Below are 57,671 nucleotides of genomic sequence, written 5' to 3'. Positions count from 1 at the left end.
TCTCCTGGGTTGCGAACTGTTCATGCGCTTTCTCTTTTTTCAGCACATTCAGCACGCTCTGACAGGCTTCGATCTTCTCCGGCGAACCTTCCGCCGTATTGATACACGCGCTGTAGGCTTCTTTCAGACGGGAGTCCTCTTTCGGGGCCTGATTCTGCGCACAAGCCACCAGTCCCGATGCCAGCAACGCGACGATTACAATCTTTTTCATATGTAGTCTCCGGTCCGGCGGGAATTACCCCGCCGGACGAGTCATCAGAAGATGGTGAACGGTGCGATAACCATGAATTTCACGTCGCGTTCATCCTGGAAGATGTTGCCGTAACCGCCGGCGTAGCTCGGGATATCGGAGTGGTTGTCGTATTGTGTAAAGTGCAGTTTGAACATAGTACCTTTGGCGCGACCATCCTGCAGGGTGTAGATCGCATCCAGGCTGTAAGCGGATTCTTTGAGACGATAGTTTGGATCGTAGTATGCGTCTGGCGTTGCCATATCAGCAGGCTTCGCATCCCATGCGTAGGCGTAAGATGCCCCCACCGCCCAGCCTGGCAGGTTCCAGTTTTTCAGATCATACATTGCGCCGAAGAAGACTGCTTTTTCGCCATCGGCATTGAAGTCGGAACGGTTATCCCACCAGATATCCAGACGACCGTTTGAAGATGCATAGGTTGGGGTCATACGCTGCAGGAAGTAGCCCTGCTGCCCTTCCGCTTTAACCCACGTTCCTTCAAGACGCAAATCTACCTGACCGACTTTGTAGCCGAAGGTCAGCGCCTGCAACCACGCCGTGCCGTCATAAATATCATTCACGCCACCATCACTGACTTTATCTCGCGTACCGTAGAACTGGTAGCTGGTACTCAGCGGGCTACCCGCGATGTCAAATTTATAACTGGCCTTAGCAAAATACTGATCGATATAACCTTCCGCCTGACCAAATGCCGCTTCAAGCACTAAATCATTTTTAAAGTCGTACTTCGCGCCCAGCGAGTGAAGATAATCCACTTTGGTCTTTTTATCGTTCTGGTAGAACTTGTCCATTTCGATATGCCATGGCGCTTTATACTCGTTGGTCCACATATACGAGAAGCTCAACGCACCTGCGTCACCGTAATCAAAATTGGCGCCCGCTTCTGCCCCCTGATAGGTACCTGGCATAAAGCTCCAGTGCGGTGCTAACAGGGTTTGACCGGTTGGCTGAATATAACCACCGCGCGCCCATACCGGGCCGTATTTAAATTTCGCGGCAGCTTTATACAGGCTGATACCGCTTTTATCTCCGGACCAGTCTTCTTTATACGCTTTATTACTGGAGGAGAAGGCTATTTCGTTCGGGTGGCCGCTGTCACCATTTTCCGCCATTTCAATTGCCGTGAAGGCGGCAATATCCAGACCGAACATATCGGCAGCGTAACCAGACTGGAAATCCAGATTGGCGTTCCAGGTAGAGTGAGAAAGGTTCGTTTTATATTTATCTTCCGTGACATCTTTACGGTCACGTTCACGCTGCCAGTAATAAATACCGCCCGTGAGGGTTGAATCATCGATGAAGCCTGCTGCTTTAGCGTCTGGCGTCACCACCAGGCCTGACATTGCTGTCACACCGGCAATAGCCAGCGCCAGCGCACTACGTTTGCCACTGAACGTACGCATAGATTATTCCTCTTTGACGAATTAAAACGCCTAAAACGGCGAAAAATATAAAAGACCTGATGGTCAGGGGTAGTCGGAAATACCCTCGAATAACTACCGTCTTTAGGTTATTTTTCGCGACGCGAATTATCAATGCTTTTCGGTGGCTAAAACTCAGGATTATGACGAAGAGCACATAATTGGTAGTGCTTTGTAACATTTAACGGGATGCCAGTACTGGCGGGGGAAAAGGCCGATTTTCAATAAGTAACGCGTTAAATGATATTCTTTTTACGGTGCGTCAGACTTTTGAAAGGGGATAAACTTTTTTTAAAAAAAATAAGTAGCACCACATTGACCTGTTATTTTTATAAACGCTATTTGGCTACTGCTTTAAAGGCATGATCACTCTATAAAAAAACGCCGCATTACGCGGCGTTTGTTTCTCATTGACCAGCGCGGCGTTATTATTCGCCGATCTTCGTCCAGGTATCACGCAGACCAACCGTACGGTTAAATACCGGTTTTTCAGCGGTGCTGTGACGGCTGTCCAGGCAGAAGTAACCTTCACGTTCAAACTGGAAGGCTTTACCCGCCTCAGCCGCTTTCAGGGATGGCTCAGCGTAACCCTGTTTAATGACCAGCGATTCCGGGTTGATGGTCGCCAGGAAGTCTTCAGCTGCGCCTGGGTTAGGCACGCTGAACAGACGATCGTACAGACGAATCTCTACCGGCAGCGCGTGTGATGCACTGACCCAGTGGATCACGCCTTTCACCTTACGACCGTCCGCCGGATCTTTGCTCAGGGTCTCGGCATCGTATGTGCAGAAGATCGTGGTGATGTTGCCTTCCGCATCTTTTTCTACGCGCTCAGCCTTGATCACATAGGCGTTACGCAGACGCACCTCTTTACCGAGCACCAGTCGCTTGTACTGTTTGTTCGCTTCTTCGCGGAAGTCAGCACGATCGATCCAGATTTCACCACTGAACGGTACGTCACGACTGCCCATCTCCGGTTTGTTCGGATGGTTAGGCATCGAGACCATTTCGCTCGCACCCTGCGGATAGTTTTCGATAACCAGTTTTACCGGGTCGATAACGGCCATCGCGCGCGGCGCGTTTTCGTTCAGATCTTCACGAATGCAGGATTCCAGAGACGCCATCTCAATGGTGTTATCCTGCTTGGTCACGCCAATGCGTTTGCAGAACTCACGGATTGACGCCGCGGTGTAGCCACGACGGCGCAGACCGGAGATGGTCGGCATACGTGGGTCGTCCCAGCCTTCAACGTGCTTATCGGTCACCAGCAGGTTCAGCTTACGCTTGGACATCACGGTGTATTCCAGATTCAGACGAGAGAACTCGTACTGACGCGGATGCACCGGAATTGTGATGTTATCCAGCACCCAGTCGTACAGACGACGGTTGTCCTGGAATTCCAGCGTACACAGCGAGTGGGTGATGCCTTCCAGCGCATCGCTGATGCAGTGGGTGAAGTCGTACATCGGGTAGATGCACCACTTGTTACCGGTCTGGTGATGTTCAGCGAATTTAATGCGGTAAAGCACCGGGTCGCGCATCACGATAAACGGTGATGCCATATCGATTTTGGCACGCAGGCACGCTTTACCTTCCTCGAAACCACCAGCACGCATTTTTTCAAACAGCGCCAGGTTCTCTTCCACGCTGCGATCGCGGAACGGGCTGTTTTTACCCGGTGCCGTCAGCGTGCCGCGGTATTCACGGATTTCATCCGCAGAGAGCTCGTCAACATAGGCCAGACCTTTATTGATCAGCTCAACGGCATAGGCATACAGCTGATCGAAATAGTCAGAGGAGTAGCAGATATCGCCAGACCAGTTGAAGCCCAGCCATTGCACGTCGTTCTTAATGGACTCAACGTATTCGATGTCTTCTTTTACTGGGTTGGTGTCATCGAAACGCAGGTTGCACTGCCCCTGGTAATCCTGTGCGATACCAAAGTTCAGGCAGATCGATTTGGCGTGACCAATGTGCAGGTAGCCATTTGGCTCCGGCGGGAAACGCGTATGCACTGTGGTGTGCTTACCACTGGCCAGATCTTCATCGATGATCTGACGAATAAAGTTACTCGGGCGGGCTTCTGCCTCACTCATCGTGGATTCCTCAAAGCGTAAACAACGTATAACGGCATATGATCTTATAAGCCGGACGTAGTGACAACCCTTAAAACGTCCCGGAAGAAAATAATGGGGGCATTTGCTGCAAAAAAAAGCGGCGGAGGATCTCCCCCGCCGCTTAAGGCATGACTCTACTCAGGAGCGATTACTTGCCTTTAATCTCATACAGTGGCGTTTGCCCCGCAACCACCTTACCTTTCGCCTGAAGCACCAGGCCGCTGAAGTCGTCGGTGTTGCTGCATACCACCGGGCTTATCATCGAACGGGCATTGGCGTTCAGGAAGTCCAGATCCATTTCCAGAATCGGCTGACCTGCAACCACTTCTGCGCCCTCTTCCACCAGGCGAGTAAAGCCCTGGCCGTTCAGCGCAACGGTATCAATACCCATATGAACCACGATCTCCGCGCCTTTTTCGGTTTCGAGGCAGAACGCGTGGTTGGTGTTAAAGATTTTCACGATGGTGCCCGCCGCAGGAGACACAACGGTTTTCTCCGTTGGTTTCACCGCAACACCGTCACCGACCGCTTTGCTGGCAAACGCTTCGTCAGGTACCTGCTCAAGCGCGACCACCTCACCCGTAACCGGTGAAACCAGCGCGGCGATAGTAGCGGCGTTTGGTACAGCCTGCGGTTTAGCAACCGGAGCATCAGCCACAGGCGCGCTATCCGTTGAGGCAGCAGCAACCGGTCCACGGGCAACCACTTTTTTCATTTCATCGCCGATAGATTCGGCTTTCGCACCCACAATAACCTGGATGGTTTGTTTGTTCAGTTTCACCACACCAGACGCGCCCAGGCGTTTGCACATGGCATCGCTTACGCGCGCAGAGTCGCCAACGGTCAGACGCAGACGGGTAATACAGGCATCAATGGCTTTCAGGTTGTCGGTACCGCCTACCGCGGCGATATAGCTGGTTGCCAGCTGGGTCAACCCTTCTTCGGTATTGCTGTTTGCTTCACTGGTTACGACGTCATCTTTTGTATCTTCGCGGCCCGGCGTTTTCAGGTTAAACATACGAATAACCGCGCTGAACAGGAGGAAGTAGACAACGAAGAACACCAGGCCCATCACAACCAGCATCCAGACGTTTTTGCTGGCTGCCGGCAGGTTGTACATCAACACGTAGTCGATCGCACCGGCTGAGAAGGAGAAGCCCGCGTGAATGCCCAGCAGGGTGGCCACAAACAGGCTGATACCGGTAAGCACCGCGTGCATGAGGTACAGCAGCGGAGCCAGGAACATGAACAGGAATTCCAGTGGCTCAGTAACACCGGTCAGGAACGCCGTTACCGCAACAGAGAGCAGCATGCCGCCAACCATTGGGCGACGCGCTTTTGGCGCGGCCAGATACATTGCCAGTGCAGCGCCCGGCAGACCAAACATCATGATTGGGAAGAAACCGGACATGAACATGCCCGCAGTGCCGTCACCCGCGTAGAAGCGGTTGATATCACCGTGGAATACGGTACCTGCCGCGTTGGTGAACTCACCAATCTGGAACCATGCGATGGTATTCAGAACCTGATGCAGGCCGGTTGGGATCAGCAGACGGTTGATGAAACCGAAGATACCTGCCCCCATTGCGCCCGCAGACACGATCCACTCACCGCCTGCATGAATGGCATGCTGTACCGGTGGCCAGACATAACCAAAGATAGCGGCCAGAATCAGACAGAAAAAGCCTGTCGCAATCGGGACAAAGCGTTTTCCGCCAAAGAAACTCAGGAAATCTGGCAGTTTGATACCCGCCCAACGGTTGTACACTGCACCGCCGACCAGACCGGTAATAATACCCGCCAGAACACCCATGTTGATTTCAGGGTTGATGGTTACCATCGCTTTGGTCAGGATGAAATAACCGACTGCCCCTGCCAGCGCCGCGGCACCCGCGCTGTCTTTAGACCAGCTGGACGCCACGCCGATGGCGAAAATCAGCGCCAGGTTGTCAAATATCGCACCACCCGCTTGCGCGATAAACGGCACGTTAAGAAGATCGGGTTGCCCGAATCGCAACAGCAGTGCTGCAACCGGTAGCACGGCGATAGGGAGCTGCAAAGCCCTACCGAGGCGCTGGAAAAAACCTAAAATATTCATCCTATTCCCCCTACGAGACCCTTGTTAAGGCTCGTGCATTAACTATGTTTTTTATTGTGTCACGAACTAGAAATACAGTTGATGATTCACTGGCATTGTGAGTGTGTGAAAAATTAATTCGTATCGCAAATTAAAAGCGTACTTTTTGTGATTTTTGTCACCAAATATCGTTTATCACCCTCCCTTTCACTGGCTAACATCGAAAACTTATTTTATCATTCGAAAAATCAAGACGGATTGATCCGGCCTGAAAGGTTCCAGGTTACGCTTAAGTATCAGGTCCCGATACCCATCCGCCCACTCTTCTACTTAAACTCTTGAGGTGAACAATGAGACTGATTCCCCTGGCAACTGCTGAACAAGTCGGTAAATGGGCCGCTCGCCATATCGTTAACCGTATCAACGCCTTCAAACCAACCGCCGATCGTCCTTTCGTCCTTGGCCTCCCTACCGGCGGCACACCGCTGACCGCATATAAAGCACTGGTAGAGATGCACAAAGCAGGCCAGGTTAGCTTCAAACACGTTGTCACCTTCAACATGGATGAATATGTCGGCTTACCGAAGGATCACCCGGAAAGCTACCATAGCTTCATGCACCGTAATTTCTTTGATCACGTTGATATTCCAGCTGAAAACATTAACCTGCTGAATGGAAACGCGCCTGATATTGACGCAGAATGCCGTCAGTATGAAGAAAAAATCCGTTCTTACGGTAAAATCCACCTGTTTATGGGCGGTGTGGGTAACGATGGTCATATCGCGTTTAACGAACCCGCGTCGTCACTGGCGTCCCGTACCCGTATTAAAACGCTGACCCATGACACGCGCGTGGCAAACTCCCGCTTCTTTGATGGCGATGTGAACCAGGTTCCTAAATATGCCCTGACCGTCGGCGTCGGCACGCTGCTGGATGCCGAAGAAGTGATGATTCTGGTCCTGGGCAGCGTGAAGGCGCAGGCGCTCCAGGCTGCCGTTGAAGGCAACGTAAACCACATGTGGACCATCAGCTGCCTGCAGCTGCATCCAAAATCCGTCATCGTCTGTGACGAACCGTCCACGATGGAACTGAAGGTGAAGACGCTTAAATACTTCAACGAGTTAGAAGCTGAGAACATCAAAGGTCTGTAATTGAATAACCGCCTCTTCATGAAGAGGCGGCCGCTTTTTTTAACCGGGGGTCGTTATGTACGCTTTAACCCACGGTCGGATTTATACCGGCCATGAAATTCTGGATGACCATGCGATTGTTATCGCCAATGGCCTGATTGAACGTGTTTGTCCGCTGGCAGAGCTGCCGCCGGAGATTGAACAGCGCTCACTCAATGGAGCAGTAATCTCCCCCGGTTTCATCGACGTACAGCTGAACGGCTGCGGCGGTGTGCAGTTTAACGACACCGCAGACGCCGTCACCGTCGAAACGCTGGAAATCATGCAGAAAGCGAACGAGAAATCGGGCTGCACCAGCTATCTCCCAACCCTCATCACCAGCAGCGATGAGCTGATGAAACAGGGTATCCGCGTTATGCGTGAATACCTGGCGAAACACCCAAATCAGGCTCTGGGTCTGCACCTTGAAGGGCCATGGCTGAATATGGTGAAGAAAGGGACGCATAATCCGGATTACGTGCGTAAGCCTGATGCCGAACTGGTCGACTATATGTGTGCCAATGCGGATGTGATCACCAAAGTGACGCTGGCACCTGAAATGACCGGTACTGACGTGATCAGCAAACTGGCCGCCGCCGGGATTGTCGTGTCAGCGGGCCATTCAAACGCCACGCTGAAAGAGGCAAAAGCCGGTTTCCGTGCGGGTATTACCTTTGCGACACACCTGTATAACGCCATGCCGTATATCACGGGTCGTGAACCGGGGCTGGTCGGGGCGATTCTGGATGAGCCAGACGTTTACTGCGGCATCATCGCGGACGGTTTACACGTCGATTACACCAACATTCGCAACGCCAAGCGGCTGAAAGGTGACAAGCTTTGCCTGGTGACGGATGCCACCGCACCGGCAGGTGCAAATATTGAGCAGTTCATTTTTGCCGGTAAAACAATATACTACCGCAACGGACTGTGTGTGGATGAAAACGGTACGTTGAGCGGCTCCTCCCTGACCATGATTGAAGGCGTGCGTAACCTGGTCGAGCATTGCGGCATTGCGCTTGAAGAAGTGCTGCGCATGGCAACCCTTTATCCTGCGCGTGCCATCGGCGTGGATAAACAGCTCGGCAGAATTGCACCAGGCATGGTTGCAAACCTGACGGCATTCACACACGATTATAAAATTATTAAGACCATCGTTAATGGTAACGAGGTCGTCACTGAGTAAGTAAAAGTATGACACCAGGCGGACAAGCTCAAATCGGTAATGTCGATCTCGTTAAACAGCTTAACAGCGCGGCGGTATATCGCCTGATTGACCAACACGGGCCAATCTCACGTATTCAGATAGCCGAACAAAGCCAGCTTGCTCCCGCCAGCGTGACAAAAATTACACGTCAGCTTATTGAGCGCGGCCTGATCAAAGAAGTCGATCAGCAGGCCTCCACCGGGGGCCGCCGCGCAATTTCCATCATCACCGAAACCCGCAATTTTCAGGCCATTGGCGTTCGTCTTGGTCGCCATGACACCACCCTGACGCTTTACGATCTGAGCAGTAAAGCCATTGCCGAAGAGCACTACCCTCTTCCGGAGCGCACCCAGGAGACACTGGAGCACGCGCTGCTCAATACCATCGCGCACTTTATCGAAAGCTGTCAGCGCAAGATCCGCGAGCTCATCGCCATTTCGGTGATCCTGCCCGGGCTGGTTGATCCGGAAAGCGGTGTCATTCGTTATATGCCACATATCCCGGTCGAGAACTGGGCGCTGGTGGAGGCGCTGGAAAAGCGCTTTAAAGTGACCTGCTTTGTGGGTCACGACATCCGCTCGCTGGCGCTGGCCGAGCACTACTTTGGTGCGAGTCAGGACTGTGAAGACTCTATTCTGGTGCGTGTTCACCGCGGTACCGGGGCGGGCATTATCTCCAACGGACGTATCTTTATTGGTCGTAACGGCAACGTGGGCGAGATTGGTCATATCCAGGTGGAACCGCTTGGCGAGCGCTGCCACTGTGGTAATTTTGGCTGTCTTGAAACGGTTGCCGCCAACGCGGCCATTGAGCATCGCGTCCGTCATCTGCTGGAACAAGGCTACCAGAGCCGCGTGACGCTGGATGATTGTAAAATCGGCGCCATCTGCAAAGCCGCCAATAAAGGCGATGCGCTGGCCTGCGAAGTGATCGAACAGGTCGGGCGCCACCTCGGCAAAACCATTGCCATTGCCATCAACCTCTTTAATCCACAAAAAGTGGTGATTGCAGGCGAAATCGTCGAGGCGGAAAAAGTGTTACTGCCCGCGATTGAAGGCTGCATTAACACCCAGGCGTTGAAAGCGTTTCGTCAGAATTTACCGGTCGTGCGTTCGACGCTGGATCACCGCTCTGCGATTGGCGCGTTTGCGCTGGTCAAACGCGCCATGCTCAACGGGATCCTGTTGCAGCATTTGCTGGAAAGCTAATCGGGACTTATAGTAACGCCTTCTTTTTTTGATGTCGGATTGTTCATGACCATTAAGAATGTAATTTGTGATATTGACGGCGTGCTGATGCACGACAACGTCGCCGTGCCAGGTGCTGCGGAGTTTCTACACCGCATCATCGACAAAGGAATGCCGCTGGTTCTTCTCACGAACTACCCTTCCCAAACCGGTCAGGATCTGGCGAACCGTTTTGCTACGGCGGGCATCAACGTACCGGACAGCGTGTTTTATACCTCCGCAATGGCGACAGCAGATTTTTTGAAGCGTCAGGAAGGGAAAAAAGCCTACGTGGTCGGTGAAGGTGCGCTGATCCACGAGCTGTATAAAGCAGGCTTTACCATTACCGATGTGAACCCGGACTTTGTGATCGTCGGCGAAACGCGCTCGTTTAACTGGGAGATGATGCATAAGGCCGCCTACTTTGTCGCCAGCGGCGCGCGCTTTATCGCCACCAACCCGGATACGCACGGCCGTGGTTTCTATCCGGCCTGCGGCGCACTGTGCGCCGGTATCGAAAAAATCTCCGGTCGTAAGCCGTTTGTGGTCGGTAAACCTAGCCCGTGGATCATTCGTGCCGCGCTGAACACGATGCAGGCCCACTCTGAAGAGACGGTGATTGTCGGTGATAACCTGCGCACCGATATCCTGGCCGGTTTCCAGGCGGGTCTGGAGACCATTCTGGTGCTCTCCGGTGTCTCTCAACTTGATGACATTGATTCGATGCCGTTCCGGCCGAGCTGGATCTACCCCTCCGTCGACGAAATTGACATTATCTGATTCAGAACCACGCCTCAGGGCGTGGTTTTTCATTTATAGCCCCGCCCAATAAAATCATATCTAACAAAAACGCCAGTTCATTGCATAATCATCAATAAAACTGTTCATGGCATACTCTTTTTTCAACATTCCGCAATCACCATTGCACTATTTTCGTTTAACCCGGTAAAACCCTTGCGCGCTCTTCTCCTTTGCGGCATTTTCATAAGCAAGCAACATTACAAAGCAACAGGGTTAACGGAGAAGGTTATGTGTTCAATTTTTGGCGTACTGGATATTAAAACTGACGCGGGCGAACTGCGTAAAAAAGCACTCGAGCTGTCCCGCCTGATGCGCCATCGCGGCCCGGACTGGTCCGGTATTTACGCCAGTGACAAAGCAATTCTGGCTCATGAACGTCTGTCGATTGTAGACGTCAACGCCGGTGCACAGCCGCTGTATAACGAGAAAAAAACACACGCGCTGGCTGTAAACGGTGAAATCTATAACCATCAGGCGCTGCGTGCCGAGTATGGCGATCGCTACGCCTTCCAGACCGGCTCTGACTGTGAAGTCATTCTGGCGCTGTATCAGGAGAAAGGCCCTGAGTTCCTGGACGACCTGCAGGGTATGTTTGCATTCGCCCTGTACGACAGCGAAAAAGACGCTTATCTGATCGGCCGCGACCACATTGGTATCATTCCGCTGTATATGGGCCATGATGAACACGGCAACTTCTATGTTGCGTCTGAAATGAAAGCGCTGGTGCCGGTATGCCGCACCATTAAAGAGTTCCCGGCAGGTAGTTACCTGTGGAGCAAAGATGGTGAAATCCGTCAGTACTACCAGCGCGACTGGTTTGACTATGATGCGGTAAAAGACAACGTGACTGACAAAGCCGAGCTGCGTCAGGCGCTGGAAGATTCCGTTAAAAGCCACCTGATGTCAGACGTGCCTTACGGTGTGCTGCTCTCCGGCGGCCTGGACTCCTCCGTTATTTCAGCCATTACTAAGAAATTTGCGGCGCGTCGTGTTGAAGATCAGGAGCGTTCAGAAGCCTGGTGGCCGCAGCTGCACTCCTTTGCCGTAGGGCTGGAAGGTGCACCGGATCTGAAAGCCGCGCAGGACGTGGCGAACCACCTCGGCACCGTGCACCATGAAATTCATTTCACCGTGCAGGAAGGTCTGGATGCGATCCGCGACGTGATCTATCACATTGAAACCTATGATGTGACGACCATTCGTGCATCCACCCCTATGTACCTGATGTCCCGTAAGATTAAAGCAATGGGCATCAAGATGGTATTGTCAGGTGAAGGTTCTGATGAAGTGTTTGGCGGCTACCTGTACTTCCATAAGGCGCCGAACGCGAAAGAGTTGCATGAAGAGACCGTACGTAAACTGCAGGCGCTGCACATGTTTGACTGCGCACGTGCTAACAAAGCGATGTCCGCATGGGGTGTTGAAGCGCGCGTTCCGTTCCTGGATAAAAAATTCCTCGACGTGGCCATGCGCATTAACCCGCAGGACAAAATGTGCGGCAACGGTAAAATGGAAAAACATATCCTGCGTGAATGTTTTGAATCCTACCTGCCGGCGAGCGTGGCATGGCGTCAGAAAGAGCAGTTCTCGGATGGCGTTGGCTACAGCTGGATCGACACCCTGAAAGAGGTGGCGGCGAAACAGGTTTCAGACCAACAACTGGAAACAGCAAGCTTCCGCTTCCCGTACAACACGCCAGGCTCTAAAGAAGCGTATCTGTACCGTGAGATCTTCGAAGAGCTGTTCCCGGTACCGAGTGCTGCTGAGTGTGTGCCAGGCGGTCCATCAGTGGCCTGCTCTTCAGCGAAAGCCATTGAATGGGATGAATCTTTCAAAGCGATGAACGATCCATCAGGACGTGCAGTAGGCGTTCACCAGTCTGCCTATAAATAAACACGTATTTGAACATCAGGCCCTGCGGGGCCTGTTTTTATTTGCCTTACATTTCACCGTCTAAAATCGATTAATAACCAATAATTGCCGAATATTCGGCCACGCTGTTCGCAACCTAACCAAACAGTCACATTCCGGCCATTTTCGTTGAAAAAGGTGTTGACGCTGCAAGGGTCTATACGCATAATGCGCCCCGCAACGCCGATAAGGTAACGCGAAAAAAAGATGGCTACGTAGCTCAGTTGGTTAGAGCACATCACTCATAATGATGGGGTCACAGGTTCGAATCCCGTCGTAGCCACCATCTTTTTTGCGGGAGTGGCGAAATTGGTAGACGCACCAGATTTAGGTTCTGGCGCCGCAAGGTGTGCGAGTTCAAGTCTCGCCTCCCGCACCATTCCCAGGTAAGCGTTGCACGGATGGGGTATCGCCAAGCGGTAAGGCACCGGTTTTTGATACCGGCATTCCCTGGTTCGAATCCAGGTACCCCAGCCATATTTCTTCGATCATGCGGTTCTCCGCGGTATTGGGGTATCGCCAAGCGGTAAGGCACCGGTTTTTGATACCGGCATTCCCTGGTTCGAATCCAGGTACCCCAGCCATCGAAGAACGCAGTACTGGCTACGTAGCTCAGTTGGTTAGAGCACATCACTCATAATGATGGGGTCACAGGTTCGAATCCCGTCGTAGCCACCATATTAAGATTATCGATCTGTTTCGGTAATAAAAAATTGTTGGGGTATCGCCAAGCGGTAAGGCACCGGATTCTGATTCCGGCATTCCGAGGTTCGAATCCTCGTACCCCAGCCAATTTAAAAGTCGTTAAGCAGTACGTTTAACGCAATTGGGGTGTCGCCAAGCGGTAAGGCTCTGGTTTCTGATACCAGCATTCCGGGGTTCGAATCCCTGCACCCCAGCCACTTAAAACAAACAAGCCCGCTCTGCGGGCTTGTTTGTTTTTGTACAGAATTGTGCGGCCTGATGCCCTCACCCTGGCCCTCTCCCACGGGGAGAGGGCATAAAGATTAGAGTCCCAGAGCGTATTTAAGCGCCTGACGCTTCAAGCCTCCAGCGCGTTCCGCCGCCATCAATCCAATGTTTCGCAGAATACGCACCGGGGCCAGATCATTGCTGAAACCGGCATAGAACAGATCCATCCCAGACTGCATGATGAAGTTATCCGCCATACGTCGCGTCTGGTAGCGCTTGAGTACGTGATGGCTTGACCAGGCCTCCGCATGCGCACGTGCATTGCCCAGCACATCCAGTAAAGCATCAACGTCACGATACCCGAGGTTCACGCCCTGCCCCGCCAGGGGATGGATGGTGTGCGCCGCATCGCCCACCAGCGCCAGCCCTTCACGGGCATACTGCAGCGCATGGCGACGTGTAAGGGGAAACGCCCCTGCGGCAACCGGCGTGATATGTCCCAGACGGGCCGGGAAGTGTTGCAGAATTTCACGCTGCAACTGCTCCATTGAAAGCCCCTGTAGCTGGCGAATGCGCGCCGGTTTGTCGTACCACACCAGCGACGCCCAGTTATCGAACAGTGGTAAAAAGGCATGCGGACCATTCGGGGTAAAGTGCTGCCAGGTACTCTCTCCCGGCGCATTTTCACACTGAACGGTGATCAGCATACAGGACTGCTCATACTGCCAGGCATGAACACCGATGCCCGCCATCTGTCTGACCTGCGAATGAGCACCGTCAGCCCCAATGACCAGCTTCACGGCCAGTTCATCGCCGCTGTCGAGCGTCAGCGTGTAGCCGCTATTGTGAAGATGCAGCGCCTTCAGCGACGCAGGAACACACAGCGTCACCTTCGGATGCGCCTCCAGCGCCTGCCAGAGCGCCCGCTGGAGGACGTTGTTTTCCACCATATAGCCCAGACGCGGCAGCTTCAGCTCGGCGGCATCAAACGCGACGTGGGCATTTTCCCATTCCCAGGTTTCAAGGCGACTGTAAGGGTGAGCCCGCATATCGAGCACCGCCTCCCAGACGCCCAGCCCGCGAAGCAAGTCAACAGAGGCCGCGCTGATGGCGGAAATGCGGACATCCGGCTTTGCCGTCGGGTCAAACTCAGCAGTCGCCGCCTGCTCAATAACCGTTACCTCAAATCCCTGCTGCGCCAGCCCCAGCGCCAGCGCGCCGCCGACCATACCGCCGCCGACAACGGCAATTTCGGTGTGTTGGAGTGTCATGGTCACTTTTCCTTATTGGAGAATCCCTTAAGTTTACCGGATTTTTGCAGTCCTGAGACGCATAACCTTCACACTGGTCACAACCCCACCAAAGCATTACAATACACGGCTTGCAATCCTGAGCTGAGCAAGTCGATGACTAAAAAACTCCATATAAAAACCTGGGGCTGTCAGATGAACGAATACGATTCATCCAAGATGGCCGATCTGCTGGATACCACCCACGGATACCAGCTGACTGAAAATGCGAAAGAAGCCGATGTGCTGCTGCTGAATACCTGCTCAATTCGTGAAAAAGCGCAGGAAAAAGTCTTTCACGTTTTAGGTCGCTGGAAACTTCTCAAACGAAAAAATCCGGACCTGATCATCGGTGTGGGTGGCTGCGTCGCGTCGCAGGAAGGTAAGCTGATTCGTCAGAGAGCCCCCTATGTGGATATTGTCTTTGGCCCCCAGACCCTGCACCGCCTGCCGGAAATGATCAACAAGGTGCGCGGCGATCGTAGTCCGGTCGTTGATGTCAGCTTCCCGGAGATCGAAAAATTTGACCGTCTGCCCGAGCCGCGTGCGGATGGCCCGACCGCGTTCGTCTCAATCATGGAAGGCTGCAACAAATACTGCACTTATTGCGTGGTGCCTTATACCCGTGGTGAGGAAGTGAGCCGCCCGGCAGACGATATTCTGTTTGAAATCGCGCAGCTTGCCGCACAGGGCGTACGCGAGGTGAACCTGCTGGGTCAGAACGTGAACGCCTGGCGTGGTGAGAACTACGACGGCACCACCGGCAGCTTTGCTGAACTGCTGCGCCTGGTGGCTGCGATTGACGGTATCGACCGTATTCGCTTTACCACCAGCCATCCAATGGAATTCACCGACGATATTATCGACGTTTACCGCGATACGCCGGAGCTGGTGAGCTTCCTGCATTTGCCGATTCAGTGCGGCTCTGACCGCGTGCTGAACCTGATGGGGCGTCCGCATACGGTGCTGGAGTACAAATCCACCATTCGTAAGCTGCGTGAAGCGCGTCCGGATATCCAGATAAGCTCCGACTTTATCGTTGGCTTCCCTGGTGAAACCGCTGACGACTTCGAGCGCACCATGAAGCTCATCGGCGAAGTGAATTTTGACGTCAGCTACAGCTTTATTTTCTCTGCGCGCCCTGGCACACCGGCGGCCGATATGGTTGACGATGTCCCGGAAGAAGAGAAAAAACAGCGTCTGTATATTCTGCAGGAGCGTATCAACCAGCAGGCCAACGCCTGGAGCCGGCGCATGCTCGGCACCGTGCAGCGTATTCTGGTGGAAGGCACCTCCCGTAAGAGCATCATGGAACTCTCAGGCCGTACCGAAAACAACCGCGTGGTGAATTTCGAAGGCACCCCGGACATGATCGGTAAATTTGTGGACGTCGAGATTGTGGAAGTGCTGACCAACTCGCTGCGCGGAAAACTGGTGCGCACCGAAGATGAGATGGGGCTGCGCATTGCGCAATCTCCTGAATCCGTCATTTCCCGCACGCGTAAAGAAAACGATTCTGGCGTTCGGGTTTACCAGCCATAATCCTTCAGGCCTGCCTTCCCGGCAGGCCTTGTATTTCCTCTCAACGTCCCCAATATCTTCCGCAACGCTTGCGCCTTTTTTCCATGGCGTGAATAATTTCGGTAATGACCGTTTTATTACGCCTGAGGGCGCCGGGCCAGTTAACCAATCAAAGAGGAACAGTTTGAACATAGACACGCTTGAAATTAGCCTAACGCCCGCAGACAACGCTCGCCTGCTGAGCCTGTGCGGGCCGTTTGATGACAACATCAAACAACTGGAGCGACGTCTGGGTATCGAAATCAATCGTCGCGATAATCATTTCAAACTCACCGGACGCCCTATCTGCGTCAATGCGGCTGCGGACATTCTGCGTAACCTGTATGTTGATACCGCCCCGATGCGCGGCGAAATTCAGGATATCGAACCAGAACAAATTCACCTCGCCATTAAAGAGGCGCGCGTGCTTGAGCAGAGCGCGGAAAGCGTGCCGGACTATGGCAAGGCCATAAACATCAAGACCAAACGTGGCGTCATCAAACCGCGTACACCGAACCAGGCGCAGTACATCGCCAACATCCTCGATCATGACATCACCTTCGGCGTGGGCCCGGCGGGTACAGGTAAAACCTATCTGGCCGTTGCCGCTGCAGTTGATGCGCTGGAACGCCAGGAGATCCGTCGTATTCTGCTGACCCGCCCTGCTGTTGAAGCCGGTGAAAAACTCGGCTTCCTGCCGGGAGACCTGAGTCAGAAGGTGGATCCTTATCTGCGCCCTCTGTACGACGCGCTGTTCGAAATGCTCGGCTTTGAGAAAGTTGAGAAACTCATCGAACGTAACGTGATTGAAGTCGCCCCGCTGGCCTACATGCGTGGCCGTACCCTTAACGATGCGTTCATTATTCTGGATGAGAGCCAGAACACCACCATCGAACAGATGAAGATGTTCCTGACGCGTATCGGCTTTAACTCGAAAGCGGTCATTACCGGTGACGTCACCCAGATCGACCTGCCGCGCAGCACCAAATCGGGTCTGCGCCACGCCATCGAAGTACTGGCCGAAGTGGACGAAATCAGCTTTAACTTCTTCCACAGTGAAGACGTGGTACGCCACCCGGTGGTCGCGCGTATCGTTAACGCCTATGAAGCCTGGGAAGAGGCCGATCAGAAGCGTAAGGCCGAACTGGCCGCAGAACGTAAGCGCGAAGCGCAGGAGCAAGAACAGAAATGAGTCAGGTGATCCTCGATTTACAGCTGGCCTGTGAAGATAATTCCGGCATGCCAGAAGAGGCGCAGTTTCAGAAATGGCTGGATGCTGTTATCCCCCAGTTTCAGGAAGAGTCAGAAGTCACGATTCGCCTGGTGGATGAAGCAGAAAGCCATGAGCTTAACCTGACCTACCGCGGGAAAGATAAGCCAACCAACGTGCTCTCTTTCCCGTTCGAAGCCCCACCGGGTATTGAAATGCCGCTGCTCGGCGATCTGATCATCTGCCGTCAGGTGGTGGAACAGGAAGCCAAAGAGCAGCAAAAGCCGCTCGAGGCCCACTGGGCGCATATGGTTGTCCATGGAAGCCTGCACCTGCTGGGCTACGATCATATTGAAGATGACGAAGCGGAAGAAATGGAGTCCCTTGAGACAGAGATAATGCTTGCTCTGGGCTATGAGGATCCGTACATTGCCGAGAAAGAATAGTCAGACAACCGACTGACTAACATGCCGCCGCGTAAGGAAATAGCGCGGCGGTAAACATTGAACTGACGAGAGAACCCTTAACAAACGCCATGAGCGACGACAATTCACACAGTAGCGACACGACAAACAGTAAAAAGGGATTTTTCTCCCTCATTCTGAGCCAGCTTTTCCATGGTGAGCCCAAAAACCGTGATGAACTGCTGGAGCTGATTCGTGATTCCGGGCAAAACGATCTTATCGACGAAGATACGCGCGAAATGCTCGAAGGGGTAATGGACATCGCCGACCAGCGCGTTCGCGATATCATGATCCCCCGCTCGCAGATGATCACCCTGAAACGTAACCAGAGCCTCGATGAATGCCTCGATGTGATTATCGAATCCGCTCACTCCCGTTTCCCGGTCATCAGCGAAGACAAAGATCACATCGAAGGGATTTTGATGGCCAAAGATCTGCTGCCGTTTATGCGCAGCGATGCCGAAGCCTTCAGCATGGAAAAAGTGTTACGCCAGGCCGTGGTTGTGCCGGAAAGTAAACGTGTGGATCGGATGCTGAAAGAGTTTCGCTCCCAGCGTTACCACATGGCGATTGTGATTGATGAATTTGGCGGCGTGTCAGGCCTTGTCACGATCGAGGATATTCTTGAGCTGATCGTAGGCGAGATCGAAGACGAGTATGACGAAGAAGAAGATATCGACTTCCGTCAGCTTAGCCGCCATACGTGGACCGTTCGCGCTCTGGCCTCCATTGAGGATTTCAACGACGCCTTCGGCACCCACTTCAGCGATGAAGAGGTGGATACCATTGGTGGGCTGGTGATGCAGGCCTTTGGTCATCTTCCTGCCCGCGGCGAAACCGTTGACATCGATGGTTACCAGTTCAAAGTGGCGATGGCCGACAGCCGACGTATTATACAGGTTCATGTCAGAACGCCGGACGACTCACCGGTGCCAAAACTGGAAGATTAATGTAAATGGCATTTGCCCCACTGCTTGAACGCCAGCGCGTCCGTTTGCTGCTGGCGCTGTTACTCGGAGCCAGCGGTACGCTGGCTTTTTCTCCTTACGATATCTGGCCTGCAGCCATTCTCTCCCTGATGGGGTTACAGGGGTTAACCCTGAATCGTCGTCCCGTTCAGGCTGCAGCCATTGGCTACTTCTGGGGGCTGGGGCTGTTTGGATCCGGCATCAACTGGGTCTACGTCAGCATCGCCCAGTTTGGGGGTATGCCGGGGCCGGTTAACGTCTTCCTTGTGGTTCTGCTGGCCGCTTATCTCTCGCTCTACACCGGTCTGTTTGCGGGCATTCTCTCCCGCCTGTGGCCTAAAACCAGCTGGCTGCGCGTTGCCATTGCGGCTCCCGTGGTCTGGCAGATTACCGAGTTTCTGCGGGGCTGGGTGCTGACCGGCTTCCCGTGGCTGCAGTTTGGCTACAGCCAGATTGACGGCCCGCTGAAAGGTCTGGCGCCAGTAATGGGCGTTGAAGCCATTAACTTCCTGCTGATGGTGGTGAGCGGCCTGCTGGTGCTGGCGCTGGTCACGCGTAACTGGAAACCACTGGTGGTGGCGCTGGTTCTTTTCGCTCTACCCTTCTCGCTGCGTTATATCCAGTGGTATACCTTGATGCCAGAGCGCGCCACACAGGTATCGATGGTGCAGGGAAATATTCCGCAGGCGATGAAGTGGGATGAAAAAGAGTTGCTGAACACGCTGAAAATTTACGCCAACGCCACTGAAGAGGTGATGGGTAAATCACAGCTGATCATCTGGCCTGAATCTGCCATTCCGGATCTGGAAATTAACCAGCAGCCGTTTCTCAACATGATGAACGATCTGCTGCGCGCGCGCGGCAGTACGCTGATCACCGGGATTGTGGATGCGCGTCTGAATCAGCAGAACCGCTACGATACCTACAACACAATCATTACGCTCGGCAAAGACAGCGACTACAGCTACACCTCGACTGACCGGTATAACAAGAATCACCTTGTTCCGTTTGGCGAGTTTGTTCCGCTGGAATCGATACTGCGTCCGCTGGCTCCGTTCTTTGACCTGCCAATGTCCTCCTTCAGTCGGGGTCCGTATGTGCAGCCGCAGCTGCATGCACACGGCTTTGCCCTGACGGCGGCCATTTGCTACGAGATCATCCTCGGTGAACAGGTGCGCGATAACTTCCGTCCGGATACGGACTTCCTGCTGACTATCTCTAATGATGCCTGGTTCGGTAAGTCGATTGGTCCGTGGCAGCATTTCCAGATGGCGCGGATGCGTTCACTGGAGCTGGCGCGTCCGCTGTTGCGCAGCACCAACAATGGCATCACCGCCGTGATTGGACCGCGGGGAGAAATTCAGGCCATGATCCCGCAGTTTACGCGCGACGTGTTGACGGCTAAAGTCACGCCGACAAGCGGCCTGACGCCATATGCCCGCACCGGCAACTGGCCGCTGTGGATCCTGACCGCCCTGTTTGGCTTTGGGGCTGTGCTGATGAGCCTTCGTCAGCGTCGTCGCTAATCTTACCTTCTGTTGCCGGGTGGCGCTGACGCTTACCCGGCCTACATTTCTCTTCGTCGGTCGGGTAAGGCGTAGCCGCCACCCGACAGCTCCCTCCCAAATTTCAATTCTGGCACGCCTATTGCTTTGTTTATTCAGGTAAACGCAGTTTGGCTTCGTGTGCAACCTTGTCGCACCAGTATAGATCGCCGGTAGCACCGAAACGGTGCAACGAGAGATTTCTGCCTCGGAATGGTGCGGCGCGCTTCGCAAAAATAAACAATAACGCAGCAAAATCTTTACATTAAGCCAGACTAAATGTTAACAAGCTTGCATAACACTGCACTCGCATAGCGCGAGATATAACAACATCACAATGGGTATCAATGCGTCACTGACGCTGATAAGAAAGGAGTTGGGTATGCAATTACGTAAACTGGCCACAGCAATGCTGGTAATGGGGATGTCCGCAGGCGTTGTACACGCTGAAGACGCGCCGGCAGCCGGCAGCACTCTCGACAAGATTGCCAAAAACGGCGTGATCGTGGTCGGCCACCGTGAATCTTCTGTCCCGTTCTCTTACTACGACAACACGCAAAAAGTCGTGGGCTATTCACAGGACTACTCTAACGCCATCGTTGAGGCCGTGAAGAAAAAGCTGAACAAACCCGACCTGCAGGTAAAACTGATTCCAATCACCTCGCAGAACCGTATCCCACTGCTGCAAAACGGCACCTTCGATTTTGAGTGTGGCTCAACCACCAACAACCTTGAGCGTCAGAAACAGGCCGCCTTCTCCGACACCATCTTTGTGGTGGGGACCCGTCTGCTGACCAAAAAAGGCGGCGACATCAAAGATTTTGCTGACCTTAAAGGCAAAGCCGTTGTTGTGACCTCCGGGACAACCTCAGAAGTGCTGCTGCACAAGCTGAACGACGAGAAGAAAATGGATATGCGCATCATCAGCGCGAAAGACCATGGTGACTCCTTCCGTACGCTGGAAAGTGGCCGTGCCGTCGCGTTTATGATGGATGATGCTCTGCTGGCTGGCGAACGTGCAAAAGCGAAGAAGCCGGACAACTGGGATATCGTTGGTACCGCCCAGTCGAAAGAAGCCTACGGCTGTATGCTGCGTAAAGACGATCCGCAATTCAAGAAGCTGATCGATGACACCATCGCCCAGGTGCAAACCTCCGGTGAAGCGGAAAAATGGTTCGACAAATGGTTCAAGAACCCAATTCCACCCAAAAATCTCAACATGAATTTTGAACTGTCTGACGACATGAAAGCACTGTTCAAATCACCAAATGACAAGGCTCTTAACTAATTAGAACTACAGGGGCGGGATCTCCTGCCCTCTCGATTGTCGGGAAGCATGGACAGACTATACGTTGAGTGGTCGTTCCCCACTCAGCGCGAAAAATGAGCTTCTCACCAATCTTCGAGGGTAGCGCTGCTACCCTTTTTTTTCTGGAGTTTATTATGTCAATAGACTGGAACTGGGGCATATTTCTGCAACAAGCCCCGTTCGGCAACACAACCTATCTTGGCTGGCTGTGGAGCGGCTTTCAGGTTACCGTTGCGTTATCGATAACGGCGTGGATTATTGCGTTCCTTGTCGGTTCACTGTTCGGTATTCTGCGCACCGTCCCTAACCGTTTTCTCTCTTCTATCGGCACGCTGTATGTGGAACTGTTCCGTAACGTTCCGCTGATCGTGCAGTTCTTTACCTGGTATCTGGTCGTTCCTGAACTGCTGCCGGAAAATATTGGCATGTGGTTCAAGTCGGAACTGGATCCTAACGTACAGTTCTTTGTCTCCTCGATGATGTGTCTGGGGCTGTTTACCGCCGCACGCGTGTGCGAGCAGGTACGCGCCGCTATTCAGTCGCTGCCGCGTGGACAAAAGAACGCGGGTCTGGCGATGGGGTTAACGCTGCCGCAAACCTACCGCTACGTCCTGCTGCCTAACGCCTACCGCGTCATTGTTCCACCGATGACCTCAGAGATGATGAACCTGGTCAAAAACTCGGCCATCGCCTCCACGATCGGTCTGGTCGATATGGCGGCGCAGGCGGGTAAACTGCTGGATTATTCCGCCCACGCGTGGGAATCCTTCACGGCAATTACGCTCGCGTATGTTCTGATTAACGCTTTCATCATGCTGGTGATGAACCTGGTTGAACGCAAAATTCGCCTGCCGGGCAATCTGGGGGGCAAATAATGTACGAATTTGACTGGAGTTCCATTGTTCCTTCCATGCCGTACCTGCTGGATGGCCTGGTGATCACCTTAAAAATCACGGCGATCGCCATCATCGTCGGTATCGTCTGGGGCACCCTGCTGGCGGTAATGCGCTTGTCGAGCTTCAAACCGCTCGCCTGGTTTGCCACTGCCTACGTTAACGTTTTCCGCTCTATCCCGCTGGTGATGGTGCTGCTGTGGTTTTACCTGATTGTTCCCGGATTCCTGCAAAACGTTCTGGGACTGTCACCGAAAACCGATATCCGCCTGATTTCCGCGATGGTTGCGTTCTCCATGTTTGAGGCCGCTTACTATTCCGAGATCATCCGTGCGGGCATACAGAGTATCTCACGCGGGCAGTCCAGCGCGGCGCTGGCGCTGGGGATGACCCACTGGCAGTCCATGCAACTCATTATTCTGCCGCAGGCGTTTCGCGCCATGGTTCCCCTCCTGCTGACCCAGGGCATCGTGCTGTTCCAGGATACCTCTCTGGTATATGTCCTGAGCCTGGCAGACTTCTTCCGTACTGCGTCCACCATCGGTGAGCGCGATGGTACGCAGGTTGAGATGGTGCTCTTCGCAGGTGCGGTCTATTTTGTGATTAGTTTAAGCGCGTCGCTGTTGGTCAGTTGGCTGAAGAAAAGGACGGTATAATGATTTCCCTGAAAAATGTTTCTAAATGGTATGGGCACTTTCAGGTGCTGACCGACTGCTCCACCGAAGTCAAAAAAGGTGATGTGGTGGTAGTGTGCGGGCCGTCCGGTTCCGGTAAATCGACGCTGATCAAAACGGTTAATGGTCTGGAGCCTGTGCAGCAGGGTGAAATTGTTGTTAACGGCACCAAAGTGAACGACAAGAAAACCAACCTTGCCCAGCTTCGCTCCCACGTGGGGATGGTGTTCCAGCATTTTGAACTGTTCCCTCACCTCTCCATCATCGAGAACCTGACGCTGGCGCAGGTGAAAGTGCTTAAGCGTGATAAAAAAGCGGCGCGTGAGAAAGGGCTGAAGCTTCTGGATCGCGTGGGGCTTTCTGCGCACGCCGATAAGTTCCCGGCACAGCTTTCCGGCGGCCAACAGCAGCGTGTGGCGATTGCTCGCGCACTGTGTATGGATCCGGTGGCAATGCTGTTCGACGAACCGACCTCCGCACTCGATCCCGAAATGATCAACGAAGTGCTGGACGTCATGGTTGAACTGGCCCACGAAGGGATGACCATGATGGTGGTGACCCACGAAATGGGCTTCGCCCGCAAAGTGGCAAACCGCGTGATCTTTATGGATGAAGGCAAGATCGTTGAAGACTCGCCGAAAGAAGAGTTCTTCGCCAACCCGAAATCCGAACGCGCTAAAGACTTCCTGGCTAAAATCCTGCATTAATCTTCTCAGTGCGCAATCTGCGGATTGCGCACTGTCTCACGCTTTCAATCTCTGCTTCTCGTCGGCGTCACATTGCAGCGTTAACCTTGTCACAAAATAACGCTACGTATGGAGAACGCTATGGCACAGCCTATTATTCTCGATTGCGATCCGGGTCATGATGACGCGATTGCCCTCGTCCTTGCACTTGCCTCCCCTGAACTTGAAGTCAAAGCTGTCACCTCATCTGCCGGCAACCAGACACCGGATAAAACCCTGCGCAACGTCCTGCGTATGCTGACCTTGCTAAAGCGCCCCGATATTCCCGTGGCCGGTGGCGCGGTCAAACCGCTGATGCGTGAACTGATCATTGCCGACAACGTACACGGAGAAAGCGGCCTGGACGGCCCGGCGCTGCCGGAACCGGGTTTCGCCCCGCAATCCTGTACCGCCGTGGAGCTGATGGCAAAGGTACTACGCGAGAGTGCTGAACCCGTCACGCTGGTAGCAACGGGCCCGCAAACCAACGTTGCGCTGCTGCTGAACAGCCATCCTGAACTGCACAGCAAAATTGCCCGTATCGTGATTATGGGCGGAGCCATGGGGCTGGGTAACTGGACGCCTGCGGCGGAGTTCAACATCTTTGTCGACCCGGAAGCGGCGGAGATCGTCTTCCAGTCGGGTTTGCCGATTGTGATGGCCGGGCTGGATGTTACCCACCGGGCGCAGATTATGGCGAATGACATCGAGCGTTTTCGTGCGATTGGCAACCCGGTTGCCACGACCGTGGCCGAGCTGCTCGACTTCTTTATGGAATATCACAAAGCCGAGAAATGGGGCTTCCACGGCGCGCCGCTGCATGATCCGTGCACCATTGCCTGGCTGCTGAAGCCTGAGATGTTTACCACGGTAGAGCGCTGGGTTGGTGTGGAGACCCAGGGGAAATACACCCAAGGGATGACGGTGGTGGATTACTATTCGCTGACGAGCAATAAACCGAATACCACGCTAATGGTGGATATCGATCGGCAGGCGTTTGTGGATTTGCTGGCGGAGAGGCTCGCATACTATAGTGCGGCCTGATGCCCTCACCCCAACCCTCTCCCACGGGGAGAGGGAGCAAACAGTTTTGCTTTTACCTACGGCTCAAACGGCCGACGCTGGAACTGATCGTGCCCGCACTTCGGACAGAGTGACAGCACCTCCGGCGTATAAACGGCAATATGGTGATGGCATTTCTCACAGACCAGATTTCCCAGCCCCACCACTTCGCCGCTGTGGTACACGCCGTGATGATTCAGATCCTGAAAGACTTCACGCCACTCCAGCTGTGTTTTATCGGTAATATCCGCCAGCTCCTGCCAGAGGCTCTCCTTGATCACCCGCATAAATACGCTGTCGGTCACCTCGTCCTGGCTCTCCTGGTAACTGCGCGCGAACTCTTCGAGGTCACGACGCACGGCGCGCGTCACCTCTTCCACTTCGGTTCGCGTTAACTCACCCGTTTGCGTCACGCGCGCACGCGCCTGTTCCACCAGCGCGTCGATATCTCGCTCGCCGTTACGCAGCCGTTCCGTCAGTGTTGCCACCAGTTCGCGGTAAAATTGAGCAACCTTGTTCATCATTTTGCCTCCCGGGTAAGTAACTATTTCTAATAATAGACCTTATTTCATCGCCGCTTTGTCAGGTGAACCACAGACCCGGTAAATTCCTGCAAAGCGCATTTGTGCGAAAGGCTGTTTTGACGCGGGCGTTTGGGCTATGCTATGCGGATCTGAAATACCACATCCATTGGCTACATTTGTAGCTGTATTGAAAACAGGACCACTGGCTGCCATGCAAGAGCAATACCGCCCGGAAGAGATAGAATCAAAAGTCCAGCAACACTGGGACGAGAAGCGTACCTTTGAAGTAACCGAAGACGAGAGCAAAGAGAAGTATTACTGCCTGTCGATGCTTCCCTATCCTTCTGGTCGACTACACATGGGCCACGTGCGTAACTACACCATCGGTGATGTGATTGCACGCTACCAGCGTATGCTGGGCAAAAACGTGCTGCAGCCAATCGGCTGGGATGCATTCGGTCTGCCTGCAGAAGGCGCGGCGGTCAAAAACAATACGGCGCCAGCGCCGTGGACGTACGACAACATCGCGTACATGAAAAACCAGCTCAAAATGCTGGGCTTTGGCTATGACTGGAGCCGCGAACTGGCGACCTGTACCCCGGAATACTACCGCTGGGAACAGAAGTTCTTCACCGAGCTGTACAAAAAAGGCCTGGTCTATAAGAAGACGTCTGCCGTTAACTGGTGCCCGAACGACCAGACCGTTCTCGCGAACGAACAGGTTATCGACGGCTGCTGCTGGCGCTGCGACACCAAAGTTGAGCGTAAAGAGATCCCACAGTGGTTTATCAAAATCACCGCTTACGCTGACGAACTGCTGAACGATCTGGACACGCTGGACCACTGGCCGGATACCGTTAAGACCATGCAGCGCAACTGGATCGGCCGTTCTGAAGGCGTGGAGATCACCTTCAACGTTGAGAACTACGATCAGACTCTGACCGTCTACACTACCCGTCCGGATACCTTCATGGGCGCGACCTATCTGGCCGTGGCCGCAGGTCACCCGCTGGCACAGAAAGCTGCCGAAAATAACCCGGAGCTGGCTACCTTCATCGACGAATGCCGCAACACGAAAGTGGCAGAAGCCGACATGGCGACCATGGAGAAGAAAGGCGTTGCCACGGGCTTCTATGCGAAGCACCCACTGACTGGCGAAGCGATTCCGGTCTGGGCAGCAAACTTCGTGCTGATGGAATACGGTACCGGTGCCGTGATGGCTGTTCCGGGTCACGACCAGCGCGACTATGAATTTGCCACCAAATACAACCTGCCGATCAAAGCCGTTATTCTGGCAGCTGACGGCTCTGAACCTGACCTGTCTGAGCAAGCACTGACGGAAAAAGGCACGCTGTTTAACTCTGGTGAGTTCAGCGGTCTGAGCTTTGAAGACGGCTTCAACGCCATCGCCGACAAACTGGCATCGCTGGGAGTGGGCGAGCGTAAAGTAAACTACCGCCTGCGCGACTGGGGCGTTTCCCGTCAGCGTTACTGGGGTGCGCCAATCCCGATGGTCACGCTGGAAGACGGCACCGTAATGCCAACCCCTGAAGATCAGCTCCCGGTTATCCTGCCGGAAGATGTGGTCATGGATGGCATCACCAGCCCGATCAAAGCCGATCCTGAGTGGGCAAAAACCACCGTTAACGGTCAGCCTGCGCTGCGTGAAACCGACACCTTTGACACCTTTATGGAGTCTTCCTGGTACTACGCCCGCTACACCTGCCCGCAGTATCAGGAAGGGATGCTGGATTCCGACGCGGCAAACTACTGGCTGCCGGTAGACATCTACATCGGTGGTATTGAACATGCCATCATGCACCTGCTCTACTTCCGCTTCTTCCACAAGCTGATGCGTGACGCAGGCATGGTGAACTCTGACGAGCCAGCGAAACAGCTGCTGTGTCAGGGCATGGTACTGGCAGATGCGTTCTACTATGTGGGTGCGAACGGCGAACGTAACTGGGTCTCTCCGGTTGATGCGATTGTTGAGCGCGACGAGAAAGGCCGTATCGTGAAGGCGAAAGACGCCGAAGGTCATGAACTGGTGTATACCGGCATGAGCAAGATGTCCAAGTCCAAAAACAACGGCATCGACCCGCAGGTGATGGTTGAGCGCTACGGCGCGGATACCGTGCGTCTGTTCATGATGTTTGCCTCACCGGCAGACATGACCCTGGAGTGGCAGGAGTCCGGTGTTGAAGGGGCGAACCGCTTCCTGAAGCGCGTCTGGAAACTGGTTTACGAACACACCGCTCAGGGCGACGCACCGGCACTGAACGTTGCTGCCCTGACTGAAGACCAGCAGGCGCTGCGTCGTGATGTTCATAAAACGATTGCAAAAGTGACCGATGATATTGGTCGTCGTCAGACCTTCAATACCGCAATTGCGGCTATTATGGAACTGATGAACAAGCTGGCGAAAGCACCGCAGGAAGGCGAGCAGGATCGTGCCTTAATGCGTGAAGCGCTGTTGGCCGTCGTGCGCATGTTGAACCCGTTCACCCCGCATGTCAGCTTCACCCTGTGGCAGGAGCTGAAAGGCGAAGGCGATATCGACAACGCGCCGTGGCCGGTTGCTGATGAATCCGCCATGGTGGAAAACACCACGCTGGTGGTGGTACAGGTCAACGGTAAAGTACGCGGTAAAATTACCGTCGCCGTTGATGCAACCGAAGAACAGGTTCGTGAGCGTGCTGGCCAGGAACATCTGGTGGCGAAATATCTTGAGGGCGTTACCGTACGTAAAGTGATCTACGTACCGGGTAAACTGCTGAATCTGGTCGTTGGCTAAGCGCGGGAGGAAACGTGCGACAACTGGCAACAATACTCTTATCTCTGGCGGTGCTGGTCACCGCGGGGTGTGGCTGGCACCTGCGCAATACCACGGCGGTGCCCGCTGAGATGAAAACGATGATTTTCGACTCAGGGGATCCGAATGGTCCACTCAGCCGGGCAGTGCGTAACCAGCTACGTTTGAACGATGTTCAACTGATCGAAAAAGGCACCCTGCGCCAGGATGTACCGTCATTACGTATCTTAAGCTCATCGCTGGCTAAAGATACCGCGTCGATCTTCCAGGATGGACGTACTGCGGAATATCAGATGGTGCTGACGGTGAACGCGGCAGTATTGATCCCGGGTAAAGACATTTTCCCTATCAATACCAAAGTGTACCGCTCGTTCTTTGATAACCCGCAAACGGCGCTGGCAAAAGATGCTGAGCAGCAGATTATCATTAACGAAATGTACGACAAGGCCGCAGAACAGCTGATCCGTAAGCTGCCAGGCATTGCCGCAACGACAAGACAGGGTTCTGACATCATCGACAAACCGGATGCCAACACGCCTCCTGTTTCTACCTCCATGGGTAACTGATGATCAGGCTGTATCCTGAACAACTCCGCGCGCAGCTCAATGAAGGGCTGCGCGCGGCGTATCTGCTACTGGGTAACGACCCGCTCTTGCTTCAGGAAAGCCTGGATGCCGTGCGACATGCCGCCGCCGCTCAGGGCTTTGATGAACACCACACCGTCCAGTTGGATAACAATACCGACTGGAATGCCCTCTTCTCCCTTTGCCAGGCGATGAGTCTCTTTGCATCACGCCAGACAATCCAGATCCTGCTGCCAGAGAATGGTCCGAACGCGGCCATCAATGAACAGCTGGCGACGCTGGCCAGCCTGTTGCACAGCGATCTGCTGTTAATCGTGCGTGGCAACAAGCTCACCAAAGCGCAGGAAAACGCCGCGTGGTTTACCCAACTCGCCACTCATGCCGTGCTGGTCACCTGCCAGACGCCTGAGCAGGCCCATTTGCCGAAATGGGTGGCGGCAAGAGCGAAGCAGAATAACCTGCAACTGGACGACGCAGCGAATCAGCTGCTGTGCTACTGCTATGAAGGCAACCTGCTGGCGTTGGCCCAGGCGCTGGACCGGCTCGCCCTCCTCTGGCCCGATGGCAAGCTGACTCTGCCGCGCGTGGAGCAGGCGGTTAACGACGCCGCACACTTCACGCCGTTCCACTGGGTTGATGCGCTGCTGATGGCAAAGAGCAAGCGCGCCCTGCATATTTTGCAGCAGCTACGCCTTGAGGGTAGCGAACCGGTTATATTGCTGCGTACGCTGCAGCGTGAACTGCTGCTGCTCATCACGCTCAAGCGCCAGTCTGCTCATACGCCATTGCGTTCGTTGTTCGACAAACACCGTGTCTGGCAAAACCGTCGGGCGATGACCACCGAGGCCATTAATCGTCTGAGCCATGAACAGCTGCGCCAGGCGGTACAGCTTTTGATGCGCGCAGAGCTCACGTTAAAACAAGATTACGGCCAGTCCGTCTGGGCGGAACTGGAAAGCCTTTCTCTGCTGCTCTGCCACAAGGCGCTGGCAGATGTATTTATCGATGGATAGCATGCACTCTCTACAGGCCCTGTACGGTGGCACCTTTGACCCGGTCCATTACGGTCATCTGAAACCGGTTGAAATTCTGGCGAATCTGATTGGTCTTCAGCGCGTGATTATCATGCCCAATAACGTTCCGCCACATCGGCCTCAGCCTGAGGCCACCAGCGAGCAGCGAAAAGAGATGCTCGCCCTGGCCATTGCGGATAAACCGCTCTTCACTCTCGACGAGCGGGAGCTACACCGCGACACCCCTTCCTGGACGTCGCAAACGTTGCAGGAGTGGCGGCGCGAACAGGGGCCGGACAAACCGCTGGCCTTTATCATCGGCCAGGATTCTCTGCTCAACTTCCCCACCTGGCATCAGTATGAAACCATTCTGCAGAACAGCCATCTGCTCGTCTGCCGCCGTCCGGGCTATCCGCTGACCATGCGTGAAGAGCAGTATCAGCAGTGGCTGGAAGCCCATCTGACCGACAATGTGGAAGATCTGCACAGTCAACCTGCCGGGAAGATCTATCTGGCGGAGACACCGTGGTTTGATATTTCTGCGACAATCATTCGCGACCGGCTGCAGCACGGTTTAGCCTGTGACGATCTCCTGCCATCGTCAGTGCTGGACTATATCCACGCGCACGGGTTGTATCAGAAAAGCGCAGACGCATAATCCGGGCGCACAAAAAGCGCCTTATTGATTATCCTGCCTTGACAGAGTAAGCCATACTGTTATCCTCCGCTGCCAGACTTTCCCGCCGCTCATTGCTTTACAGAAATTGTTTTACAAAAATGGCGATGCAATCTCCGGCGGAGGGTGGGATGATACCCGCCTTCAAAAGCCCGGCCGGTGACATTTGTCCCGACAGGGGCGTCAGTTCAGGTATACTGTCTGGCTACGAATTCATAGTTGCACAATCTCATTCACCCAGGGGGAAAACTTGCAGGGTAAAGCACTCCAGGATTTTGTTATCGACAAAATTGATGACCTGAAAGGTCAGGACATCATCGCTATCGACGTTAAGGGTAAATCCAGCATCACCGACTGCATGATCATCTGCACCGGTACGTCTACTCGCCATGTGGTTTCAATTGCCGATCATGTTGTGCAGGAATCACGTGCAGCAGGGCTGTTACCGCTCGGTGTTGAAGGTGAAGCGACCGCTGACTGGGTGGTTGTCGATCTTGGCGATGTGATTGTCCACGTCATGCAGGAAGAGAGCCGTCGCCTGTATGAGCTGGAAAAACTCTGGGGTTAATGCGTGAAGTTGCAGCTGGTCGCCGTCGGCACCAAAATGCCGGACTGGGTACAAACCGGTTTTACTGAATATCTGCGTCGTTTCCCTAAAGATATGCCGTTCGAGCTGGTGGAGATCCCCGCCGGAAAGCGCGGCAAGAACGCGGATATCAAACGCATTCTTGATAAAGAGGGAGAACTGATGCTGGCTGCCGCAGGCAAAAACCGCATCGTGACCCTCGATATTCCAGGCAAGCCCTGGGATACGCCGCAGCTGGCGCACGAACTGGAGCGCTGGAAGCAGGATGGTCGTGACGTCAGTCTGTTGATTGGCGGGCCTGAAGGGTTGTCCCCTGCCTGTAAAGCGGCGGCAGAACAAAGTTGGTCTCTCTCCGCGCTGACGCTTCCCCACCCGCTCGTTCGGGTACTGGTGGCAGAAAGCCTGTACCGCGCGTGGAGCATTACTACCAACCACCCCTATCACCGCGAGTAATGACTGACCAGGGTAGATTAAGCAGCGGATGAAACTACAGAATTCTTTTCGCGACTATACGGCTGAGTCCGCGCTGTTTGTGCGCCGGGCGCTGGTCGCCTTTACGGGGATTTTGCTGCTTACCGGCGTGCTGATCGCCAACCTTTATAATCTGCAAATTGTCCGCTATACCGATTACCAGACGCGCTCAAACGAAAACCGCATCAAGCTGGTGCCTATCGCCCCCAGCCGCGGCATTATTTACGACCGTAACGGCACCCCGCTGGCCTTAAACCGCACCATCTACCAGATTGAGATGATGCCGGAAAAAGTCGACAACGTGCAGGATACGCTGGAAGCATTGCGAAGCGTTGTCGATCTTAACGATGACGATATCGCTGCGTTCAAGAAAGAGCGCGCCCGTTCTCACCGTTTTACCTCCATTCCGGTTAAAACCAACCTGACGGAAGTCCAGGTCGCCCGCTTTGCCGTCAACCAGTACCGTTTCCCCGGTGTGGAAGTGAAAGGCTACAAGCGCCGCTATTACCCTTACGGTTCCGCACTGACGCACGTAATCGGCTACGTCTCCAAGATCAACGACAAAGACGTTGAGCGTCTCGATAAAGACGGCAAGCTGGCAAACTACGCCGCGACGCACGATATCGGTAAGCTGGGAATTGAACGCTATTACGAAGATGTCCTGCACGGGCAGACCGGCTATGAAGAGGTGGAAGTTAACAACCGTGGCCGCGTTATTCGTCAGCTGAAAGAGGTGCCGCCGCAGGCAGGACATGACGTCTACCTGACGCTCGACCTGAAACTCCAGCAGTATATTGAAACCTTACTGGCGGGCAGCCGTGCGGCAGTTGTCGTGACCGATCCGCGTACCGGCGGCATTCTGGCGATGGTCTCCATGCCAAGCTACGACCCTAACCTCTTTGTCGATGGGATTTCCAGTAAGGACTACTCCGGCCTGCTTAATGACCCGAACACGCCGCTGGTCAACCGCGCCACGCAGGGGGTCTATCCGCCGGCGTCCACGGTGAAACCTTACGTCGCCGTCTCGGCGCTGAGCGCGGGTGTCATCAACCGCAACACCAGCCTGTTTGACCCGGGCTGGTGGCAGTTACCGGGTTCAGAGAAACGCTATCGCGACTGGAAAAAATGGGGCCACGGTCATCTGAACGTGACGAAATCGCTGGAAGAGTCTGCGGATACCTTCTTCTATCAGGTGGCGTACGACATGGGTATTGACCGCCTGTCAGAGTGGATGAGCAAATTTGGCTACGGCCATTACACCGGGGTCGATCTCGCCGAAGAACGCTCCGGCAACATGCCAACCCGCGAGTGGAAGCTAAAGCGCTTTAAGAAACCGTGGTATCAGGGTGATACCATTCCGGTGGGTATCGGCCAGGGCTACTGGACCGCAACCCCGCTGCAGATGAACAAAGCGATGATGATCCTCATCAACGACGGCGTGGTGAAAGTCCCGCACCTGCTGCAAAGTACCGTTGAAGAGGGCAAAAAAGTGCCGTGGATCCAGCCGCATGAACCGCCAGTGGGGGATATTCACTCCGGCTTCTGGGAGATCGCCAAAGACGGGATGTACGGGGTGGCAAACCGCCCGAACGGTACCGCGCATAAGTATTTCGCCGGTGCGCCGTATAAAGTGGCCGCCAAATCCGGTACGGCGCAGGTCTTCGGCCTGAAGGCCAACGAAACCTATAACGCGCACCGCATTGCCGAACGACTGCGTGACCATAAGCTCATGACGGCATTTGCACCCTATGATAACCCGCAGGTGGCGGTGGCAATGATTCTGGAAAACGGTGGCGCAGGGCCAGCCGTGGGTACCATCATGCGCCAAATCCTCGACCACATCATGCTGGGTGATAACAACACCGAACTGCCGGCTGAAAACCCGGCGGCCGCTGCGGCGGAGGACCAATAATCATGACGGATAATCCAAATAAAAAATCGCTGTGGGATAAAATCCACATCGACCCAGCCATGCTGCTGATCCTGCTGGCTCTGCTGGTTTACAGCGCTCTGGTTATCTGGAGCGCCAGCGGCCAGGACATCGGCATGATGGAGCGCAAGATTGGCCAGATCGCGATGGGGCTGGTCATTATGGTCGTCATGGCGCAGATCCCGCCACGCGTCTACGAAGGCTGGGCCCCCTATCTCTACATCTTCTGTATTATTTTGCTGGTTGCGGTAGATGCCTTTGGGGCCATCTCCAAAGGCGCACAGCGCTGGCTGGATCTGGGCGTAGTTCGCTTTCAGCCCTCGGAAATTGCCAAAATCGCCGTTCCACTGATGGTGGCACGCTTTATCAACCGCGATGTCTGTCCGCCATCACTGAAAAACACGGCCATCGCGCTGGTATTGATTTTCCTGCCAACGTTGCTGGTGGCGGCACAGCCTGACCTTGGTACCTCTATCCTCATCGCACTCTCCGGCCTGTTTGTTCTCTTCTTGTCGGGCCTGAGCTGGCGTCTGATTGGTATTGCGGTGGTGCTGGTTGCCGCGTTCATCCCTATTCTCTGGTTCTTCCTGATGCATGATTACCAGCGCCAGCGCGTGATGATGCTGCTCGATCCGGAAACCGATCCGCTGGGTGCGGGCTATCATATTATTCAGTCCAAGATCGCGATTGGCTCCGGTGGCCTGCGCGGCAAAGGATGGCTGCACGGCACCCAGTCGCAGCTGGAGTTCTTACCAGAGCGCCATACCGACTTTATCTTTGCGGTCCTGGCGGAAGAGCTTGGGCTGGTCGGCATCTTGATCTTACTCGCGCTGTATGTACTGTTAATCATGCGCGGGTTGTGGATTGCCGCGCGCGCGCAAACCACCTTTGGCCGCGTCATGGCGGGCGGGTTAATGTTGATTTTATTCGTTTATGTCTTCGTAAATATTGGTATGGTGAGTGGTATTCTGCCGGTTGTAGGCGTTCCGCTTCCGCTGGTGAGTTACGGAGGCTCGGCACTGATCGTGTTGATGGCCGGGTTTGGTATCGTGATGTCGATCCATACCCACAGAAAAATGTTGTCAAAAAGCGTATAAAAATAAGGGGATCGGAATGCGTAAGCAGTGGCTGGGGATCTGCATTGCGGCAAGTTTACTTGCGGCGTGCACAAGTGATGATGGTCAGCAACAGGCAACCGTCGCGCCGCCGCAGCCTGCGGTGTGTAATGGCCCAATCGTTGAAATCAGCGGCGCCGATCCCGTTTATGAACCGCTCAACGCCAGCGCGAATCAGGATTATGAGCGCGACGGCAAAAGCTACAAAATCGTTCAGGACCCTTCCCGTTTCAGCCAGGCGGGTTTCGCCGCCATTTATGATGCGGAACCCGGGAGCAACCTGACGGCATCAGGAGAAGCGTTCGACCCGACGCAACTCACTGCAGCACACCCGACGCTGCCTATCCCAAGCTACGCGCGTATCACCAACCTGGCGAATGGCCGTATGATCGTAGTCCGCATTAACGATCGCGGTCCGTACGGTAACGACCGTGTGATTTCGCTGTCGCGCGCCTCCGCCGACCGCCTGAACACCTCGAACAATACCAAGGTTCGTATCGACCCCATTATCGTGGCACCGGATGGCTCGCTCTCCGGGCCGGGTACCGCGTGTACGACAGTGGCGAAACAGACCTACGCCCTTCCCGATCGTCCGAATCTTGACGGTGGCATGGGGAGCGTCTCATCGCCGGCCGAGCCTTCTCAGCCAGCAGGCGAAGTGCGTCCTATCAGCAACGACACGCTGCAAAGCGATGACAGCACTGGCGCACCGGTAAAGAGTAGCGGTTTCCTGGGGGCTCCAACGACCCTGGCCTCCGGCGTGCTGGAAGGCAGTGAACCTGCCCCGGCGCCTGTTGCCGCCCCCGTCGCGCAGCAGCCTGCCCCCGTCACCGCTCCGGCAACGACCCAGAGCGCGGCGGCAGCAGCGCCTGCTGCCGCTTCCAGCGGCGGCTTTGTCGTTCAGGTGGGCGCCGTCAGCGATCAGGCCCGCGCGCAGCAGTATCAACAGCGCCTGAGCCAGCAGTTTGGCGTTCCAGGCCGCGTTGAGCAAAACGGGGCGGTGTGGCGTATTCAGATGGGACCGTTTGCCAGCAAATCGCAGGCAGCGACCCTGCAGCAGCGTCTGCAAAATGAAGCGCAACTCCAGTCATTTATCGCTGTAGCGAAGTAATGTATCGGCGGCATCCGAATTGTCAGTTTGTGTAAAAGTCATTCACAAACTCATGCTTAAAGTCGGATGCCTGCCTGAATAGCATTTGCTATAGTAAGGCACTTTTTTTAATTCCATCACGGATGTCGTAGTTCTGACCATGAAGACCACTTTTTCTGCTCGTTTTGTGCAGCGCATGGCGCTGACCACGGCCCTTTGCGCTGCTGCGCTCTCCGCAGCTCACGCCGATGACCTGAACATCAAGACCATGATCCCTGGCGTTCCGCAAATCGATGCGGAATCCTACATCCTGATCGATTACAACTCTGGCAAAGTTCTGGCAGAACAGAATGCCGATGCCCGCCGCGATCCGGCCAGCCTGACGAAAATGATGACCAGCTACGTTATCGGCCAAGCGATGAAGGCAGGTAAATTTAAAGAAACAGACCTGGTCACCATCGGTAACGATGCGTGGGCAACCGGGAACCCGGTCTTTAAAGGCTCTTCTTTAATGTTCCTGAAACCGGGTATGCAGGTTCCTGTCTCTCAGCTGATTCGTGGTATCAACCTGCAGTCCGGTAACGACGCCTGTGTCGCCATGGCCGATTTTGCTGCGGGCAGCCAGGATGCGTTTGTGGGCCTGATGAACAGCTATGTTTCTGCGCTGGGCCTGAAAAACAGCCACTTCCAGACCGTTCACGGCCTGGATGCGGAGGGTCAGTACAGCTCTGCGCGCGATATGGCGCTGATTGGCCAGGCGCTGATCCGCGATGTACCGAACGAATACGCCATCTATAAAGAGAAAGAGTTTACCTTCAACGGTATTCGCCAGACCAACCGTAACGGCCTGCTGTGGGATAACAGCCTGAACGTTGACGGCATCAAAACCGGTCATACCGACAAAGCGGGTTACAACCTGGTCGCCTCTGCTACCGAAGGTCAGATGCGCCTGATCTCTGCCGTGATGGGCGGTCGTACCTTTAAAGGCCGTGAGACAGAAAGCAAAAAACTGCTGACCTGGGGCTTCCGTTTCTTCGAAACCGTGAACCCACTGAAAGCAGGTAAAGAGTTTGCCTCTGAGCCGGTCTGGTTCGGTGATAACGATCGCGCCTCCCTGGGCGTGGACAAAGATCTGTACCTGACCATTCCACGCGGACGCATGAAAGACCTGAAAGCCAGCTACGTGCTGAACACCACCGAGCTGCATGCACCGCTGCAGAAAAACCAGGTTGTAGGCACCATTAACTTCCAGCTGGATGGCAAAACTATCGATCAGCGCCCGCTGGTTGTCCTGCAGGAAATTCCTGAAGGCAATTTCTTCGGCAAAATCATTGATTACATTAAATTGATGTTCCATCACTGGTTTGGCTAAAAATCGAACACTTGAAAGTGTGATTTTGATCCCCATATACTAAGTATCCTGATAACTCCCACCTGACGTGGGAGTTATTCTTTTTGACGTTACGCCGGAGCTGACATGAAAACCAAACTTAACGAACTGCTTGAATTCCCTACCCCATTTACTTACAAAGTAATGGGTCTGGCGAAACCTGAGCTGGTTGATCAGGTGGTTGAAGTGGTACAGCGCCATGCGCCGGGTGACTACTCTCCGTCAGTAAAACCAAGCAGCAAGGGCAACTACCACTCGGTATCTATTACCATTACCGCAACACACATTGAGCAGGTTGAGACGCTGTACGAAGAGCTCGGCAATATCGAAATTGTTCGTATGGTGCTGTAGTCCCTCTGCGGTTACCCGGTTTGCCGGGTAACCCCTCTCCCCGCTGTGATATACTCCCCTCATCTTTTGTCCCTCGTCTTCGGAGACGTCGTTTTGTATCAGGATAAAATTCTTGTCCGTCATCTCGGGCTGCAACCTTATGAGCCTGTCTCCCAGGCTATGCATGACTTCACCGACTCACGCGATGACACCACCCCTGATGAAATCTGGCTGGTAGAACACCTGCCGGTGTTTACGCAGGGGCAAGCGGGAAAAGCGGAACATTTATTGATGACGGGCGATATCCCGGTTATTCAGAGCGACCGCGGCGGGCAGGTTACGTACCATGGCCCAGGGCAACAGGTGATGTACGTTCTCCTGAACCTCAAACGCAGAAAGCTGGGCGTACGTGAACTGGTCACTCTGCTTGAGCAAACGGTCGTCAACACGCTGGCGGAATACGGTATTGATGCGCATCCGCGGGCCGACGCACCGGGAGTCTACGTGGGCGAGATGAAGATCTGCTCGCTGGGGCTGCGTATCCGTAAAGGCTGCTCGTTTCACGGGCTGGCTTTGAACATCAATATGGATTTGAAGCCCTTCCAGCGCATCAATCCCTGCGGCTATGCCGGGATGGAAATGACGCAAATGTGCCAGTGGGTTGATACGGCAACAACAGAAAATATCCGTCCTGTGCTTTTAGCTAATATGTTAGCACTACTTAACAATCCCCCGCACGAATATATCACTGCTTAATATATTATACATTGTGGCTCGATAATTTGACGGGCCACGATTTAATTGCCGCTTTTACACTTTACAATAATCCGCAGATTCTATATTTTCGAAGCGCTCGAATATTACCGATCCATATTATTTAGCCTCCCGTCAGCGCTGCGTGCAGGACCTAAGTAACTTGCGTGATAATCACTCAACTGGTTGTTTTTGATAAACAAGTGAAACAAAACCAACACTTTACGAATCTCTACAAGCATAATAAATAAATTCAACTATCATTCATGTTGTGAATGTGTACGGAGTAAAAGCGTGGAGTATAATAATTTACCAGCCAAACGCCTGAATGAACCCGGTGGCGAAGACAAGCCGCAAATTTTTCGGACTTTACGTAATATTGATCTCAATTTACTGACTATTTTTGAGGCGGTATATGTCCATAAGGGTATCGTTAACGCTGCGAAAATTCTTAATCTCACGCCCTCTGCAATAAGCCAGTCAATTCAAAAGCTGCGCGCTATATTTCCGGACCCGTTATTTATTCGTAAGGGACAGGGTGTCACCCCCACGGCTTACGCCACGCATCTGCATGAGTACATCAGCCAGGGGCTGGAGTCGATTCTGGGCGCGCTGGATTTAACCGGAAGCTACGACAAACAGCGAACCATCACCATCGGCTGCTCTCCCTCTGTGGGGGTGTTGGTTATGCCTGCCATTTACCAGGCCGTAAAAGAGCATGCGCCGCAGCTGCTGCTGCGTAATGTACCGATCAGCGAACCTGACGTGCAGCTTGCCCAGTTCCAGACCGATTTAATTATCGACAGCGGCAGCTTCAGCGCCCGCGCGTTGGGGCAAAATATCCTCTATGCCGACAACCTGGTGCTGGTCTGTCGCCAGCAGCATCCGGTGCTCAGCGAGCCGCTCACCATAGAAAATCTGCGTAACTACGATCACTCGTCATTTATGACGGAAGGACAGTCTCATCATGCGCTGCGCCAGCGTATCGATGACATTTTCCCGGAGCGACAGATAAGCTTCAGCAGTTACAATATGTTCACTACCGCGTCCCTGATTGGCAGCAGTGACATGCTCTGCATCATGCCTTCGCGCCTGTATCATCTGCTGCGGAAATGCTGGCCGCTGGAAAGTATTCCGCTCAGCCAGTTGAATGCAGAATCTATTGAGATTTCACTGCATTACAATAAGCTCAGTCTGCGCGATCCGGTACTTGAAAATGTGATCCGCATCATCCGCCAGGCCTTCTGACAGGTTTACACAGCACAAGCCCCTGCCGCACGCAGGGCAAAAGGCACAAAACAACAACTATTTTACAAATTGGCGACCTGGCAGGCTGCTTTAACGACCGTTTCAATGATATACTGCCTGTCGTTCGTTCAAAAATAGTTGATAAATACAACATTCCCTTGAATTGAAACGCTTTCCTTCGATATTCGCAACTGGAACACGCACGCTATGAGTAAACCCATTGTGATGGAACGCGGTGTAAAATACCGCGATGCCGATAAAATGGCCCTTATCCCGGTTAAAAACGTGGCTACAGAGCGCGAGGCGCTGTTAAGAAAACCGGAATGGATGAAAATCAAACTTCCGGCCGACTCTTCGCGTATCCAGGGGATCAAAGCGGCGATGCGTAAGAATGGCCTTCACTCTGTATGTGAAGAAGCCTCTTGCCCGAACCTTGCTGAGTGTTTCAACCACGGCACCGCGACGTTTATGATTCTGGGTGCTATCTGTACCCGCCGTTGCCCGTTCTGCGATGTTGCTCATGGCCGCCCGGTGGCACCAGATGCAAACGAACCTCAAAAACTGGCGCAGACCATTGCTGATATGGCGCTGCGTTATGTGGTCATTACCTCCGTTGACCGTGATGACCTGCGTGATGGGGGTGCTCAGCACTTTGCTGACTGCATTACTGCCATTCGCGAGAAAAGCCCGAACATTAAGATTGAGACGCTGGTGCCGGATTTCCGTGGTCGTATGGACCGCGCGCTGGATATCCTGACCGCAACGCCACCAGACGTCTTTAACCACAACCTGGAGAACGTACCGCGTCTCTACCGTCAGGTGCGTCCGGGTGCTGACTACAACTGGTCCCTGAAGCTGCTGGAGCGTTTTAAAGAAGCGCATCCACATATTCCTACCAAGTCAGGTCTGATGGTCGGTCTTGGTGAGACCAATGACGAAATCATCGAAGTGATGCGCGATCTGCGTCGCCACGGCGTGACCATGCTGACGCTGGGCCAGTATCTGCAGCCAAGCCGTCATCACCTGCCGGTGCAGCGCTACGTTAGCCCGGATGAATTTGATGAGATGAAAGCGGAAGCGATGGCGATGGGCTTCACCCATGCTGCCTGCGGTCCGTTTGTGCGTTCCTCTTACCATGCCGATATGCAGGCAAAAGGCGAAGAAGTTAAATAACCCTGTAATATTCACTTACAGGAATACAAAAAAACCGGCCTGTTGAGCCGGTTTTTTTTCGCAAGCCTTAAGGCATTGCCGTTACTCTTTGTGAGAGAGCTTTTCAGCCGGAACGGTATCCTCGGCGCTTTTCTTCGCTGCCGCGTCATCGTCGTTCATCGCTTTCTTAAAGCCTTTGATGGCGGCACCCAGGTCACCACCCAGCGTGCGTAACTTCTTGGTACCAAACAGCAGGACGACCAGTGCGGCAACCACCAGCAGTTTGGTAATACTAATCTCACCCATAGATACCTTCTTTACTTAAAACAGGCTGCATTCAGCGTCAAAACCGGATCATATTAACGGTCATTTGGCGCGTGCACACAATAGCAACCTGTAACAAGGTGAATCAAGCATTGTTGAAAAAAACATCACAATAATTGCGGTGGCGCAAAACGTCGGTTGCGAAGAACAGGTAATTGCTGCCGTGCAAGCGCTATCCTTTCTGAAATTATCTCCGCCATCAGTAAAACCGGACCTTCCGCTGCGGCGGCAATCGTGACGCCCAGCGGGTCAATCACCCTGCTCTGCCCGATATTTTTATTGCCGCACTCCCCTGCCGCGACCACATAACAGGTGGTATCCAGCGCGCGCGCCGTAAGCAACGTGGCCCAGTGATGCTCTTTCAGCGGCCCTTTAACCCACGCGGCAGGCAGAACAAGCACATCCGCTCCCTGTAATGCCAGGCTCAACGCCAGCTCAGGAAAACGCAAATCGTAGCAGGTCATCAGCCCAATGTTTAAACCATCAACCGCGATCAGGGGCGGAACGCACCCCCCCGGGTCAACCAGGCGCGACTCCTGGATACTGAACGCATCATAGAGATGAAGCTTGGCATAGCTGGCGATGATGACGCCGCCACGGATGGCTACCAGTGTGTTAACTGCCCGGCCAGGCGTTGACGGCACATGGACCGTCAACATTGTGGTCATGTCATTACCCGCGCTCTCGGCCAGTAATTGCTGTAAAAACGCGCCATCCAGCGGCTGCGCGGATTTCACCGACAAATCCGGGTCGTTATCATCGCGTGCCAGCAAGGCCTCTGGCAGCACCAGCAATGACGCTCCCTTCTGTTGTGCCTGTTTCATCAGCGAGACACACTGCGCCGCGTTCTCATGCCAGCGAGGCGTGACCGCAAACTGCCCTACCGCAACATACATATTTGTCTCCTGATTATAAACAGCGTTAAACTCGCCACTCTTACACATCAAATAGCAGGTATTTACAGTGTTACAACTCCTTTTAGCTGTTTTTATTGGTGGGGGGACGGGGAGCGTTGCGCGGTGGTTCCTGAGTATGCGGTTTAATCCACTGCATCAGGCGATTCCAATGGGAACACTGGCCGCAAACCTGATTGGTGCGTTTATCATTGGCATGGGTCTGGCCTGGTTTAACCGTATGACGCACATCGATCCCATGTGGAAAGTATTGATTACCACCGGGTTCTGCGGCGGTTTAACCACCTTCTCCACCTTTTCTGCGGAAACGGTGTTTTTGTTTCAGGAAGGCCGTATCGGCTGGGCGTTGCTGAACGTTGCGATAAATATGCTCGGCTCTTTTGCGATGACCGGGATCGCATTCTGGCTATTTTCTTCCGCCAGCCCCCACTAACTGCCGAAGCGTTAATGTTGGCTTAATTTTTCTCTGTCACTCTGGTGCCAATACAGAACGAGGGTGACAGAATGAAAGAGAGTTTGATGAGCGCAGGCGTGGTGTTGTTGAGCGTGCTGATCGTTGCCAGCTTCCTGAAGATGTATCTGCTTGGCTGATGCAAAACGAAAAAAACCCGCTCAGTGAGCGGGTTTTGAAATTCTTGCTGACGCGTCTGAATTACAGAGCGATTACGTTAGCAGCAGAAGGGCCTTTGGCACCGTTAGTGATTTCGAACTCTACACGCTGACCTTCAGCCAGAGTTTTGAAACCATTAGACTGGATTGCAGAGAAGTGTACGAACACGTCTTTGCTGCCATCTTCAGGAGTAATGAAACCGAATCCTTTGGACTCATTAAACCACTTAACGTTACCTTTAATCTTAGACATCAAAATTACCTTTACATTAAAAAACGACACAAATGCTGTGTCGGTTACCAGTACAACAATTGTGGGACCTTTTGTCCAGCGGATCTTTGATAAAAAGTGACTAAAGTCGCGTTAATTTTCGCTGGCGGATTTTTATCCCATATGAATCAACGACTGCGCATTTTTTCACCGCTTTGTCAGCTTTTTTCAGTTAAAACTGAAAACGCATCCAGGCGAAGTAAACGTTACCGTTGTTGTACGTACCGGGAATGTAGGTCATCTGGAACGTTGCAGGGCCATAACCAATTGAGGCCAGCGGCAGCAGAACCGGAATGGGGATATAGTTCCAGTTGTCGCGTGCAGTCACCCCGGCGGTATAGCCCAGGCCAACGTGGAAGTTGTCGTCAGCTAACGGACGCCAGGTTTTCTCCCAGCCATAGCCACCGATCGGTTCCCATTTGTTAAAGGAGTCTTTAAAGGCCATCAGATAAATACCGTGCCAGTTGCCCTTTTCGTCCCAGCGCGACTGACCAAAACCTGCCCCCCACGGGCGCTCGTTATATTTGTCGGTCTTTTCTTTGTCATAGGCAAAGCGTGCATGCCAGGTGATGGCCGGCACGTAGAGATCATAGTGCTCTGGCGCATTCCAGGTCTGCGAAACATTATCCGTAAAGGTGGAGAACCAGCCCTTATCCGTTGCGTTCTCTTCAGCCTGTGCCACAGAAGAGAGCGTTAACTGTGCAAAAATAAACAGAAAAATGAAGAAAAATTTATTACGTACGATCACAATGCAATTACCATTCTTAGTATTCGAGGCAAAGTTTACCATACAATAGTTGAATGGAGCCTTAACGGCATCGGCATTACTCCTAATTAATCAGCCACTTTGCGAGAATATTCTGAGAGCGGCACGGTGGCCTGTTGAATAATCATCTCCCGGGCGCGTTTAAACCTTTTTTAATAATGCCTACCGGTAAAAATAACCCTGCATTTAATATGGCTTTCAGGACAAACATAACGCCCTGTCTGCAAGGTATAAAGATTATCATTAGCCTCTACAGCCAGTGTTTTCGTGCTGCTCAGCCCCTTTCTCACGAAACGCTGTACGGACCCACTCACCAACGCGCACCGGCAGGAAAAGTCTTTTCCCCTCTTATTCAGGAACGTGTTAATATAGAATCAATAAATTAACAACTCATTAGCATTTAAATGACATACTCCACTGTTGTCACCGGTCAATACCCATATGTCATTATTGCCATCACCATGGCAAAAATATCGCTAACATCTGCTTTAGTAGTATATTTATTGATTTTAATCAGCAAGGACTGGCCATTAATTCGGCACATTCTCATCCTTCTTTTTTATTGATTATTTGTGCTCTCGGGCAGCAAGGATACAGGGGAAATCATGCTTACGTTTTTCGAGCTCCTTATCGGAGTCGTCGTCATTGTCGGTGTAGCACGCTACATCATTAAGGGGTATTCCGCCACGGGCGTGTTATTTGTCGGCGGCCTGGCCTTGCTGATCGTTAGCGCCCTGATGGGTCACCAGGTCTTACCCGCCAGCGCAGCGAGCACCGGGTATACCGCCACAGACATTGTTGAATACATTAAAATTCTGCTCATGAGCCGCGGTGGCGATCTGGGCATGATGATCATGATGCTGTGCGGTTTTGCCGCCTACATGACCCATATTGGTGCCAACGATATGGTCGTGAAGCTGGCCTCCAGACCGCTGCAGTACATCAACTCCCCGTATCTGCTGATGGTGGCAGCCTACTTCCTCGCCTGTCTGATGTCGCTGGCCGTGTCATCCGCCACTGGCCTGGGGGTATTGTTAATGGCTACCCTGTTCCCGGTGATGGTTAACGTCGGCATTAGCCGTGGTGCAGCGGCAGCTATCTGCGCCTCTCCGGCGGCCATTATTCTCTCCCCTACCTCTGGCGACGTCGTACTGGCGGCGAAAGCCGCAGAAATGTCACTCATCGATTTCGCCTTTAAAACCACGCTGCCGATTTCCATTGTGGCTATCGTGGGCATGGGGATCGCACATTTCTTCTGGCAGCGTTATCTCGATAAAAAAGAGCACATCAGCCACGAAATGATGGACGTGAATGAAATCACCACCACCGCTCCGGCGTTCTATTCCATTCTGCCGTTCACACCTATCATCGGCGTGCTGATTTTTGACGGCAAATGGGGACCACAGCTGCATATCATTACCATTCTGGTTATCTGTATGCTGCTGGCCGCCATGCTGGAATTTATTCGTGGTTTCAACACTCAGAAGGTATTTTCTGGCCTGGAAGTGGCGTATCGCGGTATGGCCGATGCGTTTGCAGGCGTTGTGATGCTGTTGGTGGCGGCGGGCGTCTTCGCGCAGGGTCTGAGCACTATCGGCTTTATTCAGAGCCTCATCTCCATCGCCACGTCGTTCGGCTCTGCCAGCATTATCCTGATGCTGGTACTGGTGGTGCTGACCATGCTGGCGGCAATGACCACCGGTTCAGGTAACGCGCCGTTCTACGCCTTCGTTGAGATGATCCCAAAACTGGCTCACTCCTCCGGTATTAACCCGGCTTACCTCTCCATTCCCATGCTGCAGGCGTCTAACCTCGGTCGTACCATTTCGCCGGTATCGGGTGTCGTAGTCGCGGTCGCCGGGATGGCAAAAATCTCGCCGTTCGAAGTGGTAAAACGCACGTCGGTCCCGGTGCTTGTGGGCCTGATCATCGTGATTATCGCAACCGAAGTGCTGGTTCCTGGCGCAGCCTGAGTAAAATGACCGATATCCAAAAAGCGCCTGCGGGCGCTTTTTGTGCTTTAATAACTTCCAGAAATCTATCGCGTTAACCCATCAGGAAATCACATGTTCAGGAAGGATATCGTTATCCCGTCTGGCGCCATGGCGCTTGCACTCTGTGTCTTCTCCGCGCAGGCGGATCCGCTCAAAGCCACGCAGTATGGCGATTTCGATCGCTACGTTCTGGCGCTTTCCTGGCAAACCGGGTTCTGCCAGAGCATGGCTGAACGTAACCGTAACGAACCCGAAGAGTGCCGTCTGCAAAAAGAGAGCAATAACAAGACCGATTATCTGACCGTACACGGATTATGGCCTGGCCTGCCAAAATCCATCGCCGCACGCGGCGTGGATGAACGCCGCTGGATGCGTTTTGGCTGCGCGACCCGCCCAATCCCGAACATGCCGGAAGCCAAAGCCAGCCGCAAATGCTCAGCCGCCGAAACCGGGCTATCACTGTCGGGTGCCGCAAAGCTGAACAGCGTCATGCCCGGTGCTGGCGGTAACTCCTGCCTGGAACGCTATGAATATGCCAAACACGGCGTCTGCTTCGGCTTTGATCCTGACGCCTATTTCGGCACCATGGTACGGATGAATCAGGAGATAAAAAACAGCGCGGTGGGTAAATTCCTGGCGGATAACTACGGTAAAACGGTAAGCCGTAAAGATTTTGATAACGCCGTGGCGAAAAGCTGGAGCAAAGACAATGTCAAAGCATTCAAACTGACCTGCAATGGCAATCCGGCCTACCTGACCGAAATGCAGATCTCGCTTAAGGCCAGCACCATTAATAACCCGCTGTCTGCCGGCTCTTTTGCGCCACAGCCACATCCGGGTAACTGTGGCAAACAGTTTGTTATCGATAAAGTGGGTTACTGATCCACAATCGGGCGCACCATATCGAAGCGGTGTTCATCACTGATGCCATAATAGGCCGTCGGCCCACCCGCACGCAGGATGGGCTGCGCTTTCGCCGTCTGATAGATCCCCTCTTCCAGCAGCGATTCTGCAATATGAATCCCCACCACTTCGCCCAGCACCAGCCAGGTGTCAACCGGCGTGCCGTCGGCGCCGGTCAGCTGAATACACTGCGACAGGCGGCACTCAAAGTTCACCGGACTCTCGGTCACGCGTGGCGCCTTTACAAGCTGGCTTGCCGCTGGCGTCAATCCGGAAAAAGAGAACTCGTCTTGATCGTGAGGCAGCGTAGCGGAGGTGAGATTCATCGCCTCAGCCAGATCGCGCGTGGCAAGGTTCCAGACAAACTCACCCGTTTCGTTAATATTACGCACGCTGTCTTTCCAGCCGTTGCTGGAAAAGCCAATAATCGGCGGGCGGTAGTTAAAGCAGTTAAAGAAGCTATACGGTGCCAGGTTGATCTTTCCTGCCTGGTCGCAGGAGGAGATCCAGCCAATCGGACGCGGACCAATAATGGCATTCAGCGGGTCATGCGGCAGGCCATGCCCCTGTGACGGTTGATAAAAGTACATAGCGCTCTCTTATAAGGGTCAGACGCGAACTGCGTTTACCCACTATCCTGATTCAGAACGTTCAGCGTAACGCAATCCGCCAGAAATGCAGACTGAATAAATTTCAGCGAAAATTCATATGGCCCATGAATGTGACCTCTATCACTTCAAAGTTGCGTGCGCAGACAGTATCATCGGGAGAGTTAAACCCTCGCTGCCAGACGGCGAGGGTTTTCTTTTGGATTGGTTTCTGCGTTACACGCAGCATTAACGACATGGAGTAAAAAATGTCCAGACCCACCATCATTATCAATGAACTTGACGCAGAACGTATTGACCGACTTCTGGAAAAACCAGAATTCGCCTCGCTCCCGGTAGCCGATGCCCTGAATGAAGAGCTCGACCGGGCGCAGATGTGTACCCCGGAGTCCATGCCGCATGACGTGGTCACCATGAACAGCCAGGTCAAATTCCGCAACCTGACAACGGGCGAAGAGTTAACCCGCACGCTGGTCTACCCGGCGCAAATGACCGACAGCAGCGCTCAGCTTTCCGTGCTGGCACCGGTCGGCGCGGCCCTGCTGGGCCTGCGTACGGGGGATACCATTCACTGGGAATTGCCGGGCGGTGCCTCGACCCATCTGGAAGTACTGGCGTTGCTCTACCAGCCAGAAGCGGCAGGCGATTACCTGCGTTAATCCCATCTGAACAAGCGCGACCCGCGTTGCACAGAGGATGCCTGCGCATCCTCTTTCCGCAGATTCGCCTGGACGTCCTATATCGTGCCGCAGGTAAGGGAACCGTCTTAAACCACCCCACCCGGAAACGCATTCACCAGCCCTTTAACCTGCTGTTCCGCCGCTTCCGGCGTTTCTGCACCGGGCACCAGAATCACCTTGCGGCACGCCTCCTCCCGTTTTTCAAAGATCCGGTAGGCGCGTTCGGCATCGTCCAGCGGCAGATAGTGGGTGACAATCTCCTCCGGCGTCAGCAGCCCCTTTTCGATCAGCGGTAACAACTCGCCAAGCCAGGCGTGGACATGGGTCTGGCCCATCTTAAAACTGAGCCCCTTATCGAAGGCATCACCAAACAGGAAGCCATGGATAAAGCCCGCATACACGCCGGGCACGCTCACCACCCCGCCCCGTCGAACAGCAGCAATACACTGACGCAGCGCTTTACCGCTGCTGCCCTCAATTTTAAGGTTGCTGAGGATGGTTTCCGTGGTGCTGCCTTTGGCTTCAAACCCCACGGCATCAATGACGGCATCCACGCCGCGCTGGCCTGCGGTTTGCTCAATGATTTTTTCCGCTGCGTCGTTGTCTTCATCAAAGTTGATGGGGATAGCGCCGTAGCGCTCTGCGGCAAAACGCAGACGATACGGGTGATGGTCAACCACAAAGATCTGTTCGGCACCTAACAGCCGCGCGCAGGCGATGGTCAGTAACCCCACCGGCCCTGCACCAAAAACGGCGACGCTGGAGCCTTTTTCAATCTGGGCATTTTTCGCCGCCTGCCAGGCGGTAGGCAAGATATCGGAGAGGAACAGCGCTTTATCATCGGAGAGCAGCTGAGGCACTTTGAACGGCCCGACGTTACCTTTGGGCACCCGAACGTATTCCGCTTGTCCACCGGGCACGCCGCCATAAAGATGGCTGTAGCCAAACAGCGCGGCGGGCGCGGGAATTTGCTTTTTATTCAGCGCGGCGCCCTGCCCGGCGTTGGTGCTCTCACAGGCCGCGTACTGCTGCAGGCGGCAAAAGAAGCAGTCACCGCAGGCGATGACAAAGGGGATCACCACCCGGTCGCCTTTTTGCAGCGTCTTCACTTCCCTGCCCGTCTCCACCACTTCGCCCATGAACTCGTGGCCAAAAATATCGCCGTGTTCAACTTTGGGGATCTTCCCGCGGTAGAGATGCAGATCCGATCCGCAGATCGCCGTGGCCGTTACGCGCAGGATAATATCGTCAGGTTGTTCAATAACAGGATCGGGGACATTCTCGACACGAACATGATGTGGACCGTGGTACGTGAGTGCTTTCATGCGACCTCCGAAAGGATCCGGGTAAGTATTTAAGGGTAGCGTTCCCTGACGACCTGCCCGGGATTAGCGGGCTTTTGAGATTTATCCTGGGAAAAACAGAAAAGTGCCGCAGTGCTTACAAAAACCATATTCATTTTATGGTTGAATGAGTCCAGCGTTTATAAACAAGGAGAAACGGGTATGTATCAAAGAATTATTATGCCGGTTGATGTTTTTGAGATGGAGCTGAGCGACAAGGCCGTACGCCATGCGGAATTTCTGGCGCAGCAGGACGGGATTATTCATCTTCTACACGTGCTGCCGGGTTCTGCCAGCCTGAGTCTGCATCGCTTTGCCGCCGATGTACGCCGCTTTGAAGAGCATCTGCAGCATGAGGCGGAAAATCGCCTGCAAACGATGGTCGGGCACTTCACCATCGATCCTTCCCGCATTAAAACGCATGTCCGGTTTGGCAGCGTGCGCGATGCCGTTAACGAGCTGGCGAGCGAGCTGAACGCCGACGTGGTGGTTATCGGTTCACGCAATCCGTCCATTACCACGCATCTGCTGGGTTCAAACGCCTCCAGCGTTATCCGTCACACCCACATTCCGGTGATGGTCGTGAGATAAAAAAAAGAGGCCACCTTCTGGTGGCCTCTCCTGGTGCAGGTGCAGTCTTACTGACTTTTATTATGCTGTTTTGGTGCGAATCAGGTAGTCGAACGCGCTCAGAGACGCTTTCGCCCCTTCACCGGTCGCGATGATGATCTGCTTGTACGGCACGGTAGTACAGTCGCCCGCCGCAAATACGCCCTTCACGCTGGTTTCACATTTGGCATCGATGATAATCTCGCCCATGCGGTTACGCTCAATGGCACCTTCCAGCCAGGTGGTATTTGGCAGCAGACCAATCTGCACGAAGATCCCCGAAAGCGGAACGCTGTGCACATCGCCACTGACGCGGTCGCGGTACTCCAGACCGGTGACTTTACTGCCGTCGCCCTTCACTTCCGTGGTCTGCGCATTCAGCACGATGTCGACGTTTTTCAGGCTGCGTACTTTATCCTGCAGTACCTGGTCTGCCTTCATCTCTGGTGCAAATTCCAGCAGGGTAACGTGTTCAACAATGCCCGCCAGGTCGATAGCCGCTTCAACACCGGAGTTACCGCCGCCAATCACCGCCACGCGTTTGCCTTTAAACAGCGGACCATCGCAGTGCGGGCAGTAGGTCACGCCTTTGGTGCGATACTGATCTTCACCTGGCACGTTCATGTTGCGCCATTTGGCACCGGTGGCAATGATAATACTGCGGGCTTTCAGCACCGCGCCGGAAGCGGTTTCAATCTGGTGTAAGCCACCTTCGACTGCGGCAGGAACCAGCTTGCTGGCGCTCTGGCTGTCGATCACATCCACTGCGTAATCATTGACGTGCGCTTTAAGTGCGCCAGCCAGTTTCTGGCCTTCGGTCTTCGGCACAGAAATGTAGTTTTCGATATCTACGGTATCCAGCACCTGGCCGCCAAAGCGTTCGCCCATCAGACCGGTACGAATACCTTTACGTGCTGAATAGACCGCTGCCGCGGCGCCCGCCGGGCCAGAGCCGACAATCAGTACATCATACGCATCGCGCTTGTTCAGCTCTTCTGCGGCACGTTTTTCGGCGCCGGTATCCACTTTGGCCACAATTTCGGACAAGGTCATACGGCCCTGGCCAAACTCCTGACCATTCAGGAACACTGCCGGAACACCCATCACGTTGCGATCGGTGATTTCGTTCTGAAAAGTGCCGCCATCAATTGCGGTGTGTTTAATACGCGGGTTCAGGACTGACATCAGGTTCAGCGCCTGCACCACGTCCGGGCAGTTGTGGCAGGAGAGCGAATAGTACGTTTCAAAGGTGAAATCCCCGTCGATATCGCGGATCTGCTCCAGCAGCGCCTGCGCCTCTTTCGACGGATGCCCACCGGTCCACAGCAGAGCCAGCACCAGTGAGGTAAATTCGTGGCCCAGTGGTGAGCCGGCAAAACGCGGCCCCTGATCAGAGCCCGGGTTGGTGATCAGGAAAGATGGCTTACGCACCGCCAGATCGTTCGCTTCTTTGAAGGTCACTTTCGGTGACAGTTCGGCGATCTCCGCCAGCAGTTCCTTGATTTCTGCCGATTTAGCGCTGTCGTCCAGCGTGGCAATCAGCTCAACAGGTTTGGTCAGTTTCTCAAGGTATGCCTTGAGCTGGGTTTTCATTGTAGTGTCGAGCATTGTTCTTCCCTCTCTAAAAACGTCATCATGCAAGCTGCCTTATACGGGCGGCCTGAATGCAACTTGCATCATGGTGCTGGAATGAAATGGGCGCGGGGGGCGCCCATGGGTTGCCGGGTGGCACGTCGTTTACCCGGCCTACGATACTGTAGGCCAGTGCAAGCGCAGCGCCGCCAGACTTTACAGACTTAGATCTTGCCAACCAGGTCTAAAGATGGAGCCAGCGTCGCTTCGCCTTCTTTCCATTTCGCCGGGCACACTTCGCCTGGGTGAGACGCCACGTACTGAGCTGCTTTCACTTTACGCAGCAGGTCAGATGCATCACGGCCGATACCTTCAGCGGTAACTTCGATAGCCTGGATAATGCCCTGCGGGTCAACAACGAAGGTCGCACGGTCTGCCAGGCCTTCATCTTCACGCATGTTGTCGAAGTTACGGGTCAGGGCGCCAGTCGGGTCACCGATCATCGCGTATTTGATTTTCGCGATGGTTTCAGAGCTGCTGTGCCACGCTTTGTGGGTGAAGTGGGTGTCGGTAGAGACAGAGTACACGTCTACGCCCAGCTTCTGCAGTTCATCGTAGTGATCGGCCACGTCACCCAGTTCGGTCGGGCAAACGAAAGTGAAGTCAGCCGGATAGAAGAAGAACACGCTCCAGCGGCCTTCGGTATCTTTCTCAGTGACTTCAATGAATTCGCCGTTTTTGAACGCCTGGTTTTTGAAAGGTTTAATTTTGGTGTTAATCAAAGACATCTGTACTTCCTCCGTGTTTTCGTTGAGATGTAAGGTAACGAACTTTCGCTACATGGGCTAATGCGTTTGCTTTATCAAATCAATCAGCCATACCTAACAACCCGAACAAGACAACGTTGTGAACCCAATGAATAAAAGCCCGAAAGTAAAAAGGCCGCCCTGGTGGGCGGCCCTGATACCTGAACTTTCCACAGGAACTTTCAGTGCCAGTGAGACTGGCGTTGCGTTGCGCTCTACATACCTTTATATCAAGGTCGTTACAGCCCCCTGATTACAGCACCCGTGCCGGGACAGGGCAATGGATTGAAGGGATAATCGTATCTATGGCTGTGATAGGTTTTACCAAACTAAGCATTCCCCATCGCCGCTAATGCTCACGCCAGTAAAAATAAAAATGAGTGATAATTACTTGTCCATATATAAATCTGACTATTTTTATTCAGTCCTGCCTTCTATTTTAAAGGTAAAAATATCTTAACCATTATTGAAGTTCTATTTCATTAATCTACGTTCGTGATATATTAAGTTGGTTTTCAATCATAATTAAGCGAGCTAACCATCAAGGATGGTAAATGGTTACGTTCCTTCTATAGTTATCAGTGATGTGATAACGCAACGCAGCACACTCAGGATGAAACATGGCAAATCTTTACGACTTAAAAAAATTCGATCTCAATCTGCTGGTCATTTTCGAATGCATCTACCAACACCTGAGCATCAGCAAGGCAGCAGAAACGCTCTACATAACGCCTTCCGCGGTCAGTCAATCCCTGCAGCGGCTGCGTAACCAGCTGAACGATCCGCTGTTTATCCGTTCGGGAAAAGGGATCACTCCCACTACCGTCGGGGCAAATTTGCATCATCATCTTGAGCAAAACCTCAATCAGCTTGAGCAGACCATCAACATCATGCATGGCTCATCGCTCAAAAAGAATTTTGTCATCTACTGCCCGCAGGTTCTGACAACCGACAATCTGCTCAACCCCATGAAGCTATTGATGCGAGAGCACAATTATGAAATAGAGCTTCATGACATGCTGCTGTCCGCGGATTCCGCAGAAGACCTGCTTGCCTACCGTAAAGCAGACTTAATTTTCTCCATTGCGCCTATCAACAATCGCTCAATGGTATGCGTTCCCTATGTTAATTACCGAATGATTCTGGTGTGCAGCCAGGATCACCCCCGTCTGCAGGAGACCGCTACCCTGGAAGAGCTGCAGAAAGAGAAGTTTACGATCTTCCTGAGCGATGAAGCGGGTGTGAAACACTATCAGTCAAAGACTGAGGAAGTGCATGCCGACAGGACAATCGGTTTTCGCTGCGACTCTCTCTTTTCAATCATAAACATGATCAGCGCATCGCATTTAGTGGGATATATCCCGGAAGTCCTGTATGAAAAATACCGTGACGTATTGCGACTGAAAAAAGTGGACGCCCCCTTCACGCTGCCTCAAATGGAAGTCTTCATGGTTTATAACCGCTCAGCGCTTAACAGCTCGGTTTTCTCGACGTTTGTTGAGCAAATCACGCAAAAATAAATCCGAATGGCTGTGATATTTACAGCCATTTCTCTCATCAAAATATAACCCTCATTTATAGATAATAAAAAATCTGCCTTTTTTGATTTACCTGCCTTTATTTTCACTACTATTATTCTCTCTCCTGCATTGACATGAACGTCCGGTATTTATTTCCAGGAGGAGTTGCCGTTGTCAATTTATAAGCATCCACTTAATCAAAATGTCCTTGACGCTGCCACAGAGCGCATAACATGGACGCTTGAGAATCTGCCAAGGATCTGTGTTTCATTTTCTGGCGGAAAAGATTCCACCATTATGTTCCATTTAACGGCCCGGCAAGCCCGAAAAATGGGAAAGCAAATTTGTCTGTTATTTATCGACTGGGAAGCACAGTTCACCTGTACCATTCAGCATGTGAATAACATGATCGCACAATACGCCGATGTGATTGAAAAATGCTGGTGGGTAGCGCTCCCGTTGACCACGCAAAATTCACTCTCACAGTTCCAGCCCGAATGGCAGTGCTGGGAGCCGGGTAAAAACTGGGTACGCACGCCCCCGGAAGAGGCGGTAACCGATCCAGATTACTTCTCGTTCTACCAGCCCGGCATGACCTTCGAGGCCTTTGTTCGCGAATTTTCCGACTGGTTTGCCAAAAGGCGCCCGGCAGCAATGATGATCGGTATTCGTGCCGATGAATCCTACAATCGCTTTTTGACGATCGCCAACGCACGAAAGCAGCGCTTTGCCGATGACAAACCCTGGACCACCGTCGCCCCCGGCGGGCACGCCTGGTATGTCTATCCGCTTTATGACTGGAAAACCGCCGATATCTGGACCTGGTTTGCGAAAACGGGTGGGTGCTATAACCCGCTTTACGACCTGATGTTTCAGGCTGGCGTGCCGCCGCGCTATATGCGCATCTGTGAACCCTTTGGCCCGGAGCAACGTCAGGGATTGTGGCTCTATCATGTTGTGGAGCCCGAACGTTGGGCGGCGATGTGTGAGCGGGTAAACGGCGTGCACAGTGGCGGGGTCTACGCAGGGCAGGACAATCATTTCTATGGCCACCGCAAAATTCTGAAACCCGACGCGCTCAGCTGGCGGGAATACGCCATGCTGCTTCTCGACAGCATGCCGCACACCACTGCGGAACATTACCGCAATAAAATCGCGATCTATTTGCACTGGTACCAGAAGAGAGGCATGGCCGATATTCCCGACACTCAGGAGGGCGATATCGGCGCCAAAGATATCCCGTCCTGGCGACGCGTGTGCAAGGTATTACTCAACAATGACTACTGGTGCCGGGCGCTGTCATTCAGTCCGAACAAACCCAGGCATTACCAGCGTTACAGCGAACGGATGAAATCAAAACGCAAGGAGTGGGGGATCTTATGCAGCAGCAATTAATTAACGAGATGAAAAATTATCTTCAGTCTCTTCCCGAAGATAAACGCATTGAAGCCATTAACGCCTTTCGCCAGGCTATCCATGAAAATAGCCCTTTTCGCGAACAGCCTGTCGACTGCGTACTGTGGATCAAACAGGACGAGATTACCGCGAACGATTACAACCCCAACAACGTTGCCCCGCCGGAAAAACGGCTGCTCTGTAAATCCCTGGAGATGGACGGTTTTACCCAACCCATTGTGGTGACGGAAAGTGAGGCCCGGCATTATGAAATTGTCGATGGCTTCCATCGGCATGAAATTGGATCCAACCGGGCGGTATTGAAACGCCAGCTTAAAGGCTATCTTCCTGTAACCTGTCTGCGTAAAGAGCGGCAGAAAAAGTTCGACCGGATAGCGGCCACCATTCGCCACAATCGGGCGCGCGGCCGCCATCAAATTAATGCGATGTCCGATATCGTCCGCGAGCTGGTGCAGCTTGGCTGGGACGACGAGAGAATCAGTCAGGAACTGGGAATGGATAGCGACGAGGTATTACGCCTCAAGCAAATCAACGGTCTGCTGGAACTCTTTGCAGACCGCCGTTATTCAGAAGCCTGGACGGTCAAATAATCAGATCGCGTTAAGACGCTCTGCCGCCGCCAGCAGCGTCGATTCCTGTTTCGCAAAGCAGAGACGAATCAGCTTATGCGGGAAGGGATCGGCGCAAAAGACGGATAACGGGATCGCCGCCACGCCCACCTCTTTGGTCAGCCACTGGCAAAAACTGACGTCGTCCAGATCGGAGATGGCGCTGTAATCGGCCAGCAGGAAATAGGTGCCTTCACACGGCAGGATCTCCAGACGGCTCTGACTCAGGGCATTCACAAACCGATCCCGGCGTGCGCGGTAAAACTCGGGCAACTCACGGTAATGCTCAGGCTCAGCGCGCAGCATATCGGCCAGCGCCAGCTGGGCAGGCGTGTTCACCGCAAACGTCAGGTACTGGTGCACTTTACGCAACTCCGCGCTGATGGCCGCCGGCGCCACGCAGTACCCCACCTTCCAGCCGGTCATATGATAGGTTTTACCGAATGACGACACCGCCACAGCGCGCTCGCGAAGTTGCGGATGGGCCAGCACGCTGACGTGCCCTTCCCCGGCAAAGCAGATGTGCTCATACACTTCGTCGCTCAGGACATAAATTTCACGTTCCGCAATGGCCTGCCACAGCGCGGCGAAATCGCTCTTCTGCCACACCGTCGCCGACGGGTTGTGTGGTGTATTCAGAATGACCAGCCGGGTGTTGTCGCTCAGCAGCGCAGCAAACGCCTGCCAGTCGGGGCGAAAATGCGGCGGCTGTAATGCCACGCGCTTCACCACGCCGCCGGACAGTTCGATGGCAGGCGCATAGCTGTCGTAACTTGGATCAAAGCAGATAACCTCATCGCCCGCGCGAACCAGCGCGGTGATGGCCGCATACAGCGCTTCGGTCGCACCTGCCGTCACCGTAATGTCGCTGTTGGCATCCGGTTGATAGCCATAGCATTCCGCCGTTTTATCCGCAATGGCGTCACGCAATGCCTGCACACCGGTCATCGGCGCATACTGATTCGCCCCCTGGGCAACGTGCCAGGCCAGACGCTCCTGCAAATAGCCTGGACCATCAAAATCCGGGAACCCCTGCGAGAGGTTAATGGCGTTGTGCTTCTGGGCCAGAGCGCTCATCTGCGTAAAGATAGTGGTGCCCAGGTTGGGAAGTTTGCTTTGCGGAATCAATGCGTTATTGCTCATTGTGGGGTGCCTGCTTGTAATACTTATGTTGCTGCCACTATAACACGATGTTAGTCTTTGGCAATCAAGACGCTTAGACGTCTAAACAATATGAATATTCCTGACCGAGAGGGTAAAAGGAAATGACAGACAACCTGCAACTCACGCAACTGGTCGAAGCCTGCCGCTGGATTGGCGCCAAAGGCTGGGCCCCCGCCACCGGCGGCAACATGTCGGTACGTCAGGATGAAAACCTGTGCTGGCTCAGTGAATCCGGCAAAGACAAAGGCAGCCTCACGCCGGATGATTTTCTGCAGGTGGAGATCGCCACCAATCGCGCGCCCTCTGGCCGTAAACCTTCGGCCGAAACCGGGTTACACACGCTCATCTATCGCCTGTTCCCGGAGGCCAACGCCGTACTGCACGTCCACACGGTGAACGCCACGGTGCTCTCGCGGCTGGTGAAAGAGGCGGAGCTGCACATCAGCGGCTTTGAGATGCAAAAATCCCTCACCGGGCAGACCACGCATCTGGCTACGGTTGCCATTCCGGTATTCGATAACGACCAGGATATAGACGCCCTCGCTTCGCGAATCGCCCATTACGCCCAGGAGCGCCCGCTTAATTATGGTTTTCTTCTGCGCGGCCATGGCTTAACCTGCTGGGGACGTGATGTGGCCGAAGCCCGCCGTCATCTGGAAGGATTGGAATTCTTATTTGAATGCGAAATGCGTTTACGACAACTGGAGAAGATATGATTCGCGCAATTGTGACGGATATTGAGGGAACCACCAGCGATATCCGTTTTGTCCATGATGTTTTGTTCCCTTATGCGCGTGAGCGTCTGGCGGCCTTCGTCACCGCCCAGCAGTACGCCGAGCCGGTCAAATCGATTCTGGACAACCTGCGCGATGAAATCGACACTCCGCACGCCAGCGTCAGCGATCTTATCGAGACCCTCTTCACCTTTATGGATGAAGACCGTAAATCGACGGCGCTGAAGGCCCTGCAGGGAATTATCTGGCACGACGGTTACGTCAACGGCGACTTTACCGGCCATCTCTACCCGGACGTGCTGCCCGCGCTGGAAAAATGGAAAGCACAAGGCATTGATCTCTATGTTTATTCCTCTGGTTCCGTCGC

General features: G+C 53.6%; 54 protein-coding genes and 7 tRNA genes (2 of these 61 cut by a window edge). 46 read left to right on the top strand and 15 right to left on the bottom strand.

Features of this window, described 5'->3' with window-relative positions; all coding sequences use genetic code 11:
• From chiQ to nagE, 4 genes are all read right to left on the bottom strand, one after another.
• Window positions 1-211, bottom strand: partial view of a ChiQ/YbfN family lipoprotein gene (gene chiQ / locus AC2FAK_RS14680; RefSeq protein ID WP_020684948.1) — the 5' portion only. 119 nt of this gene lie to the left of the window's left edge; 211 of the gene's 330 nt are visible here — the first part of the coding sequence; its start codon is at window positions 209-211; the stop codon falls past the left edge of the window.
• A 44-nt stretch (window positions 212-255) separates the two neighbouring features.
• Window positions 256-1,653 carry a chitoporin ChiP gene (chiP, locus tag AC2FAK_RS14675; RefSeq protein WP_038418907.1) on the bottom strand — a complete coding sequence of 466 codons (1,398 nt, stop codon included), beginning with the start codon at window positions 1,651-1,653 and terminating at the stop codon, window positions 256-258.
• 446 nt (window positions 1,654-2,099) lie between these two features.
• The gene (gene glnS / locus AC2FAK_RS14670; RefSeq protein ID WP_013097566.1) at window positions 2,100-3,767 is read right to left on the bottom strand and encodes a glutamine--tRNA ligase; all 1,668 of its coding nucleotides are present in this window, start codon (window positions 3,765-3,767) and stop codon (window positions 2,100-2,102) included.
• A 169-nt stretch (window positions 3,768-3,936) separates the two neighbouring features.
• Window positions 3,937-5,886 carry a PTS N-acetyl glucosamine transporter subunit IIABC gene (nagE, locus tag AC2FAK_RS14665; protein WP_095454627.1) on the bottom strand — a complete coding sequence of 650 codons (1,950 nt, stop codon included), beginning with the start codon at window positions 5,884-5,886 and terminating at the stop codon, window positions 3,937-3,939.
• Between the two features lie 329 nt (window positions 5,887-6,215).
• Between nagE and nagB the strand changes: the two genes are divergently transcribed.
• The 12 genes from nagB (at window position 6,216) to AC2FAK_RS14605 (ending at window position 13,081) form a co-directional block, all read left to right on the top strand.
• On the top strand, window positions 6,216-7,016 hold the full coding sequence (nagB, locus tag AC2FAK_RS14660) for a glucosamine-6-phosphate deaminase (protein ID WP_013097568.1): 801 nt from the start codon (window positions 6,216-6,218) through the stop codon (window positions 7,014-7,016).
• Between the two features lie 55 nt (window positions 7,017-7,071).
• On the top strand, window positions 7,072-8,220 hold the full coding sequence (gene nagA, locus AC2FAK_RS14655) for an N-acetylglucosamine-6-phosphate deacetylase (RefSeq protein WP_020684945.1): 1,149 nt from the start codon (window positions 7,072-7,074) through the stop codon (window positions 8,218-8,220).
• A gap of 8 nt (window positions 8,221-8,228) precedes the next feature.
• On the top strand, window positions 8,229-9,449 hold the full coding sequence (nagC, locus tag AC2FAK_RS14650) for a DNA-binding transcriptional regulator NagC (RefSeq protein ID WP_013097570.1): 1,221 nt from the start codon (window positions 8,229-8,231) through the stop codon (window positions 9,447-9,449).
• A 45-nt stretch (window positions 9,450-9,494) separates the two neighbouring features.
• Window positions 9,495-10,247 (top strand): ribonucleotide monophosphatase NagD, encoded by a 753-nt coding sequence (gene nagD / locus AC2FAK_RS14645; protein WP_013097571.1) that lies wholly within the window; start codon window positions 9,495-9,497, stop codon window positions 10,245-10,247.
• Between the two features lie 249 nt (window positions 10,248-10,496).
• Window positions 10,497-12,161 carry an asparagine synthase B gene (gene asnB / locus AC2FAK_RS14640; RefSeq protein ID WP_013097572.1) on the top strand — a complete coding sequence of 555 codons (1,665 nt, stop codon included), beginning with the start codon at window positions 10,497-10,499 and terminating at the stop codon, window positions 12,159-12,161.
• A gap of 227 nt (window positions 12,162-12,388) precedes the next feature.
• Window positions 12,389-12,465, top strand: a tRNA-Met gene (locus AC2FAK_RS14635).
• Between the two features lie 8 nt (window positions 12,466-12,473).
• Window positions 12,474-12,558 (top strand) — tRNA-Leu (locus AC2FAK_RS14630).
• 23 nt (window positions 12,559-12,581) lie between these two features.
• A tRNA-Gln gene (locus AC2FAK_RS14625) sits at window positions 12,582-12,656 on the top strand.
• Between the two features lie 32 nt (window positions 12,657-12,688).
• Window positions 12,689-12,763: transfer RNA gene (locus AC2FAK_RS14620), tRNA-Gln, on the top strand.
• 17 nt (window positions 12,764-12,780) lie between these two features.
• Window positions 12,781-12,857, top strand: a tRNA-Met gene (locus AC2FAK_RS14615).
• 39 nt (window positions 12,858-12,896) lie between these two features.
• Window positions 12,897-12,971 (top strand) — tRNA-Gln (locus tag AC2FAK_RS14610).
• Between the two features lie 35 nt (window positions 12,972-13,006).
• Window positions 13,007-13,081 (top strand) — tRNA-Gln (locus AC2FAK_RS14605).
• Between the two features lie 105 nt (window positions 13,082-13,186).
• On the opposite strand, the gene ubiF is transcribed toward AC2FAK_RS14605, so the two are convergent.
• Window positions 13,187-14,362 (bottom strand): 3-demethoxyubiquinol 3-hydroxylase, encoded by a 1,176-nt coding sequence (ubiF, locus tag AC2FAK_RS14600; RefSeq protein ID WP_095454628.1) that lies wholly within the window; start codon window positions 14,360-14,362, stop codon window positions 13,187-13,189.
• Window positions 14,363-14,497: 135 nt separating this feature from the next.
• Between ubiF and miaB the strand changes: the two genes are divergently transcribed.
• The 10 genes from miaB to rihA all read left to right on the top strand — a co-directional run bounded on the left by miaB (window position 14,498) and on the right by rihA (window position 24,771).
• Complete coding sequence (gene miaB / locus AC2FAK_RS14595) at window positions 14,498-15,922, top strand: tRNA (N6-isopentenyl adenosine(37)-C2)-methylthiotransferase MiaB (protein WP_013097574.1); 1,425 nt, start codon at window positions 14,498-14,500, stop codon at window positions 15,920-15,922.
• Window positions 15,923-16,085: 163 nt separating this feature from the next.
• Window positions 16,086-17,132, top strand: coding sequence for a PhoH family protein (locus AC2FAK_RS14590; protein WP_020684942.1), 1,047 nt, complete (start codon window positions 16,086-16,088; stop codon window positions 17,130-17,132).
• Complete coding sequence (ybeY, locus tag AC2FAK_RS14585; protein ID WP_003858677.1) at window positions 17,129-17,596, top strand: rRNA maturation RNase YbeY; 468 nt, start codon at window positions 17,129-17,131, stop codon at window positions 17,594-17,596. Before AC2FAK_RS14590 ends, ybeY begins: the two co-directional genes overlap by 4 nt.
• 89 nt (window positions 17,597-17,685) lie before the next feature.
• Complete coding sequence (gene corC, locus AC2FAK_RS14580) at window positions 17,686-18,564, top strand: CNNM family magnesium/cobalt transport protein CorC (RefSeq protein ID WP_013097576.1); 879 nt, start codon at window positions 17,686-17,688, stop codon at window positions 18,562-18,564.
• Window positions 18,565-18,569: 5 nt separating this feature from the next.
• A complete protein-coding gene (gene lnt, locus AC2FAK_RS14575; protein WP_095454629.1) occupies window positions 18,570-20,108 on the top strand; it encodes an apolipoprotein N-acyltransferase in 1,539 nt (512 codons plus the stop codon).
• 400 nt (window positions 20,109-20,508) lie between these two features.
• Window positions 20,509-21,414, top strand: a complete 906-nt coding sequence (locus tag AC2FAK_RS14570; protein ID WP_014883004.1) for an amino acid ABC transporter substrate-binding protein — start codon at window positions 20,509-20,511, stop codon at window positions 21,412-21,414.
• 155 nt (window positions 21,415-21,569) lie between these two features.
• Window positions 21,570-22,310, top strand: a complete 741-nt coding sequence (locus tag AC2FAK_RS14565) for an amino acid ABC transporter permease (RefSeq protein ID WP_013097579.1) — start codon at window positions 21,570-21,572, stop codon at window positions 22,308-22,310.
• Window positions 22,310-22,984, top strand: coding sequence for a glutamate/aspartate ABC transporter permease GltK (gene gltK / locus AC2FAK_RS14560; RefSeq protein WP_013097580.1), 675 nt, complete (start codon window positions 22,310-22,312; stop codon window positions 22,982-22,984). The genes AC2FAK_RS14565 and gltK overlap by 1 nt, the downstream gene beginning before the upstream one ends.
• Window positions 22,984-23,709 (top strand): amino acid ABC transporter ATP-binding protein, encoded by a 726-nt coding sequence (locus AC2FAK_RS14555; RefSeq protein ID WP_014831084.1) that lies wholly within the window; start codon window positions 22,984-22,986, stop codon window positions 23,707-23,709. Before gltK ends, AC2FAK_RS14555 begins: the two co-directional genes overlap by 1 nt.
• 120 nt (window positions 23,710-23,829) lie before the next feature.
• Window positions 23,830-24,771 carry a pyrimidine-specific ribonucleoside hydrolase RihA gene (gene rihA, locus AC2FAK_RS14550; protein ID WP_095454630.1) on the top strand — a complete coding sequence of 314 codons (942 nt, stop codon included), beginning with the start codon at window positions 23,830-23,832 and terminating at the stop codon, window positions 24,769-24,771.
• A gap of 56 nt (window positions 24,772-24,827) precedes the next feature.
• Here the strand turns inward: rihA and AC2FAK_RS14545 are convergent, their stop codons facing one another.
• Window positions 24,828-25,310 (bottom strand): zinc ribbon-containing protein, encoded by a 483-nt coding sequence (locus tag AC2FAK_RS14545; RefSeq protein ID WP_014831082.1) that lies wholly within the window; start codon window positions 25,308-25,310, stop codon window positions 24,828-24,830.
• 214 nt (window positions 25,311-25,524) lie between these two features.
• Here AC2FAK_RS14545 and leuS point away from each other — a divergent pair, with 214 nt between their 5' ends.
• The 14 genes from leuS to lipA all read left to right on the top strand — a co-directional run bounded on the left by leuS (window position 25,525) and on the right by lipA (window position 40,484).
• Window positions 25,525-28,107: a leucine--tRNA ligase gene (gene leuS, locus AC2FAK_RS14540; protein ID WP_014831081.1), complete on the top strand. Its 2,583-nt coding sequence runs from the start codon at window positions 25,525-25,527 to the stop codon at window positions 28,105-28,107.
• Between the two features lie 14 nt (window positions 28,108-28,121).
• Window positions 28,122-28,691 carry an LPS assembly lipoprotein LptE gene (lptE, locus tag AC2FAK_RS14535; protein ID WP_028028133.1) on the top strand — a complete coding sequence of 190 codons (570 nt, stop codon included), beginning with the start codon at window positions 28,122-28,124 and terminating at the stop codon, window positions 28,689-28,691.
• On the top strand, window positions 28,691-29,722 hold the full coding sequence (gene holA / locus AC2FAK_RS14530; protein WP_058681095.1) for a DNA polymerase III subunit delta: 1,032 nt from the start codon (window positions 28,691-28,693) through the stop codon (window positions 29,720-29,722). Before lptE ends, holA begins: the two co-directional genes overlap by 1 nt.
• Window positions 29,715-30,380 carry a nicotinate-nucleotide adenylyltransferase gene (gene nadD / locus AC2FAK_RS14525; protein ID WP_095454631.1) on the top strand — a complete coding sequence of 222 codons (666 nt, stop codon included), beginning with the start codon at window positions 29,715-29,717 and terminating at the stop codon, window positions 30,378-30,380. The genes holA and nadD overlap by 8 nt, the downstream gene beginning before the upstream one ends.
• A gap of 268 nt (window positions 30,381-30,648) precedes the next feature.
• Window positions 30,649-30,966, top strand: a complete 318-nt coding sequence (gene rsfS, locus AC2FAK_RS14520; RefSeq protein ID WP_003858696.1) for a ribosome silencing factor — start codon at window positions 30,649-30,651, stop codon at window positions 30,964-30,966.
• A gap of 3 nt (window positions 30,967-30,969) precedes the next feature.
• Complete coding sequence (gene rlmH, locus AC2FAK_RS14515) at window positions 30,970-31,437, top strand: 23S rRNA (pseudouridine(1915)-N(3))-methyltransferase RlmH (RefSeq protein ID WP_003858701.1); 468 nt, start codon at window positions 30,970-30,972, stop codon at window positions 31,435-31,437.
• Between the two features lie 28 nt (window positions 31,438-31,465).
• Window positions 31,466-33,367, top strand: a complete 1,902-nt coding sequence (gene mrdA, locus AC2FAK_RS14510) for a peptidoglycan DD-transpeptidase MrdA (protein WP_013097589.1) — start codon at window positions 31,466-31,468, stop codon at window positions 33,365-33,367.
• Window positions 33,368-33,369: 2 nt separating this feature from the next.
• Window positions 33,370-34,482 (top strand): peptidoglycan glycosyltransferase MrdB, encoded by a 1,113-nt coding sequence (mrdB, locus tag AC2FAK_RS14505; protein WP_013097590.1) that lies wholly within the window; start codon window positions 33,370-33,372, stop codon window positions 34,480-34,482.
• Between the two features lie 16 nt (window positions 34,483-34,498).
• On the top strand, window positions 34,499-35,611 hold the full coding sequence (rlpA, locus tag AC2FAK_RS14500) for an endolytic peptidoglycan transglycosylase RlpA (RefSeq protein ID WP_013097591.1): 1,113 nt from the start codon (window positions 34,499-34,501) through the stop codon (window positions 35,609-35,611).
• 139 nt (window positions 35,612-35,750) lie between these two features.
• Complete coding sequence (dacA, locus tag AC2FAK_RS14495) at window positions 35,751-36,962, top strand: D-alanyl-D-alanine carboxypeptidase DacA (RefSeq protein WP_013097592.1); 1,212 nt, start codon at window positions 35,751-35,753, stop codon at window positions 36,960-36,962.
• A 105-nt stretch (window positions 36,963-37,067) separates the two neighbouring features.
• Window positions 37,068-37,331 carry a DUF493 family protein YbeD gene (ybeD, locus tag AC2FAK_RS14490; protein ID WP_003858718.1) on the top strand — a complete coding sequence of 88 codons (264 nt, stop codon included), beginning with the start codon at window positions 37,068-37,070 and terminating at the stop codon, window positions 37,329-37,331.
• A gap of 93 nt (window positions 37,332-37,424) precedes the next feature.
• On the top strand, window positions 37,425-38,066 hold the full coding sequence (gene lipB / locus AC2FAK_RS14485) for a lipoyl(octanoyl) transferase LipB (protein WP_013097593.1): 642 nt from the start codon (window positions 37,425-37,427) through the stop codon (window positions 38,064-38,066).
• A 291-nt stretch (window positions 38,067-38,357) separates the two neighbouring features.
• Complete coding sequence (locus AC2FAK_RS14480) at window positions 38,358-39,311, top strand: YbeF family transcriptional regulator (RefSeq protein ID WP_095454632.1); 954 nt, start codon at window positions 38,358-38,360, stop codon at window positions 39,309-39,311.
• 207 nt (window positions 39,312-39,518) lie between these two features.
• Window positions 39,519-40,484, top strand: a complete 966-nt coding sequence (gene lipA, locus AC2FAK_RS14475) for a lipoyl synthase (protein WP_013097595.1) — start codon at window positions 39,519-39,521, stop codon at window positions 40,482-40,484.
• Window positions 40,485-40,565: 81 nt separating this feature from the next.
• On the opposite strand, the gene tatE is transcribed toward lipA, so the two are convergent.
• Both tatE and AC2FAK_RS14465 read right to left on the bottom strand, forming a co-directional pair.
• Window positions 40,566-40,769, bottom strand: a complete 204-nt coding sequence (gene tatE / locus AC2FAK_RS14470) for a twin-arginine translocase subunit TatE (protein ID WP_013097596.1) — start codon at window positions 40,767-40,769, stop codon at window positions 40,566-40,568.
• 125 nt (window positions 40,770-40,894) lie between these two features.
• On the bottom strand, window positions 40,895-41,683 hold the full coding sequence (locus AC2FAK_RS14465) for a deaminated glutathione amidase (protein WP_095454633.1): 789 nt from the start codon (window positions 41,681-41,683) through the stop codon (window positions 40,895-40,897).
• A 67-nt stretch (window positions 41,684-41,750) separates the two neighbouring features.
• Between AC2FAK_RS14465 and crcB the strand changes: the two genes are divergently transcribed.
• The gene (gene crcB, locus AC2FAK_RS14460) at window positions 41,751-42,134 is read left to right on the top strand and encodes a fluoride efflux transporter CrcB (RefSeq protein WP_029882131.1); all 384 of its coding nucleotides are present in this window, start codon (window positions 41,751-41,753) and stop codon (window positions 42,132-42,134) included.
• Window positions 42,135-42,353: 219 nt separating this feature from the next.
• Here the strand turns inward: crcB and cspE are convergent, their stop codons facing one another.
• Window positions 42,354-42,563, bottom strand: a complete 210-nt coding sequence (gene cspE, locus AC2FAK_RS14455) for a transcription antiterminator/RNA stability regulator CspE (RefSeq protein ID WP_002439184.1) — start codon at window positions 42,561-42,563, stop codon at window positions 42,354-42,356.
• A gap of 190 nt (window positions 42,564-42,753) precedes the next feature.
• On the bottom strand, window positions 42,754-43,371 hold the full coding sequence (gene pagP / locus AC2FAK_RS14450) for a lipid IV(A) palmitoyltransferase PagP (RefSeq protein WP_155687007.1): 618 nt from the start codon (window positions 43,369-43,371) through the stop codon (window positions 42,754-42,756).
• 581 nt (window positions 43,372-43,952) lie between these two features.
• On the opposite strand from pagP, the gene dcuC reads away from it, so the two are divergent.
• Window positions 43,953-45,320 carry an anaerobic C4-dicarboxylate transporter DcuC gene (gene dcuC / locus AC2FAK_RS14445; protein WP_020685657.1) on the top strand — a complete coding sequence of 456 codons (1,368 nt, stop codon included), beginning with the start codon at window positions 43,953-43,955 and terminating at the stop codon, window positions 45,318-45,320.
• A gap of 93 nt (window positions 45,321-45,413) precedes the next feature.
• Window positions 45,414-46,223 (top strand): ribonuclease I, encoded by an 810-nt coding sequence (gene rna / locus AC2FAK_RS14440; protein ID WP_013097602.1) that lies wholly within the window; start codon window positions 45,414-45,416, stop codon window positions 46,221-46,223.
• Here the strand turns inward: rna and AC2FAK_RS14435 are convergent.
• Entirely contained in the window at window positions 46,217-46,834 is a 618-nt protein-coding gene (locus AC2FAK_RS14435) for a flavin reductase family protein (RefSeq protein WP_095454634.1), read from the bottom strand. The two genes, rna and AC2FAK_RS14435, sit on opposite strands and share 7 nt — an antisense overlap.
• Before the next feature lie 266 nt (window positions 46,835-47,100).
• Between AC2FAK_RS14435 and rnk the strand changes: the two genes are divergently transcribed.
• Window positions 47,101-47,511, top strand: coding sequence for a nucleoside diphosphate kinase regulator (gene rnk, locus AC2FAK_RS14430; protein ID WP_013097604.1), 411 nt, complete (start codon window positions 47,101-47,103; stop codon window positions 47,509-47,511).
• Window positions 47,512-47,618: 107 nt separating this feature from the next.
• Here rnk and AC2FAK_RS14425 read toward each other — a convergent pair whose 3' ends face one another.
• Window positions 47,619-48,857, bottom strand: coding sequence for a zinc-dependent alcohol dehydrogenase (locus AC2FAK_RS14425; RefSeq protein ID WP_013097605.1), 1,239 nt, complete (start codon window positions 48,855-48,857; stop codon window positions 47,619-47,621).
• Window positions 48,858-49,037: 180 nt separating this feature from the next.
• On the opposite strand from AC2FAK_RS14425, the gene uspG reads away from it, so the two are divergent.
• Window positions 49,038-49,466, top strand: a complete 429-nt coding sequence (uspG, locus tag AC2FAK_RS14420; RefSeq protein WP_013097606.1) for a universal stress protein UspG — start codon at window positions 49,038-49,040, stop codon at window positions 49,464-49,466.
• A gap of 60 nt (window positions 49,467-49,526) precedes the next feature.
• On the opposite strand, the gene ahpF is transcribed toward uspG, so the two are convergent.
• A complete protein-coding gene (gene ahpF / locus AC2FAK_RS14415; protein ID WP_029882129.1) occupies window positions 49,527-51,092 on the bottom strand; it encodes an alkyl hydroperoxide reductase subunit F in 1,566 nt (521 codons plus the stop codon).
• A 188-nt stretch (window positions 51,093-51,280) separates the two neighbouring features.
• On the bottom strand, window positions 51,281-51,844 hold the full coding sequence (ahpC, locus tag AC2FAK_RS14410; RefSeq protein WP_008501015.1) for an alkyl hydroperoxide reductase subunit C: 564 nt from the start codon (window positions 51,842-51,844) through the stop codon (window positions 51,281-51,283).
• A gap of 638 nt (window positions 51,845-52,482) precedes the next feature.
• On the opposite strand from ahpC, the gene citR reads away from it, so the two are divergent.
• The 3 genes from citR to AC2FAK_RS14395 all read left to right on the top strand — a co-directional run bounded on the left by citR (window position 52,483) and on the right by AC2FAK_RS14395 (window position 55,388).
• Window positions 52,483-53,382: a DNA-binding transcriptional repressor CitR gene (citR, locus tag AC2FAK_RS14405; protein WP_095454635.1), complete on the top strand. Its 900-nt coding sequence runs from the start codon at window positions 52,483-52,485 to the stop codon at window positions 53,380-53,382.
• 171 nt (window positions 53,383-53,553) lie between these two features.
• Window positions 53,554-54,777, top strand: coding sequence for a phosphoadenosine phosphosulfate reductase (locus tag AC2FAK_RS14400; protein ID WP_095454636.1), 1,224 nt, complete (start codon window positions 53,554-53,556; stop codon window positions 54,775-54,777).
• Complete coding sequence (locus tag AC2FAK_RS14395) at window positions 54,762-55,388, top strand: IbrB-like domain-containing protein (RefSeq protein WP_013097610.1); 627 nt, start codon at window positions 54,762-54,764, stop codon at window positions 55,386-55,388. The genes AC2FAK_RS14400 and AC2FAK_RS14395 overlap by 16 nt, the downstream gene beginning before the upstream one ends.
• On the opposite strand, the gene AC2FAK_RS14390 is transcribed toward AC2FAK_RS14395, so the two are convergent.
• Complete coding sequence (locus AC2FAK_RS14390; RefSeq protein WP_095454637.1) at window positions 55,389-56,549, bottom strand: pyridoxal phosphate-dependent aminotransferase; 1,161 nt, start codon at window positions 56,547-56,549, stop codon at window positions 55,389-55,391.
• 122 nt (window positions 56,550-56,671) lie between these two features.
• Here AC2FAK_RS14390 and AC2FAK_RS14385 point away from each other — a divergent pair, with 122 nt between their 5' ends.
• Together AC2FAK_RS14385 and mtnC are read left to right on the top strand one after the other, a co-directional pair.
• Window positions 56,672-57,286 carry a methylthioribulose 1-phosphate dehydratase gene (locus AC2FAK_RS14385; RefSeq protein ID WP_013097612.1) on the top strand — a complete coding sequence of 205 codons (615 nt, stop codon included), beginning with the start codon at window positions 56,672-56,674 and terminating at the stop codon, window positions 57,284-57,286.
• Window positions 57,283-57,671 carry the 5' portion of an acireductone synthase gene (gene mtnC, locus AC2FAK_RS14380; protein ID WP_020685649.1) on the top strand. It continues 301 nt past the right edge of the window, so 389 of the gene's 690 nt are visible here — the first part of the coding sequence; the start codon lies at window positions 57,283-57,285; its stop codon lies off the right edge, out of view. Before AC2FAK_RS14385 ends, mtnC begins: the two co-directional genes overlap by 4 nt.

The sequence above is a fragment of the Enterobacter cloacae complex sp. 394F7 genome, from assembly GCF_057320385.1.
Note: the sequence above shows the minus strand (reverse complement) of the source record. Positions and strands in the feature narration are given on the sequence as shown.

Bases quoted from the DNA above. Each gene is read 5' to 3' on its own strand.
- chiP (WP_038418907.1), bottom strand. From the start codon at position 1,653: ATGCGTACGTTCAGTGGCAAACGTAGTGCGCTGGCGCTGGCTATTGCC.
- glnS (WP_013097566.1), bottom strand. From the start codon at position 3,767: ATGAGTGAGGCAGAAGCCCGCCCGAGTAACTTTATTCGTCAGATCATC.
- nagE (WP_095454627.1), bottom strand. From the start codon at position 5,886: ATGAATATTTTAGGTTTTTTCCAGCGCCTCGGTAGGGCTTTGCAGCTC.
- nagB (WP_013097568.1), top strand. From the start codon at position 6,216: ATGAGACTGATTCCCCTGGCAACTGCTGAACAAGTCGGTAAATGGGCC.
- nagA (WP_020684945.1), top strand. From the start codon at position 7,072: ATGTACGCTTTAACCCACGGTCGGATTTATACCGGCCATGAAATTCTG.
- nagC (WP_013097570.1), top strand. From the start codon at position 8,229: ATGACACCAGGCGGACAAGCTCAAATCGGTAATGTCGATCTCGTTAAA.
- nagD (WP_013097571.1), top strand. From the start codon at position 9,495: ATGACCATTAAGAATGTAATTTGTGATATTGACGGCGTGCTGATGCAC.
- asnB (WP_013097572.1), top strand. From the start codon at position 10,497: ATGTGTTCAATTTTTGGCGTACTGGATATTAAAACTGACGCGGGCGAA.
- ubiF (WP_095454628.1), bottom strand. From the start codon at position 14,362: ATGACACTCCAACACACCGAAATTGCCGTTGTCGGCGGCGGTATGGTC.
- miaB (WP_013097574.1), top strand. From the start codon at position 14,498: ATGACTAAAAAACTCCATATAAAAACCTGGGGCTGTCAGATGAACGAA.
- ybeY (WP_003858677.1), top strand. From the start codon at position 17,129: ATGAGTCAGGTGATCCTCGATTTACAGCTGGCCTGTGAAGATAATTCC.
- corC (WP_013097576.1), top strand. From the start codon at position 17,686: ATGAGCGACGACAATTCACACAGTAGCGACACGACAAACAGTAAAAAG.
- lnt (WP_095454629.1), top strand. From the start codon at position 18,570: ATGGCATTTGCCCCACTGCTTGAACGCCAGCGCGTCCGTTTGCTGCTG.
- AC2FAK_RS14570 (WP_014883004.1), top strand. From the start codon at position 20,509: ATGCAATTACGTAAACTGGCCACAGCAATGCTGGTAATGGGGATGTCC.
- AC2FAK_RS14565 (WP_013097579.1), top strand. From the start codon at position 21,570: ATGTCAATAGACTGGAACTGGGGCATATTTCTGCAACAAGCCCCGTTC.
- gltK (WP_013097580.1), top strand. From the start codon at position 22,310: ATGTACGAATTTGACTGGAGTTCCATTGTTCCTTCCATGCCGTACCTG.
- AC2FAK_RS14555 (WP_014831084.1), top strand. From the start codon at position 22,984: ATGATTTCCCTGAAAAATGTTTCTAAATGGTATGGGCACTTTCAGGTG.
- rihA (WP_095454630.1), top strand. From the start codon at position 23,830: ATGGCACAGCCTATTATTCTCGATTGCGATCCGGGTCATGATGACGCG.
- AC2FAK_RS14545 (WP_014831082.1), bottom strand. From the start codon at position 25,310: ATGAACAAGGTTGCTCAATTTTACCGCGAACTGGTGGCAACACTGACG.
- leuS (WP_014831081.1), top strand. From the start codon at position 25,525: ATGCAAGAGCAATACCGCCCGGAAGAGATAGAATCAAAAGTCCAGCAA.
- holA (WP_058681095.1), top strand. From the start codon at position 28,691: ATGATCAGGCTGTATCCTGAACAACTCCGCGCGCAGCTCAATGAAGGG.
- nadD (WP_095454631.1), top strand. From the start codon at position 29,715: ATGGATAGCATGCACTCTCTACAGGCCCTGTACGGTGGCACCTTTGAC.
- mrdA (WP_013097589.1), top strand. From the start codon at position 31,466: ATGAAACTACAGAATTCTTTTCGCGACTATACGGCTGAGTCCGCGCTG.
- mrdB (WP_013097590.1), top strand. From the start codon at position 33,370: ATGACGGATAATCCAAATAAAAAATCGCTGTGGGATAAAATCCACATC.
- rlpA (WP_013097591.1), top strand. From the start codon at position 34,499: ATGCGTAAGCAGTGGCTGGGGATCTGCATTGCGGCAAGTTTACTTGCG.
- dacA (WP_013097592.1), top strand. From the start codon at position 35,751: ATGAAGACCACTTTTTCTGCTCGTTTTGTGCAGCGCATGGCGCTGACC.
- ybeD (WP_003858718.1), top strand. From the start codon at position 37,068: ATGAAAACCAAACTTAACGAACTGCTTGAATTCCCTACCCCATTTACT.
- lipA (WP_013097595.1), top strand. From the start codon at position 39,519: ATGAGTAAACCCATTGTGATGGAACGCGGTGTAAAATACCGCGATGCC.
- tatE (WP_013097596.1), bottom strand. From the start codon at position 40,769: ATGGGTGAGATTAGTATTACCAAACTGCTGGTGGTTGCCGCACTGGTC.
- AC2FAK_RS14465 (WP_095454633.1), bottom strand. From the start codon at position 41,683: ATGTATGTTGCGGTAGGGCAGTTTGCGGTCACGCCTCGCTGGCATGAG.
- cspE (WP_002439184.1), bottom strand. From the start codon at position 42,563: ATGTCTAAGATTAAAGGTAACGTTAAGTGGTTTAATGAGTCCAAAGGA.
- pagP (WP_155687007.1), bottom strand. From the start codon at position 43,371: ATGGTAAACTTTGCCTCGAATACTAAGAATGGTAATTGCATTGTGATC.
- dcuC (WP_020685657.1), top strand. From the start codon at position 43,953: ATGCTTACGTTTTTCGAGCTCCTTATCGGAGTCGTCGTCATTGTCGGT.
- rna (WP_013097602.1), top strand. From the start codon at position 45,414: ATGTTCAGGAAGGATATCGTTATCCCGTCTGGCGCCATGGCGCTTGCA.
- AC2FAK_RS14435 (WP_095454634.1), bottom strand. From the start codon at position 46,834: ATGTACTTTTATCAACCGTCACAGGGGCATGGCCTGCCGCATGACCCG.
- rnk (WP_013097604.1), top strand. From the start codon at position 47,101: ATGTCCAGACCCACCATCATTATCAATGAACTTGACGCAGAACGTATT.
- AC2FAK_RS14425 (WP_013097605.1), bottom strand. From the start codon at position 48,857: ATGAAAGCACTCACGTACCACGGTCCACATCATGTTCGTGTCGAGAAT.
- uspG (WP_013097606.1), top strand. From the start codon at position 49,038: ATGTATCAAAGAATTATTATGCCGGTTGATGTTTTTGAGATGGAGCTG.
- ahpF (WP_029882129.1), bottom strand. From the start codon at position 51,092: ATGCTCGACACTACAATGAAAACCCAGCTCAAGGCATACCTTGAGAAA.
- ahpC (WP_008501015.1), bottom strand. From the start codon at position 51,844: ATGTCTTTGATTAACACCAAAATTAAACCTTTCAAAAACCAGGCGTTC.
- citR (WP_095454635.1), top strand. From the start codon at position 52,483: ATGGCAAATCTTTACGACTTAAAAAAATTCGATCTCAATCTGCTGGTC.
- AC2FAK_RS14395 (WP_013097610.1), top strand. From the start codon at position 54,762: ATGCAGCAGCAATTAATTAACGAGATGAAAAATTATCTTCAGTCTCTT.
- AC2FAK_RS14390 (WP_095454637.1), bottom strand. From the start codon at position 56,549: ATGAGCAATAACGCATTGATTCCGCAAAGCAAACTTCCCAACCTGGGC.
- AC2FAK_RS14385 (WP_013097612.1), top strand. From the start codon at position 56,672: ATGACAGACAACCTGCAACTCACGCAACTGGTCGAAGCCTGCCGCTGG.